Here is a 57,671-nt window from a genome sequence, read left to right as displayed (position 1 = left end):
GTCCATGCCGAAGCGGGTCATCAGGCCGATGATCCCCTGCGGGACGGAGAGCGGTTTGCCGTAGCTGGGGGAATAGGCCCAGGTCATGGCGATCTTCTTGCCCTTCAGATTTTCCAGCGAGCCGAAATGCTCACGCAGCCAGGCGAGGTCGGCCATCGACTGGGTCGGGTGGTCAATATCGCACTGCAGGTTGATCAGCGCCGGGCGCTGCGGCAGCACGCCATGCTTGAAGCCATCGTCCAGCGCGGCGCCCACTTCACGCATGTAGGCGTTACCAGCACCGAGGAACATGTCGTCGCGAATACCGATGGCGTCAGCGCAGAAGGAGATCATATTAGCGGTCTCACGCACGGTTTCGCCGTGGGCGATTTGTGATTTACCTTCGTCGAGATCCTGCTGCGCCAGACCCAGCAGGTTCAGCGCCGACGCATAAGAGAAGCGTGTGCGGGTGGAGTTATCACGGAAAACGGAAATGCCCAGGCCGCTGTTGAACACTTTGGTCGCAATGTTCTCGGCCCGCAGCGTTTTTAAAGCCGCTGCGACATCCAGTACCTGCTTCAGTTCGTCCGGGGTTTGTTCCCACGTCAGGAGAAAGTCTTTCTCGTGCAGGTGGGAGTTTCGTGTGTTGATATCCTTAATCAGCTCGTTAACTGTTTTCATCGTAAAGTCCTGGTAGTGAATGACTGGCGTAATGACAATGTGGCTGCACAGTCGGAGAACGGACGTTCCAGGAAGCGACTGCCAGCGATATTTACTGCTAAACAATAAGTGTGCCAGTTCCCTGGAATCGACTGATTCAGGGAATAAACGAGATGATTTATGAGAGGTGTGTCACAAAAATAAGCTGACGGGTTTTATATTTCGTGAACGAAAACGTTTGGCTTTTTTCAGGCGAAAGTCCATTTATTGAATAGTTGCGGAAATAAAATTGGTAGAGACAATAAATCCCGCCAAATTGATAAAAACGGCAGGAAGATTCTCATATTGATATGAAAATGTGATGCTTCTTCCATATTTTTATCAACGAATGATAAAGAAGGGGCATCTTTATCAATATTGTCCGGCGCTAAGTTAGTATCATGGAATCATAAAAATACAATTATCGCACTTCTATAAATATCAGTCAGTTATTGGTATTAAAGGTTACGCTATGATGCCCTCAAACACATTATCAGTTCTGATGCAGATCCAGCCTACCATCCAGCGCTTTGCCCGAATGCTTTCCAGTGTGCTGCAACTGGACGTTGAGATTGTCGACGAAGCGCTGTGCCGCGTCGCCGGGACGGGCGCGTACGGGAAATCGATTGGCCGTAAGCTGAATGCGGATTCGCGTTTGCTTCGTTATGTTCTTGAAACGAAGAAAGAAAAAGTGGTCACCCATTCGCGGTTTGATCCGCTTTGCGAAGGGTGTGTCAACAAAGATAACTGTAAAGAAAAAGCCTTCCTCGGCACGCCGGTGATTTACCAGGACACCTGCGTCGGGGTGATCAGCCTTATCGCCGTGACACATGAGCAACAGGAACGTATTACGGATAATCTCCACGCCTTTTCTGATTATGTTCGTCATGTTTCGTCAATATTTGTTTCACGACTTCTCGATGACCAAAGTAGTAATGATAATATCCGCAAAGTGTTTCTGACCATGATTGAAAATATGGATCAGGGCGTATTGGTTGTCGGGCCGGATAATCAGGTAAGAATGGTCAATCAGGCGGCATTAAAGGTGCTTGGCGTGTCGCAGGCGAATATTGTCGGCAAAAATGTTCATTTCCGTCCTCTGACCTTTGAGCGTAATTTTACCAGCGGCCATATGCAGCATGTCGTTTCATTTGATGATAATAGCGAGCTGATTATTGGTCAGCTGCATACTATTCAGGATCAGCAGCTGTTTTTAATGGCGTTCCATCAGTCGCATTCATCGTCAACGCTGGCGCCGGTACAGGACGAACCGCAAATAGAACACCTGGTTGGCGAATGCCGCCCGATGCGGATCCTGAAAAACCTGATTAGTCGTATTGCGCCCAGCCCCTCCAGCGTATTGATCGTCGGTGAAAGTGGAACCGGGAAAGAGGTGGTGGCGCGCGCCATTCACAAGCTGAGCGACCGTAAATCAAAGCCGTTTATCGCCATCAACTGCGCCGCCATTCCCGAACAGCTGCTGGAAAGCGAACTGTTTGGCTACGTGAAGGGCGCGTTTACCGGCGCCTCGGCCAACGGTAAAACCGGGCTGGTACAGGCCGCCAACCATGGCACGCTGTTTCTCGATGAAATCGGCGATATGCCGCTGACGCTGCAGGCCAAACTGCTGCGTGCCATTGAAGCGCGCGAGATCCAGCCGGTGGGCGCCAGTAACCCGGTGTCGGTGGATATCCGCATTATTTCCGCCACCAACCAGCACCTTGAGCAGTTCATNGCCGCCCGCCGCTGCGCGAGCGTCAGGAAGATATCGAACTGCTGATCCATTACTTCCTGCATCTGCATACCCGGCGGCTGGATCTGGTTTACCCAGGCATCGCGCCGGAAGTGATCGCGCTGCTCAAGCGCTATCGCTGGCCGGGCAACCTGCGCGAACTGAGCAACCTGATTGAGTATCTGGTGAATGTGGTGCCGTCCGGTGAGGTTATCGATCTCTCCTTCCTGCCACCTAACCTGGTGAACAGCGGCAAGCTGCCCGAGCAGGAACCGGCAAGCGTGACGGTGCTGTACAACACTAAAGAAGAAGAGGGCGTCACCCCGCTGGAAGAGATGGAAAAACAGATGATCCGCGAGGCGTTGTCCCGCTACAGCAATAAAAAACAGGCGGCGGATGAGCTGGGGATCGGCATCGCCACGCTGTATCGCAAAATAAAGAAGTACGAATTGATGAGCGCCTGAGGATCGGGGAGGTGTGTTCGTTGCACCTCCCCGGTTTTCGTTATTGCTCGTCCTCACAGGCGATAACGGTATCGACAATCATCTGATAACCCGTGCAGCGGCACAGGTTTCCCGCCAGCCCGCGCCGAATTTCCTGTACCGTAAAGGGTTTAACGTGGGGTTTTGCCAGCAGAGCGGTGGTCGCCATCACCAGGCCCGGCGTGCAAAAACCGCACTGCACCGCGCCTGATTTTGTAAATTCCTCCTGCACCCGTGACAGTTTTCCTCCCACGGCTTCCCCTTCCAGCGTGCGGATCTGCTTGCCGTCAATCCAGGCGGCGAGATAGAGACAGCTGTCCACCGCGATACCGTCCACCAGCACGGTACAGGCGCCGCATTCGCCCACGCTGCAGCCCTGTTTCACGCTGAGCAGCCCGTGCGAGCGCAGCAACTCTGACAGCGGCGTCGCCGGGGACAGCGTGAACTGGTACGGCGCGCCGTTGATGGCGCACTCAATGGTCACCCATGATGCATGATTCATAACACGCCTCCCGCGTGGGCCACCGCGTCGCTGATTACGCGCTGGGCCATGGTCTTAATCAGGTGTAAACGGAAATCTTTCGCCGCACGCCACGACGAGCGTGGAGAAACATCCTGCTGCAGCGCTTCGCAGATTGCGCTCAGCGTTTGCGCGTTGACGGCCAAACGCCAGCCGCAGCTCGCGGAAAACGCCGTCAGCAATGTGGCACCACGCCGCGCAGCCAATGGTGGCGATGTCCATCGCATCGCGCATCGCGTATTTGAAATGGGCGCTGCCGGTGCCTGACGTAGGTTGTGCTGAAAAATGGAAGGCGACCGCTATTTCGCCAGGCGTCAGCGCCACTTTCCCCGGACCGGTGTGAAAGCCGCGCACGGGGGTAAAGCGCGTGCCGTCGGTCGAGATAATCTCCAGCGAGGCGTTATAGATAAGCGAAGGCGTGGCGGAGTCCGCGCTGGTAGCGCCGTTGCAGATGTTGCCGCCGTAGGTCGCGNCGACGTTGCGGATTTGCGGCCCGGCAATTGACGCCGCAGCCGCCGCCAGCGACGGCAGATGCTGCTGGATCACCGGGCTTTCAATCAGCTCCGTAAAGGTAGTGCCGGAACCAATACGAATGTCTCCGTGCTCGTTAAGGGTAATGCCGCGCAACTCATCCAGCCCGTGAATATCCACCACGTGGCGGTATTTCTCATTCAGATGGTGAAGCTGGATCAGCACATCGGTGCCGCCCGCGATGAGCCGGGCATCAGGGTGGGCGGCGGTGAGAGCGACAGCATCCTGCAGGTTCGCGGCGCGGTGGTACGTTTCAATATCAAACATAGCGATTATCCTTCAATCAGTCCGGCCTGGCGAAACTCGGTAAACAGGCGCTTCGGCGTCAGCGGCAGGGTGTTAATGCCCACACCCGTCGCCATCAGCACCGCATTTCGAATGGCGGCGGCGACGGAAATCAGCGGCGGCTCGCCCAGCGATTTGTGTCCGTATGCGGACTGCGGTTCACAGCTGTCGACGAAAGCGCTTTCCAGCGTCGGGAGATCCATCATGGTGGGCATTTTGTAATCCAGCAGATTCGGGTTGCGCACCAGACCGCTGGTCTCGTCGATGATCATCTCTTCAAATACCGACCAGCCGATGCCCATCCCCATGCCGCCGTGCACCTGGCCTTCCGCCAGTTGCGGATTAAGAATACGGCCTGAATCATGGACGTTAAGAATGCGGTTGAGGGTGATTTTGCACAGCGCCACGTCCACGGTGAGATCGACAAAGGTACAGCCAAACGCGGGCGGGTTGGTGGTCGTTTTGATGGAAGCTTCCGCCGAAAGCTGCGCGCCGCGATCCGGGTGATAAAACGCATCCATCGCCACTTCAGCGACGGAAATGAGCGGCATGTCCGGGCGCTCCGTCATCGCCACCATGCCGTGACGCAGGGTCAGATTGAGCGCGGACTGATGCAGCATTTCTGCGGCATGGAGAATGATTTTCTCCCGTAGCTGACGTGCCGCTTCGCGCAGCGCCGGGGCGGCGACATAGCTCTGGCGGGAGCCAAACGCGCCCGGGTCGAACGGCGTGACGTCGGTGTCCTGCACGGAAATCACCCGCACCTGATTGACCGGCACGCCAATGGTTTCCGCCACCATCTGGCTGAAGACGGTATCCGCGCCCTGGCCGATTTCCGTCGCGCCGCTCTGCACGTGAATAAACCCGTCCTGGTTGAGCAGCACCCGTGCCCCGGCGATTTCCACCCCTACCGGCCAGGTATTGGAGCCATAGCTGAAGCAGGCGACACCCACCCCACGGCGCAGATTACCGCGCATTTCCGCGCTTTCGGCCCGCCGTTTATCCCACTCAAACAGCTCACGGCCCTTGCGCAGACAGTCCGGCAACCCGGCGCTGTAGATGGCTTTCTTATTCACCGGGTTGATGTCACCTTCCTGCGCGGCATTGCGTAAGCGGATATCCAGCGGATCGAGTTTCAGCGCGGTGGCGGCATCGTCGAGCAGCGATTCCAGCGCGAAAATGAGCTGCGGCGCGCCGTAGCCGCGCATCGCCCCGGCGGTCGGCAGGTTGNAGGTGGTGGCGCGATAGCCAAAGGCGCTGCGCGGGTAGAGATAGGTGATTTTATTGCCGCCCGCCGCTGCAATGGAGTGACCGTGCGAGGCATACGCGCCGGTGTTGGAGAGCACGTCCATGCAGTAGCCTTTCAGGGTGCCGTCGCGCTCAATGCCCAGTTGCGCATCAATAGTAAACGCATGGCGGGTACGGCTCGCCATAAAGCACTCTTCACGGCTGAGCGACACTTTGACCGGAATGCCACCCAGCCGGGAAGTCAGAAACGCCGCCATCGGCTCTTCCAGCACATCCTGCTTGTTGCCGAAACCGCCGCCGATATAGGGTTTGATGACGCGGATCGACGACCAGGACATGCCCAGCGCCTGCGCGACAATGCGGCGCACAAGGTGCGGAATTTGCGTGCTGGAGACGATGGTAATGCGCTGATCTTCTTCCATCCACGCGAAGCTGGTGACGCCTTCCATGTGGCAGTGCTGGACAACGGGCGTCTGGAAATGGCTCTGAAACTGATATTCCGCAGCGGCAATCGCGCTGTGCGGATCATTGGCGCTGATCTCGCTCGTTTTCAGGACGTTGCCGCCCTCGTGGATTTCCACCGCGCCCTCTGCCATTGCCGCTTCCGGCGTGGTGATCACCGGCAGCGCTTCCCATTCCACTTTCACCTTATGCGCGGCGCGTTCGGCGGTCANAGCCGTGGCCTGCCGTCGGGAACGGCAGCGGTGGAACGTCTTCCCAGGTGAACACCGCCAGCACGCCGGGCAGGGCCCGTGCTTCCGTGGCGTCTATCTCCCTGGCGTATCCGTGGGCGATGGGGCTGCGAACGTATTTCGCGTAACACATCCCTGCCATCACGTAATCATCCGTATACCGTGCGCGTCCGGTCACTTTTGCGATGGCATCTACCCGCAAACATGACTCGCCGGTGGCGGAGGCTTCCCGCTCATCCATAGTTTTCCCCTTGATTCTCAGTCTGATCTTTTAGGCATCAGAGAAAGAGGCAAGAAATACGCCAGAAACGTGAGCGCGACGGGATGAGATGTGAATTTGTGATGCGCTTAAAAAATGTACGGCAAGAGCGGGAAAAACGGCAGGAAACAGCAGCGTGGTGAATATCATATTGAGTAATTCAAAACTCATTATGATAGAAAAAGCAGCCCCGGCGGGCTGCCTGAGAAACGGACTACACCATTGATTTAATGATGTCCAGCAACCGCGCCACGTCTTCCGGACGCGTATTGCCGGTAGTCGGATCAATGATCGAACTGTAAACGTGTGGCATCGCCTGGGGGATCCCCGCCTGCAGGCAGGTTTGCAGGATCGCGCCGAAATTATCGAGATCGATACCGCCCGTCGGCTCGATCAGCGTCATGCCGTTTTTCACTGCCGCGTCCGCCAGCGCTTTCAGTTCCGGTAACGATTTTTCCCCGCCCATCGGGAAAAACTTCGCCGCATGCGCGCCCATATCTACCATCATCCGCACTGCGGCATCGCAGGAGATGCGCGCCGGGCTTCCCTGACTGCTGCTGACGCCGGTGGAGATAATCACCTCGCCGCACGCCGGTAGGGCTCACCAGCGCGTTGATCCGCGTGGTGATGCCGCCGGTGGCCGCCAGCGCGCCTGCGGCAAACCCGCAGCCGGTGAAAGTCTGGTTGACGTGCGCCGGATGGACGCGGGCAGCGATCATCGCCGCTTTATAAAACTGCGCCGGATCCCCCGCGCCCAGCCCGACAGAAATGGACGGGACGGCGTCCATCCAGCGTTGTACGTCATGAATCCCGTCCTCCGGCGTGGCAAACTGCGCCGAAAGGACGCCAATTACCGCATGACCTTCCGCGGCATCATAAATTTCCCGGGCGTTGGCGATATCTTTCGCCAGCACGTTTATCGCCACACGCTGACGATAAAAATTAATGTGTTGCATGTTGAGCAATCTCCTTCAGCCGCGCGACGATAATCTCCATTTCGCCTTCCGCGAGCGTACGTGGGTCGATGCTGAAAACCCCTTCGTGCAGGAAATAGCGGCGGGTATAAATGGCGATGTCGCCTTCCCGCAGTTGCGCTTCGACCGCGCGGGCGTCCAGCCCAAGTTCGCTTTGCGAGATACGAATTCTGATACGCCAGATCGCCCGTCCGGCGTCGTCCTGTTCGATATCGGCCTGCATGCCGCGCAGGGCGGAAATCGCCTCTGCCACGGGCCGGAGCTGCGCTTCCGTCGGGCCCTGTGGCGTCTGGTGATAGCGGTCGAGGGCAAACAGCAGACCGACCATATTTTCCTTACCGATTTTCATCGCGCGGGCAATGCCGTGATGCTGTGCCTTACAGGCGTCGATCCAGCGCTTTTTACCGGTGATAAACCCTGACGTCGGCGCGTTAAACGCCTTGGCGCCGCTGTAAATCACCATGTCCGCACCGNCCGCACCGCTGGCGACCCAGTGGCGTAAATCCTCTTCGGCAGCGGCATCGACGATCAGCGGCAGGTTGTGCGCCCGCGCCACCCGCACGAAATCATCGATGGTCAACATCCCTTTCTGTACACAGTGGTGCGATTTCACAAACAGCAGCGCGGCGGTGCGTTCGTTGACCGCGCGCTCCAGCTGCCAGCGGGCAGCAAGATTGCTGGCACCCACTTCCACCACCCGCCCGCCGCCGAGGCGAATGGCGCTGGTGATTGGCGCGCCGTAATCGACATTATGGCCCCGCAGCATCAGGATTTCATTCGCCAGACCGCTGCTGTCCGGCATTTGCGCCACGCGGTCGGGTTCGCCCTGAGTAATGGCGGCGGCGACGCTGATGGCGATACCGGCAGAGGCGCAGGAGGTGACATAGCTGTCTTCNCGAGGCCCCCAGCCGCTTCGGATACCGCCTTCATCACCCCCGACGCCACGCTGGAGACGCCGAGGATCGTCATCTTGCCGCAGGCGTTAATCACCCGTTTCAGCCCCAGCTGCTGGTAGATGTTCTGGCTCATGGCTTACAACACTCCCAGCAGCGAACAGGCGACGCTGATCGCCACAATCGACAGCAGGATCGTGGTGTAGCGCGGCCCTTTTTTCACCAGGTAGAAGTAGATGGCAAACACCGCCGCCAGCGGCAGCAGACCGGGGGCGATGGAATCGAGGATCTGCTGAACCACCACTTCTGAGCCTTTCAGGGCGCTGATTTTCAGCGGCGTGGTGATCTTCACGTAGCTTGCCGACAGCGCGCCCATCATGATCAGGCCGAGCACGTTCGCGCCGTAGATAAGCTCTTTTATCCTCCCGCCCTGCAGCAGCCCGACGATGGAGTCACGCCCCAGCGTGTAGCCTTTGTGGATAAGCCCGTAGCTGATCGCCAGCGTCACCGCCGGGTAGAGGATCAGCGGGGCGATCCCGCCGAAAGCGCTACCGCTCGCGGCAAAGGGAATGAAGATGGCGATCAGCAGCGGCATCACGGCGGCCCAGACAATCGAGTCACCCATCCCCGCCAGCGGCCCCATCAGGCCGGTTTTGATCCCGGTGATCGACGCGTCGCTGATCGGCTCGCCACGGGTTTTTTGTTCTTCCATGGCGATGGAGATCCCCTGGATCACCGCGCCGAAGGTTTGCTCCGAGTTGAAGAAGTTCAGGTGGCGCTTGAGGGCTTCGACCTGCTCCTCTTTCTGCGGATAGAGCTTTTTGATAATCGGCGTCATCGAGGCGCAGAAAATCAGGCTCTGCAAACGTTCGTAGGAGTTGGACACTTCCGCCCCCAGCCAGTAAATAAACCAGGCTTTGGTGATGTCCGCTTTCGTCAGTACGTGGCTCTGGCGCGCACGTTCAACGAGTTCATGTTCCATTACATCGCTGCTCATCATGCTGCTCCTTCATTTTTCGCCAGGCCTTTAATCAGGAAGGCCACGCAGGTGCCGAAAATCGCCATCGCCATGATGTCTACCTTGAGGTAGAGCACCGCGAAGAATCCGCCGATAAACCACGGCAGCAGGCTTCGTTTACCGATGACCATAATGGTGATCGCAAAACCCAGCGCCGGCAGAATACCGCCCATAATTTCAAACGAGTGGGTGAGCCACTGCGGCATCAGCTTGAGGAATTTCTCTACCACGCTCTGGCCGTAGTAGTTGGCGGCAAACACCACCGGGAAGCGCAGCNNACCCCTGCCATATTGGCGGTTTCGGCATGCTTGTCCGCCATATGCACCCACGCGGCGTTCAGCGTGCGGCGCAACTGGTCGAGGAACACGCCGATCACGCCAAACGGAATCGCCAGCGCAATCGCCATGTTGGGCTCCATGCCCGCCTGCACGGCAATCGGAATCGAGATACAGGCCGCCAGCGCCGGGTCGGACGGTACGTTACCGCCAGGCGTCGAGGTGACCCCGAGGTAAACCAGTTGCATACCGGCACCGATGATCATCGCGGTCTGCATATTGCCCAACAACAGACCGACAAAGACCGCCACCACAACCGGCTGGAGAAGCATCGCTGAGAAGGTGTAGCCCAGGCGTAAACGGGCGAACCAGTAATACAACCCCATCAGGCTCGCAAAAAGCAAAGTGTCCATAATATTCTCTCATTTTAGAGGGTTAGAATTTTTTCAGAATATCGTCCAGCGACTGCGGTTTATCTTCCGGGATCGTCTGGAAAAACACCTGAATTCCACGACTTTTCAAATCTTTGAGAATGCCCACGTCTTTCTCATCCAGGGTGATGTTCTGGAAGACCGCTTTGCGGCTTGGTCCGCCGCCAAGTCCGCCCACCTGAATGGTGCCGACGTCAAAACCGTTCTGTACTACCTGTTGAATCGCGGCCAGTGACGGGAACAGCACCAGCACGTTGCCATCACCCAGCCGGTTCTCTTTCCACGTTGCCGCGAAACTGTCGTTGCCATAGCAATCCACCTTGATGTTCGGCGGTGCCGCCATCAGGTAGATGTTCTTCATAAACGGATCGGCATCCAGTTCATCGCTGACCACCACAATGCGGTTCGCCTGCGACTGGCCGACCCATTTCGTGACCACCTGACCGTGGATGAGGCGGCTGTCGATACGGCATAAGACGATGTTTGCCATAATGTTTTCCTTAGTTGTGGTTATTGTGGTTGTTGTAACTGACGAACATGGGCGACGACATCGCGACAGCTGCTGCGCCCGGCATCCACCAGCGCGCCGACGCAGTCGGTTAACCGGCCGTGCTCGCGCTTATCGAGCGCTTCCAGCAATAGCGTGGCGTTAAGCCCGGAGATCACCGCCACCGGGTAATCCGCGCTCAGCCGTGCCGCCACGTTGGACGTCGTACCGCCAATAAAATCAGTCAGGATCAGCGAGCCTTCAGGCAGGGTTTTCACCACCGCTTCAACGCGCTGGTAATACTCCCCCAGCGTGTCGACCGGCATCAGCGCGATCTCCTTCACGCCTTCGATTTCGCCCATCACCATGCGCAGGCTGTTGCACAGCTGCTGGCCCCAGCCGCCGTGCGTCAGCAACAGAATTTGGGACAGGGATGGAGTGGATGTAGTGGGTGTCAAAATGGCCTCCTGGCGCGGTTTCGTTTACACCCGTGATAAGAGCAAGCGCTGTGCCAGAGTTAGTGTCACGCAGGGAAAGGGAAGGGGAGAAAAACCGGGTAGCAGAGCGCTACCCGGCGGTATGACCGGGTTCAGCCGAACAGCAGTTCGTAAATATAAACGTATTCCGCGTCGGAAAGACGGATGGCATAGGCCTCTTCTACCGGCTGGAACGCCGATTTGATGCCACTAAAGGCCCGCGCGTCCATCTCCGGCTTCATTTCCAGCGCCATCTGTAACGGTTTGCGGTTAATGACGATACGCTCGACCATGCAACAGCAGTGGATCAGGAAACGTAGTGTCACCTGACGGCTCGGTTTGATGGCAAGCGTGGTGCGTAACTGGCTCAGCACGCCCTCCATTTCTTTCAGGATGCGCTGCGGGTTGAGCACCGAAATGTGGTTGATGATGCTCTCCATGGTCAGCGCGCTGATAAAGCGCGACGCGCTACGCTCCATTTCAAGACGCCGTTCGGCGCTGGAGAGATCCGGCGTCAGCAGGCTCAGCACCAGCTCCGGCCCCTGCTCGGAGAACAACTCTTCCAGTGAAATAAACGGAATATNNAAGTGCCGACAATGCCCGCCAGCCGTTCGTGCGGGTTCAGCGCCTGTTGCACCCGTTCCGGGCTGCGCACGTCATTGTAATCGAGGATCACCATTCGCGTATCCTGCGACATCAGTTCGCCAAAGCTCTCTTCCAGCACTTTCTTGATTTTCTCAGCGGTGCCCATGCCGGTAATGCAGGAGACCACCAGCACGTTGCCGACGTTTTCCTGCTGCGGCGTACAGAGCTGGCAGGGAATGCCTTTGTTCTGCATCAGTTCGTTAAGCTGCGGCAGATCGCGGGTTTCGTAATTCAGATCGAGGCCGATCTCCAGCAGGCTGGTCAGGCTGATGTTGGGCATCAGCAGGACGTCTATCTGGAACAGTTTGCTGATCGTACTGCCAAAATGGACCAGCGATCCGATATCCACCATCAGGATCAACCGCTGCCAGCCGCGGGTGCGGATCATCTGCGTCAGTTTTTCCAGTGTGTCGTGCACCGACTGCTCGAAAGGCATGTCGATGGCGCTGAACAGCTCGCGCTCCAGCACGCGGTTGGCGTACTGCGCCATGCTGGTGGCGGTGGTCGCGCCGTGGGCGATGAGGATTGCGCCGCAGTCCGGGCTGTCGCTGATGCGCTGGCGATAGTGGCGGCACTCCTTCAGGAACAAGCAGAGCCAGACCACTTCCGTCGCAGGACATTGAATATGCAGCAGTTCGTTGATCTTACGGCACAGTAGTGTCGCGTTTTCGTATTCGTCTTTGCAGCGATCGAGGATCAGGCTGGAGGAGTAAAGCTGCGGGATCAGCCCGCGCTGTACGTAGCCGATCAGCGCCAGAAAATGTTTGCGCAGCGGGCTGACGAGGTTTTCCGGCAGGGCAAAGCCCAGCACCTGCTCGACGTTACCGATCAACAGCGTCACGCGCTCTTCAAACTGATCGCCATAGCGCGGCGGATTCGCATTGCTGTTGCTGTCACGGCTGTAGAGGCCATATTCAAAAATCGAACTCAGTTTGTTTTTCAGGATCGCCAGCGTCTCGGCGGGCGGCACGTTGCTGTTGCGCAGATTGACGTATTCGCGGGTCAGGAAGCTGTAAAACAGATCGCTCTCCTGCGGATCGCTCCCCGGCGACAGCGAGCTTTTCAGCTGCGGCAGCGTGCGGGCGTCAATGTTCAGTTGCGCGCGGCCATTGAACAGCGCGTCCACCAGCAGCCGCTGTTCCGGTGTGGCGTTAAACGGCGCGTCGACCAGTTTTTTGTCGAGCCACAGGGTGTCGCTGTGCATCGCCATTTCAGAGGCCCACGCCTGNCCGGGTAAATCAATACTGACCTGCAACCGGCGCTGGAAAGTGCGCAGCAGCGAGGAATTCACCGGCTCGGTGGTGGCGCAAATCAGGCGCAGTGAAATCTTGCGGGCGCTGGCGCTGGAGCCCAGCGGGCGATACTCGCCTTTATCCAGCAGAGAAAAGAGCTTTTCCTGCCCTTCATACGGCAGACGATGCACTTCATCAAGCAGCAGATAGCCGCCATCCGCCTGTTCGACGAGCCCGGTTTTGTCGCTGGTGGCGCCGGTAAACGCCCCCTGACGATGACCAAAGAGATGCGATGAAAGCAGTTCCGGGTTGTTGGCGTATTCGGCACAGTTGAAATAGACCAGCGGCGGCAGGCTGCCGGTGGTGTGTTCACAGGCGTAGCGGTGCATCAGTTCGGCAAAAAAGGTTTTGCCGACGCCGGACGGTCCGGTCAGCAAGACGTGCAGCCCCTGCGGGTAGAGCACGGCGGCTTTGCCTTTTTCGACGGCATCACGCAGGCTGCGGTCATGGCCGACCAGCGCGGTAAAGGGATCGTCATCCTGTCCGGTGGCTTGCGGCAGCAGCGCCGAGACCGACGGCAGTTCGCGTTCGGTTTCCAGTAATCGTCTGCCGAGCAGATCTTCCAGCGCCTGACGGTGTAAAAAGAACACCGGACGGCCGCGGGTTTTCACCGCCAGCCCGTCATTGCACAGCTGGTTAAGCTCTTTACTGACCGAATTACGCGCCAGCCCGAGGTTGAACCCGATGCTTTCCGCCGTGAAGGCGACGTCCTGTTGCAGATCGCTGACGTCGAGGGTTCGGGTAAGTCGCTCCAGTTCCCGCAGCACTACTTCAATACGTCTCATCGCTTTACCGGTTTGAATTGTTGAATAATTCAGAACATACACCAAATGGCCGCCGGTGAAAGCGACCCGTGGTGGAGTTGTGAGACGATATCCTTATCTCGCGTTATTCCATTCGATGGCGACGCGGATGGCTTCCCCGAGTTGCGCCACCACTCGCTGATGCGGTTCCGTTGGCGGCAGGGCGCAGTTCAGCCGCAGACAGTTGCGGTATTTTCCGGAAGCGGAGAACAGTGAGCCGGGGGCGATCTGAATTTTCAATCGCGCAAGCTGCTGGCCGACACAGACCATATCGACGTGCTCCGGCAGCTCGATCCACAGCAAAAATCCGCCCTGCGGACGCGTCACGCAGATGCCGCAGGGGAAATATTGCCGTACCCAGCAGGTATAGGTTTCCATGTTTTGCTGGTAGATCTGGCGCATCCGCCGCACGTGGCGGTGATAGTGANAGTGACCTTCGCGAATAAACGCCGCCACCGCCATTTGCGTGGTCGGCACGGTGGTGCCGCTGGTGGCGTATTTCATGTGCAGCACCCGGTCGCGGTAGCGGCCCGGTGCAATCCAGCCCACGCGCAGCCCCGGCGCGATGGTTTTGGTAAACGAGCTGCACAGCAGCACGCGGCCGTCGATGTCCCAGGATTTAATGGTGCGCGGGCGCGGGTAGTCGTTCGCCAGCTCGCCGTAAATATCGTCCTCGAAAATGGCAAGATCATGACGCTGGGCGAGGGCGAGGATCGCGCGTTTGCGCTCGTCGGGCATGATAAAACCCAGTGGATTGTTGCAGTTAGGCACCAGGATCACCCCTTTGATCGGCCACTGCTCCAGCGCCAGTTCCAGGGCTTCAATGCTGATCCCGGTTTGCGAATCGGTGGGAATTTCAATGGCTTTGATGTTAAAGCCGCGCAGCAGCTGCATAGTGCCGTAATAGGAGGGCGATTCCACGGCGACGATATCGCCGGGTTTGCAGACGGAAAACAGCGCAATGGACAGCGCCGCATGACAGCCCTGGGTAATGATAATGTCATCGGCGGTGGTTACTGTACCGCCATCGAGCATCAGACGGGCGATCTGTTCGCGCATGTCGCGACGACCCGCCAGCTCGTCGTAATTCAGAATGTCGTCGGTGTTGTGCTGCACGATGCGGCTCATCTCGCGCCACAGCGGTTTCAGGCTCGGCTGCGACACGTCCGGCGAACCACCGCCAAACGCGGCCATGGTCTTATCGCCACGCACGTCGAGCAGAGTGAGCACCTGCTCCCACTGGGTCACGTCCACCGGGCGCTGTACCGGGCGCGACATGGCAGGTACCGGCGGCTGCGCTTTGCGCGGGGCGATGAAATAGCCGGATCGCGGTTGTGGCGTAATGAGCTGGAGATCTTCCAGCTTCTGATAGGCCTGCTGTACGGTACTGATGCTGACGCCGTGCTCCTGGCTCAGCGCCCGCACCGAGGGCAGTTTTTCCCCGTGGCGGTACAGCCCCTGTTCAATGCGTTCGGCGAGCAGATTCGCCAGATGTTGGTAGCGCGTCATGCTGTATCCTTTTTTTAACCATACAGATGGGAAAACCAGTACAGACAGAGCAAAAAAAAGCAGGTCAGATGCTGTTTTATACCATCTGTATGTTAAAGAAAAGTGGATTCTGAATCTGTATCGTACGCTCTCATTCCATGAAGATAAGGCCCTCACTCACAGAAACGAGAGGTGCATCATGGAATTTTACGAAAACCGGCCCAGAGCGCCCTTCTTAGGGCTTTCGTTGATTGGCAAAGCGATCGCGAAATGGTGGCGGATCCATAAAACCCGCCGCGCGCTGGACAGGCTAAGCGAAGCGCAGCTAAAAGATATCGGAATTTCACGTCATGATATCAACTGAGGGCACGCCTGAGCATGACCGCATGCTCAGGCATTTTCTGACGAATAATGAAACGAGGGTCGTAACCGCCTGAAGTACTTTCCCCCTCGCGAACGTTTTTATCCCGGCGAAATATTATGTCGCCCATTCTGCTGGAGTAAATCACAACGCGCGATTCAGCGGGTCGGCTCCGCCTGCAGCAACGCCAGCGTCTGCGCTTTCGGCTGTTGCAACCTGGCGCAGGCTTCGTCATAAGAGCGAATATTGGTGTAGCCGATGATCAGCCCGTAGCGCTTGCTGGTGCCGCTGTACCAGTCGGAAAGCGTATTAACGTGCAACTGATACTGCTGCCAGCACTCAGCGATGTCCCGGTCGCAAGTACCTGTCGCCAGGAACGCCACAATATTCATACCGCCGTCGTTTTGCTCGGTATAAAACAGATCGCCGTACACCGCCTGTAAGGCGGCGATCATCCACTCGCGCCGCGTCTGGTACAGCGCGCGCATCTTTTTCAGATGGCGGAAAAAGTGGCCTTCGTTAAGGAACGCGGTGAGGATTTTTTGCATTAGCACCGGCTGGCCACTGGTGAGGATTTCTGCATTGTGAATAAACGCCGGAATAGTGNNGGTGGGCATCACCACGTAGCCGATGCGCACCGACGGCATGATGGTTTTGCTGAAGGAGCCGATAAAAATCACCCGGTCATGCTGGTCGAGACTTTTCAGCGACGGCAGCACCTTGCGGGTGTAGTGAAACTCGCCATCGTAATCATCTTCAACAATCCATGCCGCGTGTTGCGCCGCCCAGTCGAGCAATTGCTGCTTGCGTGGCAATGACAGCGTAACCGCCAGCGGGCTCTGGTGCGACGGCGTCACGATGGCGAAACGGGCGTCGTGGTGGTGGCGCAGCAGGTAGTCGGTGTCGATGCCCTGCCTGTCCACCGGCGCGGTATAGAGACGCGGAATCGTGCGTTTCAGCAGTTGCTGACCCATAAAATAACCCGGATCTTCAAACACGACTTTGTCGTTGGCGCTGGCGAGGGTGTCGAGGATCAGCCGCAGACTGCCGATGTAGNCCGGCGGTTTAAGCATCTCTTCCTGACGCATCGCCCGCACGGCCTGGCCTGACAGCAGCAGCCATTTTTTATAGGGAAAACTGTCCAGCGCGGGAAGGCCGGGGCGCAAAAAACCGGAGCGGCGACGCAGGCTGGCGGGAGATTCCTGCAAATGCCTGGCGGTCTGTTCCGTGGGCGAGGACGGTGCCGGGGAAATTTTTAAATCGGGATTAACCCGCGTGCCGCGTGCACCCTGGCTCACCAGATACCCTTCGCCAATGAGAATCGCATACGCGGTTTCCACGGTTTTGCGCGCCACCTTGAGATCTTCCGCCAGCACGCGAATGGCCGGGACTTTATCGCCGGGCTTCAGCACACCACGGGAGATGTTGTCGCGGTAGCGATGATAAATTTCCTGAAACCCCGGCTTCATGTCCTACCTCTTTTTACGCTTTTTGTACCTTTTTACTATGTCATTAGCAGCGTACATTGACCTCATCAAATTTCATCTGCCGCACAAAATGAGGAAAGTGTATGAGCACTCGTGTAAACCATTTCAAAGTCACCCCCGCGCTGGTTAAATCGCTGTCAGAACTGAGCATGGCGACGGGTAATACCTCCATCGCGCCGACCCTGAAGCACCTGATCGACATTCGCGTTTCACAACTGAACGGCTGTACGTTCTGCCTCGACATGCACACCAAAGAGGCGAAAATCGACGGCGAGCGTGAACTGCGTATTTATCACCTGTCGGCATGGCGCGAATCGCCGCTGTTCAGCGCGCGTGAAAAAGCCGCGCTCGCCTTCGCCGAAGCGCTGACGCGTATCAATGAGCATGGGGTGAGCGACGCGCTGTATCGCAGCCTGGCGGAGCATTTCTCTGAAACCGAGATCGCCGAGCTGAATTTTGTGATTGCGGTGATTAACACCTGGAACCGCCTGCAAATCACCTCCCGCGCGGTACCGGGCTCGATGGATGCGGCGTATGGGCTGAATAAAGCGAATCTGGAATGATGAGGGCGTGCCCGGCAACGCGCCGGGCACGTTTGTGGTCAGACGGCGGCTTCCAGCGCCAGCATCACCGGGTGGAAGCGGCGTTTGAAGTAGATCAGGCCATGACCTTCTTCCCCGCGTAAAATGATGTTTTTAATCTCCACCAGATAAACCAGATGGGTGCCGATGGTCTGCACCTGGCTGATTTCTCCTTCGAGACTGGCCAGCGCGCCTTTCAGCACCGGCTGCGCCAGCACCCCTTTCTGCCAGCAGGCGAGCTTAAAGCGCTCCTCCATCGCCATGCCGGTCATGCCGGCGAAATGGCGCGCCATCAGCTCCTGCTCGTGGTTCAGCACATTGACGCACAGTTTGCCGTTACCCTGAAAGACCGGGTTCATGGCGCTGTTGGCGTTAATGCACACCATCAGCGACGGCGGCGTGTCGGTCACCGAACAAACCGCCGTGGCAGTGATCCCGCAGCAGCCGGCGTCGCCCTCGGTGGTGACGATATTCACCGCCGCCGACAGGCTGGCCATCGCATCACGAAAACGCAGTCGTTGTTCATCCTGGTGCATCTCTACCTCCCGCCGCTACTTGAGCAGCTTATCCAGCATGTTGATATCGGTGTTGTTATGCAGGTGTGGCACCGTCCAGCCGTTCTGGTCGTACTCTGACAGGCAGCGGTCAACCATCGCCATCATTTTGTCCATGTTGCCGGAGCTCTGCGCCTGACGCAGACACTGCAGGCGAATTTCGTCCTGGCTACCGGAATAGTTGATTTCGTACAGTTCATGACGGCCGCCAAATTCGCTGCCGATAGCGTCCCACATCAGCTTGAGGATCTTGATGCGTTCTACGTGATCCATGCCATTCGAGCCGCGCACGTATTTCGCCAGATACTGATCGATCTGCGGATTGTTCAGATCACGGGCGCTGGACGGCAGGTAGATCAGGCCGCTGGTGACGTTACGTTCAATGATGTTTTTGATTTTCGCGTAGGCCATCGGCGCCATCACGCGGTAGGTCTGCAGCGCGGCGTGATCCGGCAGCCACGCGCCGTTCACCCACGGCGTCGCTTCGGCGCACATCGAGTCGCTCAGCGCCCAGAACATGTTGCGCCACGCCACCACTTCGCCGAGATCCGCCTGCACGCCACGGAACTCCAGGGTGCCGGTGCATTCGAGGGATTTCTTCAGCAGGGCGGTGATGAAATCGAGTTTGACCGCCAGGCGCACGCAGGCCTGCAGCGGATACATGCGGGCAAAGCCGCCTTCCATCGTCCAGCGACGGCAGCGATCAAAATCGCGGTAGATCAGCACGTTTTCCCACGGGATCAACACGTTATCCATCACCAGGATCGCATCGTTTTCGTCGAAGCGGCTGGAGAGCGGGTAGTCAAATGGCGATCCGGTGGCACCCGCTACCATTTCATAGGAGGCGCGGGAGATCAGCTTCACACCATCGGCGTCCATTGGCGCAACGAACATCAGCGCGAAATCGGGATCTTCGCCCATCACCTGCGCGGAGCCGAAACCGATCATGTTGTAGTGGGTCAGCGCCGAGTTGGTCGCCACCACTTTCGCGCCGCTGACGACGATCCCGGCGTCGGTCTCTTTCTCCAGCTTGACGTACACGTCTTTCACTTCATCGGCAGGCTTATGGCGGTCGATCGGCGGGTTGACGATGGCGTGGTTGAAATACAGGCCGGTTTCCTGAATGCGGCTGTACCAGTGACGGGCGTTCTGTTCGAACTGGCCGTAGAAGGCCGGATTAGCACCGAGCGCGCAGCCGAACGCGGCTTTGTAATCCGGCGTGCGGCCCATCCAGCCGTAACTCAGGCGTGACCATTCGGCGATGGCGTCGCGCTGCTGGCGCAGGTCGTCGGCACTTTTCGCCACGCGGAAAAATTTATGCGTGTAGCCGCCGCTGCCGGTATCGGTGTTCCAGCACAGGGTGTCCTGAAGCGACGGCGTGTGCAGCGCATCGTACAGTTGCGCCACCGAGGCGGCGGCGTTGCGGAACGCCGGGTGCGTCGTCACGTCTTTCACGCGTTCGCCGTAAATATAGATTTCACGCCCGTCCTGCAGGCTCTTCAGATACTCTTCGCCGTTTAACGGACGCTTTGCGTCAGCGCGGAATGCTTCAGGTTTCATAGAGACCTCTTCACGATGTATCGGAGTAATTGTTAATTTTATGTTTTGTTTTTGTTGTTTAATTGAAGCGTCTGAACCGGGGTTCGTGAAGAGACTTTTGGGTCAACGGCGGGTACTTTTCAGGCGAGGCGTCAGAGTGTGATCGGACGCGAAAAAAAACGGGTGGCGCCGCAGCAACCACCCGTTAGCGTTCAGTGTTGTGAGTGTCCTTACTCTTGCTCCACCGCCACACGCATGGCGGCCAGCGCTTTACGCGCCGCTTTCAGCACCTGCTCACACTGCTCGATGGTCAGCGTCAGCGGGGGTTCCACACGGATGGTTTTCGAGTTGTTGAGCGTCCCGGCGACCAGCACCCGCTGGCGGAACATCTCGCTCGCAAAGGTGTAGCCCGTTTCGTTATCGACAAACTCAATCGCCATTAACATTCCTTTGCCACGCGCCTCCTGCACCAGATCCGGGTACTCGCGTACCAGGCAACGGAAGCCGTCCAGCAGCATGTCGCCTTTCTGCTCCGCCTGCGCAGGCAGGTTTTGCTCCAGCAGCACGTTGATGGTCGCCAGCGCCGCGGCACAGGCCAGCGGGTTACCGCCAAAGGTGGTGGTGTGCAGGAACGGGTTGTCGAACAGCACCGAGAACACCTCTTCGGTGGCAACCGTGGCGCCAATTGGCATCACGCCGCCGCCCAGCGCTTTCGCCAGGCAGAGAATGTCCGGCTGCACGTTCTCATGCTCGCAGGCAAACATTTTGCCGGTGCGACCCATCCCGGTTTGCACTTCGTCCAGAATCAGCAGCGCGCCGAACTCGTCGCACAGCTTGCGAACCGCCGGCAGATAGCCCTGCGGCGGCAGGATCACGCCCCCTTCACCCTGGATTGGCTCCAGAATGACCGCCGCCACGTCGTCGCCGGTTTTTTTACACTCGCTGAGCACCGAGCGCATCGCCGAAATATCGCCAAACGGGATATGACGGAAGCCCGGCAGCAGCGGCATAAACGGCTTACGGAAGGTGGATTTCGCCGTCGCGGAGAGCGCGCCGAGCGATTTCCCGTGGAACGCGCCACTGGTTGCCACAAAGGTAAACTTACCGCGCGGTGACTGGTAGGCTTTGGCGAGCTTGATTGCCGCCTCCACCGATTCCGTGCCGCTGTTGCAGAAGAAGCTGTACTTCAGTTTACCCGGCGTCAGCGTGGCCAGCGTTTTGGCCAGCATCGCCCGTAGCGGATCGAGGAGTTCCTGACTATGAAGCGGTTGTTTTGCGAGTTGATTCTGTACGGCGGAGACCACTACTGGATTACGGTGCCCCACGTTGAAAATTCCAAAACCTCCCAGGCAGTCAATAAATTCCTGACCCTGGGTGTCGACAAGCGTATTAAGACTCCCCGCTTGCCACTCTACGGCTCCGTAATCCCCGCCGGCAGTAACAGATTTTCGGTACTCTAAAAACCCCGGATTCACATGCTCTTTGAAGTTTTCAATCACCTCTCGGTTAAGGGCTTTCATTTCCTCATGATCAAGCGTTCGCTTTTCAATGAGATTCAATGCGTGCGCAGTACAGGCCAGAGCCGATGCGCTGGAAGGTAATCTGTTCAAAATGTGCTCCAGAGGATGGCGTATCACATGATACCGATTTAAGTATTGCAGGGATTACGCCATTCCAGGGAGGGCGGCAAAAATCGGGATAAACACCAGGGAGAAACGTTGGGATACAATATTTTATCATTTCATTAACATATTGCTGGTGTTTACGGCTGAAACGGGGCGAGAGGGAAATACGCTATTTTTCATGCTATTGCATCAATTTAGTGCAAAATTTGAACTAAAACAGGGCGAATAAAATTCGGCCGGTGAAGTTGTTTCTGAATGAAATTATTCAGAATCAATAAGATGGAATGCACACCATGTTTACGGTTTAAAAGCAAATTGCGATCTACATCAAATTTAACAACTAAAGTTAAAATTTTTAGCGCCGAAATAACATTTACACAAAGTTTTATTGTCACCTAACCTGCAAAGGATGCGCTCATGTCTTCCCAGCCTTACGTCAGCCAGCGGAATACGCCGCTGGATGATGACACCACCCTCATGTCCACCACCGACCTGCAAAGTTACATCACCCACGCCAATGACACTTTTGTTCACGTCAGCGGGTACCGTCTGGAGGAACTGACGGGGCAGCCGCACAATAAGGTTCGCCACCCGGACATGCCAAAAGCGGCGTTTGCCGATATGTGGTACACCCTCCAGCAGGGGGAACCGTGGTCGGGGATCGTCAAAAACCGCTGTAAGAACGGCGACCATTACTGGGTGCGCGCCAACGCGGTGCCGATGGTGCGTAACGGCAAAACCACCGGCTATATGTCGATTCGTACCAAAGCCACCGATCAGGAGATCGCCGCCGTCGAGCCGCTGTACGCAGCGCTTAATGCCGGGCGCAGTAATAAGCGTATCCATAAAGGGCTGGTGGTGAATAAACGCTGGTGGGGAAAACTGCCTGCCATGCCGCTGCGCTGGCGGGTGCGCAGCCTGATGGCCGCGCTGTTTGTGATGATGACCGCCGCGCTGCTGTTGACCCACGCCCACTGGTCCACGCTGCTGGTCGGGATGCTGACGATGCTCGTCGGGAACCTGTTTCTGGAGTGGCACATCGTCCGTCCGGTGGAGAACGTCGCCCGTCAGGCGCTGAATGTTGCCACCGGTGAGCGCAACAGCGTCGAGCACCTGAACCGTAGCGACGAGCTTGGGCTGACGCTGCGCGCGGTCGGTCAACTGGGGCTGATGTGTCGCTGGCTGATTCATGACGTGTCAAGCCAGGTCGCCAGCGTTCATCACGGCAGCGATACCCTGGCGAAAGGCAATGACGATCTCAATACCCGCACGCGCCAGACGGTGGTTAACGTGCAGCAGACGGTCGCCACCATGAGCCAGATGGCGGCGTCGGTGCAAAGCAATTCCGAAACGGCGNGGTCAGGCGATGCAGACGGTAGTGAAAACCATGGATGAGATTGCCGACAGCACCCAGCGCATCGGCTCGATCACCAAACTGATTAATGACATCGCCTTCCAGACCAATATTCTGGCGCTGAATGCCGCAGTTGAAGCGGCACGCGCGGGCGAACAGGGGAAAGGCTTTGCGGTGGTAGCCGGTGAAGTACGCCATCTGGCGAGCCGCAGCGCCACGGCGGCCAACGATATTCGCAAGCTGATCGACGCCAGCGCCAGCAAAGTGCAGTCTGGCACTCAGCAGGTACACGCCGCCGGGCGTACGATGGACGACATCGTCGAGCAGGTGCAGAACGTCACCGAACTGATAGGGCAGATCAGCCTGTCGACCTCCGAACAGGCGGCAGGGCTGAACGATCTGACCCGCGCCGTGGCGGAGCTTGATGCCATCACCCAGAAAAACGCCGGGCTGGTTGAAGAGAGCGCAGAGGTGTCGGCGATGGTGAAGCACCGCGCCAGCCGTTTGCAGGATGCGGTTACCGTGCTGCACTGATCGCCACAATCCGCATTCACGCCGCTTATCGGTTTCCGTTAAGCGGCGTTTTTGTTTGTAATCATTCTGAAATCAGTTTGTTAATTTAATATTAAATTTAACCGAATCGTTGTGCGGATTTATTTATCGCTTTATGACGGTTTTGTTTAGCTTATATTCAATTTTCAATGAAATACGGTTGGATAACGATCGATCCTTGAATATTGATAGTTGCTGGCTATTTGCAAAACGTGCTTTTAATGAAAAACCGATCAAATTCATAAAGTTAGATGATTTTATGCCGATAGCGTTCTTCGTCGGATATATAAACCTGTCCACGGAGAAAATATGTTCTTACATAACGTGAAAATCAGCACAAAATTATTTCTGGCCTTCGGCTTCTTTATTGTTCTGCTGATCGCCAGTTCAACGCTTTCGCTGTTGAGCCTGAACCGGGCAAATAATGGAATGCAAACTATCATCACCAGCGATTATCCCACCACCGTCAAAGCAAACCTGCTGATCGACAACTTCAACGACTTCGTCAATACGCAACAGCTGATCCTGCTGGATGAAGAAGGCCGCTGGACGCAGGACAAACAGAAGGATCTGAACGCCTACAGCGCAAACGTTACCCGCCTGCTGGATGAGTTGACCAAAGGGCGACAGGACGCCAGTTCACAGCGGATCCTCGCCAGCATCCGCGCGGTGCGTCAGCAGTTCCTGGAATCTCGCTTTCGCATTTTGCAGGAGATACAAAACGGCAATCGCCAGGCGGCACTTCAGGAAATGATGACCACCACGCTGGGTATTCAGCAGGCGTATAAGCAGAAAGTGATGGAGCTTATCGACCTTGAAGATGCGCAGATGCGGGCGTCGGGCGCTCAGGTGGCGAGCAACTTCAAAACCAACCGCGCGCTACTGCTGGCGCTGGCGATTTTCAGCATTGTGGTCGGCAGCTTCTTTGGCCTGTATATCGTCCGCGCGATCACCCGTCCGCTGGACGAGGCGGTGTCGTTTGCCCGTTCGATTGCCGATGGCGATCTGACCCGCAACATTACCGCCAGCCATAAAGACGAAACAGGCGTAATGCTACAGGCGCTGATGGAGATGAAAACGCGGCTACTGACCATCGTTCAGGATGTACAGCACAGCGCGGAAAGCATCTCCAGCGCGGCGGCGCAGATTGTGGCCGGCAACCAGGATCTGGCCGCGCGCACCGAAGAGCAGGCAAGCTCGGTAGAAGAGACCGCTGCGTCTATGGAGCAGATCACCGCCACGGTGAAAAACACCGCCGGGCATACGGCAGAAGCCGCCGACCTCTCCGCCAACGCGGCGACGGTGGTCAATAACAACGGCGAGATGATGAAAAACGTGACCGGCAAAATGCGGGCGATTAACGAAACCTCCAGCCGCATGTCCGACATCATCAACCTGATTGATTCCATTGCTTTCCAGACCAACATTCTGGCGCTGAACGCGGCGGTCGAAGCGGCGCGTGCCGGGGAACACGGGCGCGGGTTTGCGGTCGTGGCAGGTGAAGTGCGTCAGCTGGCGCAGAAAAGCGCCTCGTCGGCGAGCGATATCCGCAGCCTGATAGAAAGCTCAACTCAGCAGGCACAGGAAGGGATGGCGCTGGTGGAAAAAGCGGAAGTGCTAATGCATGGCATGGTGAGCAACGTCGAAGAGATGAACGCCATTCTGCGCGAAATCGGTGAGGCCAGCCGGGAACAGACGGAAGGGATTTCGCAGGTCAACAGCGCCATCGGGCTTATCGACTCCACCACCCAACAGAACTCCTGCCTGGTGGAGGAGTCTGTTGCGGCGGCGACGTCGCTGAACGAACAGGCGCTGCATCTGCGTGAACTGGTGAAAGTGTTCCGCGTTCGCGAGGCGGCTGAGGCGTCAGTCTAGCTGCGAGATCTCCAGCGCTGCGCGGTCAATCACGCCAATCACCTGTTTTAACTGCGCGGCGCTGAGTTCCTGCTGATTCACTTTCAGATCCAGCACGGCTTTGAAATTCTCCAGCGCCCGTTTCATCTGCGGATCTTTGCGTAGCTCGTGACCAACCATTCTGGCGTTCATTCGCATCTGAATATGGCCGAGATGTTCATGATTTTCCGCCAGCCACTGCGTCCCTTCGTCGGTGATCGCGATGCGTTTGCGCCCGCCGTCTTCCACGTCAATGGTGATCAGTCCCTGATCCTGCAGCAGATCGAGGGTTGGGTAAATCACGCCCGGGCTCGGGCTGTAATGGCCCTGCGTCAGTGCTTCGATAGCTTTAATCAGTTCATAACCGTGGCTGGCGTTGCGGCTGAGGATATCGAGGATCACCATCCGCAATTCGCCGTGACCGAAAAAGCGCTGGCGTCGGCCACCGCCACCGCAGCCACCGCGCCCGCCACGCATACCGTGATGTTCATGTTCGTCGTCATGATGGTGTCGCATACTCGTTCTCCGTGGTGTTTTTGATATATCTAATTTATATCTAAAATTTTTATTTCAGCAAGCGAGAAAATAAATAAAATTTCAATATATTGATAATTAATGATTTATTTCTGTATTTAACGTTTATTGCGCTTATTTCTGGCTATATCAAAAAACAGCTTGCATTCTTTGTAGTTGCCAATCATTATCATTTAGACTCATTTTAGATATATCTGTTTCATGTTCACGAAGGCGACGATGACCACAACAACCAAAGCAAAAAAAAACCCGCAGCGCGTTCGCAATGAACTGCGTTTTCGCGAGCTGACGGTACTGCGCGTTGAGCGCGTGAGCCGCTGTTTTCAGCGTATTGTGCTCGGCGGCGAGGCGCTGGAGGGGTTTTCCTCACGCGGTTTTGACGATCACACCAAACTCTTTTTCCCTGAACCCGGCAGCACGTTTACGCCGCCAGTGGTGACCGACGAGGGCATCGTCTGGGCTGACGGTGTGCGCCCGGCGACCCGCGACTACACGCCGCTGTACGACGCTGCGCGTCACGAACTGGCTTATGATTTCTTTATTCACGACGACGGCATTGCCAGCCGTTGGGCGATGACGGCAATACCCGGCGACACGCTGACCATTGGCGGGCCGCGCGGTTCGCTGGTGGTGCCAGAGGATTATCACTGGCAGTTGTATGTTTGTGATGAATCCGGCATGCCCGCGCTGCGCCGCCGCTTGCTCGACTTACAAAAACTGCCACAGCCACCGCAGGTGAAAGCCATTGTCACCGTCGCGGAGGCGGGCTATCAGGATTATCTCGACGGTTTTGATATCGACTGGGTGGTCGGGCACAGCGAGCAGGCCGTGGCCGAAAAACTGGCGGCGGTGCAGGTGCCGGCAGAGGATTACTTTATCTGGATAACCGGGGAAGGGACGGTGACCAAATCGCTGGTCAGCCGTTTTGAAACCGACGAGATCGATCAGCAACTGCTGCGCTATCAGGNNAAATAATCCCTCTCCCGGCGGGGAGAGGGCGTTCATCACGCCACTTCGTCAAACCCGGATTCGAGGATCTGCTTCTGCAGCGTGGCAATGGTGTTCGACAGCGCTTTTTCCTGCTGGCGGAAATAGGCTTCGGGATTGGTCAGCGTGGAGACCAGCAGCCAGGATTTCTCTTTCGCCAGCGTCAGCATTTCAGTGTTCAGGCTGGCGATCTGCTGTTGAATTGACGCGACTTTGCGTTGCAACAGCGACAGATCGTTGAGCCGGTCGCTGGCGAGCATCGGCTGATGACCGTGCTGCAGACGGGCGAGCAGGCTGCGGATGGTGGTCAGATCGCCGCGCTGCCGCGCCTGGTTGAGTTGCGCCATCATGTCATTGGCCTCCGCTTTCAGGGCGTCGTCTNCCTCCCGCCACAACCGTTTCAGCTCATGGCGATCGGATTCGCTCATGTTTTCCTGACGATCGCGACGATTCTGCGCTTTTTGCTGCTGTTCGCGATAGGTTTCGTACTGCTCCCGCGCCTCATCGCGCGCCCGCCGCGCAACGATATCGTCATCGTCCAGATTCATCTCCGCTTCGCGCTTGCGCAGCGAGGCTTCCGCCAGCACTTTGCGCAGCCGCAGCACTTCGGTCATCAACGGGCCGAGGCGCGTCATGTAGAGATCGTTAAACTCATCCAGCCGGGCAATGCGGGCGTTGCGCTTGTCGATAAGATCGCGCAGGTGCTCTTCCANNGCTTGCAGGCCGCGATGCGCGGATCCTGCCAGTGCACCATCGCCCGCTGACTCTGCAGCCAGGCCATGATCGCCGCCACAGCCTCGCCGTAGCGCTTTTCCTCCAGCGCCAGCACGATATCATCAATAACGGGATCGTCCGTTTCGTTTTTCAGGTGCGGTAACTGGCTGGCGATAATGTCATCATCTTCCAGTTCAATGGCGTTTTTGATGATCTCCAGCCGCTTAATGGGTTTACTCATGAGGCGTTTGCTCAGCGTCCTGACCGTCGGGATGGGTGGCAGATTAACACTCGTGACCGGGTGTCANTGAATTTTCCCCCGCCGCAAACGGTCGTTGCGACGGGGCAGTGGTTTACGCCTGCGACAGCGCCTGTTGCAGATCCGCTTTCAGATCGTCCAGCCCTTCAATGCCGACGGAAAGACGGATGAGCTGCGGCGTGATGCCGTTTGCCAGCCGCTGTTCGAGTGGGATCGAGGCGTGGGTCATGCTGAACGGCTGGCTGACCAGGCTTTCGACGCCGCCGAGGCTTTCCGCGAGGGTAAATAGCTTCAGTTTTTTGATGATCTCCGTTGCCCGCTGTTCATCGCCTTTAATCACGATGGAGATCATGCCGCCCGGCTGCGACATCTGACGGCGCGNNGCTGCTGCCCCAGCCATTGCGCCAGCGCCAGCGCGTTGCTGCTGTGGCGCTCCATGCGCAGCGACAGGGTGCGAATGCCGCGCAGCGTCAGGAAGCTGCTGAACGGGTCGAGCACGCCGCCGACCGCGTTTTGCAGATAGCCCAGTTTTTCTGCCAGTTCCGGGTTATCGCCGACCACCGCCAGCCCGGCCACCACGTCAGAATGACCGTTGAGATATTTGGTTGCGGAATGGACCACGATATCAAACCCCTGCGCCAGCGGGCGCTGGATCACCGGCGAGGCAAAGGTGTTGTCGGCCACGCTGATAAGCTGATGACGGCGGGCGATCGCCGCGATCGCTTCCAGATCCGCCAGCTTCAGCAGCGGGTTGGTGGGCGTTTCCACCCAGATCATGCGCGTGTCCGGGCGGATCGCCGCTTCCAGCGCTGCCAGATCGTCCGGTTTTACCCAGCTCACCTGCAACCCGGCACTGCGACGACGCACGTTTTCAATCAGGCGATAGGTACCGCCGTAAACGTCATCCACCGCCACGATGTGGCTGTCTTTATCCAGCAGTTCCAGCACCGTTGAAATGCCCGCCAGCCCCGAGGCAAAGGCGTAACCGCGAGTGCCGCCTTCCAGTTCGGCAATGGCAGTTTCCAGCGCATGGCGCGTCGGGTTACCGCTGCGGGAATATTCATAACCGGTGTGCTGACCCGGCGCCGGTTGCGCGTAGGTGGAGGTCGCATAAATCGGTGGCATCACCGCGCCGTGGCTGTCGCTGAAGGTACCGCTGTGTACGCTGAGCGTATCGAGAGTTTTCATTATTTTTCCTTACTGTTCTAAACGGTTACGCCAGTGGGTTAAGACGTCGGTGCGGGTGATGAGGCCGAGAAAACGCTCGTTATCCATCACCACCGCCACCAGGCCGCGATCGAAAATCGATTTCAGGGCGCTTTCGGGGGCGCTTTTGTCGAGTTGCTCGACGTTGCGGGTCATCGCTTCACGCACCGGCAGGCTGAAGCGCTGACTGTCGCCCTGCACATGGCTGATGAGATCCCATTCGTCGACGATGCCGACCAGACGATCGTTTTCCAGCACCGGTAGCTGGGAGATGTCGTACAGGCGCATGCGCGCCAGCACGGTGGAGAGCGTGTCGTCCGGCGCGGCGGTGACCGTCGCCCCTTCATCGTGGCGCAGGGCGATAAAATCACGTAAGTCGCCATTTTCCGGGCGTGAGATCAGCCCCTGCTGGCGCATCCAGTCGTCGTTAAACATTTTCGACAGGTATTTGTTGCCGCTGTCACAGGCAAAGGTGACCACCCGTTTCGGCGAGGTCTGAGCGCGGCAATAGCGCAGCNNGTGCCGGTGGATGATCCGGCAAGAATACCTTCGACTTTCAGTAGCTCGCGGGCAGTAGTGAACGCCTCGCGATCGCTGATGCGCAGCGCTTTTTGCACGCCGTCGATCATCGCCAGCGGCGGCACAAAATCTTCGCCGATCCCTTCGACCAGCCAGGATCCCGCTTCGCCGTAATGGCCGGTTTCGACCTGATCGGCCAGGATCGAGCCTGCCGGGTCGGCCAGCACGAATTCGGTATGCGGGGAATGCCCGGCAAACCACGCCTGCAAACCGCCCAGCGTACCGCCGGAGCCGACGCCGACGACGATGGCATCAATGCGCCCGTCGAGCTGTTCGTACAGTTCCGGCGCGGTGGTGGTGCGGTGCGCCAGCGGATTGGCGTTGTTATTGAACTGGTCAATATAAAACGCGCCGGGGATCTCCTTCGACAGCCGCTGCGCGTAGTCCTGATAGTACGCCGGGTGCCCTTTGCCGACGTCGGAGCGGGTCAGCACCACCTGAACGCCCAGCGCGCGCAGATGGAAAATCTTCTCGCGGCTCATTTTGTCCGGCACCACGAGGATCAGCCTGTAGCCCTTTTGCGCGGCAATCAGCGCCAGCCCCAGCCCGGTATTGCCCGCCGTGGCTTCAACGATGGTTCCGCCAGGCTGCAGCAGCCCCTGCTTTTCCGCTTCCTGAATCATCGACAGCGCGACGCGGTCTTTGATTGACCCGCCGGGGTTCTGGTTTTCCAGCTTGAGGAACAAATCGCAGACGCCCGCGTCCAGTTTGTGCAACTGAAGCACCGGCGTATGACCGATAAGGTCGGTCACGGAATGATAAATCGTCATGCCATTTCACCCTGAGTGAAGAAAGATGGGCAGAGTGTAGGACTGCAAAAATGGCTTGCTAAAGAACCTTTCTCGGCGCTTTAGCATGAAATGGAATATGACCTGCTGTTTCGGCGGTGTGGAAGGCAGGCCGTGTAGTGGTGCAGATGGATCGACGTCTGAATGAGACGAGATTTGCGCTTTTTTTCGCCATTTTTCGCGTTGTCGGCGGCAGACTTTGCCAGTTTTCAGCTTTCCATTGCTGAACTTCGTCTAAGGGGTATTCCCCGCATTCCGGCTACTGTTATTGCTTCTGGTTATAAGAAAGTCCGATTTGTTTGTTGAAAGTTCTTCATCATTCGCTATATCGTCTGGACGTCCATACTGCTAAACCGCCATTAGCGGAAAGCACAGTAAAACCAATAACACGCAGCAGCGGATAAGCAGCCATATGATTGTTCTCAGGAATATTTCCAAAATTTTTGACCACGGAAACGCGCCAATTACTGCCGTCGATAAGGTGAATTTGTCGGTCGAACAGGGACAGATTTACGGCATCATCGGCTACAGCGGGGCGGGGAAAAGCACCCTGATCCGCCTGCTCAACGGACTGGAAAAACCGACGTCGGGCAACGTGACCGTTAACGGCCACGACATCTCTGCCGCGAAGGGCGAAGCGTTGCGCCAGGCGCGTCTTAAGATCAGCATGGTGTTCCAGCACTTCAATCTGCTGTGGTCGCGCACCGTCAGCGAAAACATCGCCTTTTCGATGCAAATCGCCGGTACGCCGAAAGCGGAAATCCGCACCCGCGTTGCCGAGCTGATTGAGCTGGTGGGGCTGACCGGGCGTGAGAATGCCTATCCGTCGCAACTGTCTGGCGGGCAAAAGCAGCGTGTGGGCATTGCCCGTGCGCTGGCGAACAGTCCGGATGTGCTGCTGTGCGACGAGGCCACGTCGGCGCTCGACCCGCAGACCACCGATCAAATCCTCGATCTGCTGCTGGATATCAACCGCCGCTTTTCGCTGACCATCGTCCTTATTACTCATGAAATGCACGTGGTGCGCAAAATCTGTGACCGCGTGGCGGTGATGGAAGACGGGCGCATTGTGGAAGAGGGTGACGTGTTAAGCGTGTTTACTCATCCGCAGCAGCCGATCACGCGCCAGTTTGTCCGTCAGGTGAGCCAGTACGCCGAAGAAGAGGCGTTCAACCAGGAGCTGGCCAGCGACCTGACCGGCCATGTCATCAAACTGACCTTTACCGGCCACAGTACGCATAAGCCGATTGTCGGCGAACTGACGCTACGCTACGGCCTGCCGTTCAACATTCTGCACGGCAAAATGAATCAGACGGCGCACGGCGTCTTCGGACAGCTGTGGGTCCATGTGAATGCAACCCAGGATCAACTCAGCAATATCCTTGCGGATCTGCAACAGAGCGGTATTGAGAGCGAGGTGATCAAACATGGGTGAACAATATTTTCCGCATCTGAAATGGGAACAGCTGTGGGCGGCGACGCAGGAGACGCTGTACATGACCGCACTTTCCGGCGTGGCAACCTTTGTGTTTGGCATCGTGCTCGGGCTGGCGCTGTTCCTGACGGCGAAAGGCGGTCTGTTCCACAATCGTACCGTCTATAGCGTGATTTCGGTGATTGTGAACGTCTTTCGTTCCATTCCGTTCATCATCCTGATCGTGCTGCTGATCCCGTTTACCAAGGCGCTGGTCGGCACCATTCTTGGCGCCAACGCCGCGCTGCCAGCGTTGATTGTCGGCGCTGCGCCATTCTACGCAAGGCTTGTCGAGATCGCCCTGCGTGAAGTGGATAAGGGCGTGATTGAAGCCACGCGCTCGATGGGCGCGCGTCTCTCAACGCTGATTTTCCGCGTGCTGTTACCGGAGTCTTCCCCCGCGCTGGTGTCCGGCATCACCGTGACGCTGATTGCTTTAGTGAGCTACAGCGCCATGGCGGGCGTCATTGGCGCGGGTGGTCTTGGAAATCTGGCTTATCTGGAAGGATTCCAGCGCAACCACAACGACGTCACGCTGGTGGCAACGGTGACCATTTTGATCATCGTGTTCATCATCCAGTTCTGCGGCGACGTGATTACTTCTCTGTTAGATAAACGCTAATTACACACAGGAACCATCATCATGAAAAAGACACTGACACTGATCGCCGCCGCTACCCTGAGCGCCCTGAGCTTTGCCTCCTGGGCCGATACGCTGACCGTGGGCGCGTCCAACACGCCGCACGCGGAAATCCTTGAGCAGGCGAAACCGATTCTGGCAAAACAGGGGATCGACCTGGAGATTAAACCATTCCAGGACTATATCCTGCCGAACACCGCGCTGGCTGGCCGTGAAATTGACGCTAACTATTTCCAGCACATTCCGTACCTGAACAGCGTGCTGAAAGATCATGCGGGCGAAAAAGACTACGATTTCGTCAGCGCCGGGGCGATCCACATCGAGCCGATCGGTATTTATTCGAAGAAATTCAAATCGCTGAAGGATCTGCCGGAAGGCGGCAAAATCATCATGCGTGACGCGGTTTCCGAAGAAGGCCGTATCCTCTCTATCTTTGAAAAAGAGGGCGTGATCAAGCTGAAACCGGGCGTGAATAAAGTCAACGCGCGCATCAGCGACATCGTCGATAATCCGAAAAAACTGCAGTTCCTGCCGAACGTAGAAGCGTCTCTGCTGCCGCAGATGTACAACAACGACGAAGGCGCGGCGGTAGTGATTAATGCCAACTATGCCATCGACGCCGGTCTCGACCCGGTTCATGACCCGATTGCAGTAGAAAGCGGTGAGAACAACCCGTACGCCAACATCATTACCGTACACCGTGGCGATGAGAAGAAAAAAGACATCGTCGCGCTGGTGAATGTGCTGCACTCCAAAGCGATTCAGGACTGGATCCGGACGAAATATAAAGGCGCGGTGATCCCGGTAAATAATTGATTCTGTTTTTCCCTCGCGAATGAGAAACCGGCCGCTGCGCCGGTTTTTTTCTTTTCCTGGTGGATAATATCTACATAGTTATTAATGATTATATTTTTATATATGTAATTAACTTGCATCAAAGGAATGAATATGCGTAATGCTCAGTCAATGATTATAAAAAGGAAAAATAAATATCTGCTGTTTTTTGTCGTACTTTTATGTGCTTTGTTTGTGTGGGCTATGCGGCCTGTTCGAGTCGTTTATGTCAGTAAACTCGATTACGGGCACCGGGATATCGTTGTTGATCATTTTCCTCTCACAGACCAAAGCAAGATAAAATGGTTTATGAAACATAAAGATAGTTTGTATAAAAAGTACAATATTGATCCCTCTTTCCTGAGTGGGATCGTTATCTGGGATGTGGGGCGCGGGTTCGTTGCTGATGATGAAGACGGTGATCTTTACTGCTTTGATGACATGAAAGCAAGTGCACGCTGTATCGATAAAAACGTCTTCCTGAGGATCAATTACGTTAAAGGGGAAATTCAGCGTTTTGAGATGGAATCCGGCGAAGTGCGATATGAGATAACGACGGAAGGGAATATTGAGAAATCTATAAAATAAGAAAGCATTATATGCTTTGTGAATGCGTTTCACCGCTGTGCAAATAATCTGGAAGTATGCTCGCAAAAGCAAATAATCTCTGTGAAATACACTTTTCGGCGATAAATGGCTGATATAGAGTGTGTGCGTTGCGGCAAAATCCGCAACCGGGCGTAGGAACCTGAATAGCTCAACGACGACACAGAGATACTTTTTGCGTTATCCCTCCCCCCGCCAGTGTCACCACCTACGGAGCGTAGGAACTCTGGTGGTGACGGCATCACTCAACGGAGATTTTCTTATGGCTTCACGTCCTGTTAATTATTGTACTCGCTATACCGATAGCATTATCGAACGCCTGTTATCCACCCCCATTCCTGCCTCGGCAGATCTATTTGACGTTGCAGAGTTCTGTTCCGCCTTCGTCAATGAATTGATTGAATGCCATGACCCCGCGCAGTCACAGGCGCTGTGTGGCCGCCTGTCGCACGCGCTGGTTTTGCTGCATCGTTTGTGCAACGCCGATTTGCCTCCGCATCGTATTGAGCAACTGAAAGTCAGTGAAACACCCGCCTCAACGTTCCCCGACTACTGGGGCGATACCGACACGCTGGTCGCCTATGCCCAGGGCGTCACGCAGGTGCTGTTGAGCGGCACGCTGGCGGACTCGCTAGCTGTGACAATGACAGGATTGCTGCATGACCTGGTGCATGCGATCGAGGGATATATTAAGGAGCCGCGGGTGGTGCAGGGGGCGATGCATTAATACAATGTCAGTCGTCCTGGCCGTTGTCTCTGCGTAATGCGTTCGGTGAAAAATGTTCACCAGTACATGCAAGATTGCGGGCATAGCGCTGCCAGGCGCTGGTCACTATCATCCTTGTAATATATTCACCTCGTACAGAAGGATAACAGGATGAGAAAGCCAGAAGACGTCATATTCCCCACAGGGGGGCAGGCGCTATATGAGAAAAACCGCTACTCTCCGGCCATCAAATCGGGTGGTTTTCTGTTCGTTTCCGGTCAGGTAGGAAGTCGCGAGGATGGTTCGCCAGAACCCGGGCTCGAGCAGGAGATCCGTCGGGCATTCGAAAATCTTAACGATGTACTGGCCGCCGCTGGGTGTACTTTTGCTGATGTGGTAGACGTCACCGTCTATCTGGTCGACCCGGAATCGACAATTGACACCGTCTGGAAGGTGCTGCCGGAATATTGGGGGGAAGCTCCCTGGCCAACGCTCACCGGTGTGGGCGTGACCTGGTTGTATGGTTTTCGTTTTGAAATTAAGGTCACGGCCCGTTTGCCAGATTAGCGCGGTATATCAGCCCTTTTCTTTAATGATATCAATCAGCGCCCGCAGGCTGGCGGGCATATGCCGGTTGGCCGGAAACCAGAGGCACAGACCGGGGATTGGCGGGCACCACGGTTCCAGCACCGTGACCAGTCTGCCATCCGCCAATGCGGACCGGACATGAACGTCCGGGACATAGGCAATTCCCAGTCCTTTCATCGCGGCATCCACCATGAGCGGTGAACTGTTTAGCGTTAGCGTGCCAGGAACATCCACCGCAATACTCTGCCCGTGGCGTGAGAACTCCCAGCGGTAGCGTTTGCCACTGGGCAACCGCTGGCGAATACACCGATGCTGCGCCAGATCGTCTGGCGTTGCGGGGGCAGCGTGCTGCGCCAGATAAGATGGCGACGCGACTGCCAGAAAACGTACATCGTCACCAAAACGTACCGCGACCATATCGGCAGGGACATCTTCTGCCAGCCGGATCCCCGCATCAAATCCTTCAGCGACAATATCCACCAGTCTGCCATCCACCACCAGATCCAGCGACACGTCGGGATAACGTGCCAGATAGGCAGGCACAATCGTCTGCATCAACAGGTGTATGGCCTCTTCTCCACCATTAATACGCAGCGTACCCAGCACCTGTCCCCGGGTATCCGCGATCTCTTCCAGCGCCTGTTCCAGGCCGGTCAGATGTGGCGAGATGCGCCGCAGCAGTTCTTCTCCGGCTTCAGTCAACGACACGCTGCGCGTGGTGCGGTGTAACAGGCGAACCCCCAGACGCGCTTCCAGCCCGCGAATAGCGTGGCTTAGCGTAGATCGGGTAACGCCTGAAAAATCTGCAGCGCGACGAAAACTACGCTGCTCCGCTACCGCCATAAAGGCTTTCAGATCAGAAAATGTCGGGTTTTTTATTGGTGATTTCATTTCACCTCTTTATGCCATTTGTTGAGTCTTATCATGCCAGTCATCGTGCCATAACCTGTATCGGTGAGTTAACGACTTTTTGGAGATATAGCGATGAGCAACAAAACCTGGTTTATTACCGGTACGTCAACCGGACTCGGACGCCTGATGACGGAGCGCCTGCTGGCGCGGGGCGATAAGGTGATTGCCACTCTGCGTAAGCCCGGTGCGCTGGATGACCTGCTGGCGCAATATCGCGGGCAGCTCCATGTTCTGCTGCTGGACGTTACGGACGCAACGGCCATACGACGTGTCGTACAGCAGGCATTTGACCATGGCGAGCGAATTGACGTACTGGTCAGTAACGCAGGATATGGGCTTTTTGGCGCTGCGGAAGAGGTCAATGATGCCCAGATTGAGCGTCAGATAGCCACTAATCTCACCGGCTCGATCCAGCTAATTCGTGCTGCACTGCCTCATCTGCGTCAGCAGGGGGGCGGGCGAATTGTTCAGATCTCATCAGAGGGAGGGCAAATCGCCTGGCCGAATTTCAGCCTCTATCACGCCACCAAATGGGGAATTGAAGGGTTTATTGAATCCGTCGCACAGGAGGTGGCTCCCTTCGGTATCGATTTTCTCATTGCTGAACCCGGCCCAACCGCGACGAACTTCGCCAGCGGNNGGGGGGGGCTGGCGGATGGCAGTATCGCTATTAACGGCGATGCGGTGAAAACCGTCGCGGCAATCATCGCTGCGACGGATTCGAAAAAGCCACCGTTTCGCCTGGCGCTGGGCAGTAAGGCATATCATTCCATTAGCGAGGCGCTGCACGGTCGGCTGCAGGAACTGGAGGCGGGCCGCAATATCGCATTAAGCGTAGATAAAGACGGATGACGGATCGGCGCTTTTACCCGTGCCGTCGTGGATTGTCTTCCTGCAGAATATGCTGGCGCAAAAGCTGCGCCAGCGCGGATGCATCTTTCTGCTCAATGGCCGCGACCATCGCGAAATGTTCTTCTGATGACTGAACAATCCTGGCATGAGAATTCCATTGCCCCAGCGCGGCAGAAGGTACACGGCTTCGTAATTCAAATATGAGTTCTATCATGTCCTGGTTGGAGCAGGGGGTGAGGAGTGCGCGGTGGAAGGCGAGGTTGGACTCGTACTGCTGCAACAACGAACCGTATTGGGTGTAGTGATCGAACAACTCCGCGCACTGGCGCAGGGCGTCCAGTTGGTGCGGCTGAATATGTTCCACGATATCTGCCGCCGAGGCGCTTTCCAGTACCGCCCGGATAGCAGAAATGTTACGACGTTGTTGCTCATTGGGCGTATAAACATGGTAGCCCCTGTTCGGGACATGCTGTACCAGTCGTTCAATAACCAACTGATCGAGAGCCCGACGTACCTCACTGCGGGTGCACTGATAACGTTCAGCCAGCTCTACCTGTTTCAGCCATGTTCCCGGCTGAAATTCCCCGGTATTGATGTCCATCGCGAGGCGATTGGCGACTTGCACCAGTGCGCTTTTGCGGTGCGTCATATCTTCTGTTCCTTCTGCTGGTTCCTGCGATCTTATGCTGCTGACCCCTCTTCGATAATGACGGGTTCACTATTTTTCCGCCAGCGTAAACCATGCCGTTATCGTTTTTTTATCTGGTCAGGTGAGAATTGTGACACGAGCCAGATCTTTTGTTAATAAATTGTTTTTTAAATTGGCGCCAATTTTGGTTTTATGTTTGAATCGAATTTAAACAGCGACTGAATGGGCGATGAATTTATGCAACAAATTGATATTAAAAAGGATTCAGATGATGCCGTCGGGCGTGGCCTGGCGCTGTATTACCGTGGCAGTACGACTATCTTTTCCAGCCAGCACGACCCACGCTTTCAGTATTGCCTGTACGTCCCTCCAGGTTTCGATGATGACAAAAGCGGATATCGCCTGATTGTTGCGATGCACGGTACCGGGCGTTCGATGGTGCAGTATCGCGATGCCTTTGCTGAGTTTGCCCGCTACAACCGTTGCGTCGTACTGGCACCGCTGTTTCCGGTAGGACCGCTGGGTGATGGCAACTCTCACGGATTTAAATACATCATCGAACAGGATATTCGCTACGACCAGGTGCTGCTGGCGATGATCGACGAAGTTAGCGCTTTGCTGGAATATGACTTTGGCCGCTTTCTGCTGTTTGGGTATTCGGGCGGGGGACATTTCGCCCATCGTTTTCTTTATATCCATCCGGAAAAATTGCTCGCTGTCTCCGTCGGCGCGCCGGGGTCCGTTACGCTGCTGGACGACAGCAAGGCCTGGTGGCCTGGCGTGCAGAATTTTGAGCAGATTTTTGGCAAACCTTTGAATTACAGCGCATTGCGTAAGGTAACCGTTCAGTTGGTCGTGGGGAAGGTGGATCTGGAAACGTGGGAAATCACACATAAACCCGGTGGCCGCTACTACATGCCTGGCTGTAATGATGCCGGACTCACCCGGATCGAGCGCAACACGACCTTGCTGAATAGCCTGCGCGAACATGGCGTCGACGCTATTCAGGATATTGTTCCAAACGTCGGTCATGACGGGATGAAAGTTCTGGAGCAGGTAAAAGATTTCTTTCTGCGGGTTTTGCAGGCACATCGCTGAGGAGCAAACAACGTGACGCAACCTTTTCCGTTTATCGAAATTTCCGGTACCCCGTATGAGCGCGGCTGTCAGTATGGCGAACAGGCAAAAGCGCGAATTCACGCCAGCGTCGCCATTTATGGCGATCAGCTTGATGCCCTGCATATTACCCGGGAGCAACGCGAAAAACTGATTAACAGTTTCAGCGCCATTATTCGTGATTTTGACGCCGATTATCTTGACGAGATGCAGGGCATTGCCGCGGCATCAGGCGTACCGCTGGAAGCGGTTGTGATGATTAACGCCCGGACTGAGGTGATAGCCCAGGCGCGAAACCTGCAACGCTGTGCGACGCCCCATGATGACGCAATAAAAGATGGTTGTACCGGCGCGGTGATCCTGCCTGAGCTCAGCCATCACGGAAAGCTCATTCACGGGCAGAACTGGGACTGGCGTGCTGAATGCGCGGAGAGTTCCGTGGTGGTGAAAATCAAACGTGAGCAGGGGCCGGACGTGTTGACCTTCGTTGAAGCTGGAGGGCTGGGCCGTAGCGGCATGAACAGCGCGGGCATCGCCATTACCGCCAACTATCTGCGTTGCGAACGCGACTATCAGCAGCAGGGCGTCCCACTGTCGCTGATTCGACGCAAAGCGCTGGAGCAGCAGCATATGGCGCTGGCGATGAAGGTGGTCGCCACCACACCGAAGTCCTGCTCCAACAATATGATCCTCAGTACCAAAGAAGGTTTTGCCATCGATTTTGAATGTGCGCCGAACGAGAGCTTTACGCTGTACCCGCAAAACGGCCTGCTGGTGCATGCTAACCACTGGGAAAGCCTGCCTGCACGCTGCAAAGTCCGTGAAGAGGGCATTGATGCATCGCCCGATTCGCTATACCGGGCATGGCGCGTGAGCGAACTGCTGAAAGGTATCGAAAAGCCGGGCGAAGAGGAGATGAAAACCGCCTTTTTTGATGATTTCGGCACTCCTTACTCGGTGTGCCGCCCTCCACGTCCCGGATTCAGCAGTGATTTGTCTGCCACCGTAGCGATGATTGTGATGATCCCTGCCGATGGTGTGATGGATGTGGCGCCGCTTCCGGCGCTCAACCGCAACTTTACGCGTTACACGCTCGACTAACAGAGAGGCTGTTATGAAAAAGTTTTTATCTGCGGTGGCCCTGCTCATGCCGGGACTGATGGCGCAAGCTGCTGACAATAATGTGATCCGTTTCGCCCTCAATCAGGATATCCGGAGTAGCCAGCCGGGCGTGAACCGTGACGGCAACACCGATGATGTTCTGATGCACGTTGTGGAAGGTCTGGTTGGGTATCGCGAAGACGGTACCGTCGGACCGATGCTGGCGTCATCGTGGGATATCAGCGATGAGGGGAAAACCTATACCTTTCATCTGCGCGACGGTGTGAAATTTCACAATGGTGACACCATGACGGCGCAGGACGTGGTATGGAGCTGGAAGCACTGGAACGAGCCGAAAACCCAGTGGCGATGTCTGCGCGAATTTGACGGCAGTGGCCTGATTCATGTTACTGACGTCAGCGCGCCGGATAAAAACACGGTAGTCATGAAACTGGAAAAACCCGTGGCGCTATTCCTTGATACGCTGGCACGGACTGACTGCGGCGCTACTGCCGTTATCAGCCCGAAATCCGTGGCGTCAGATGGCTCCTGGGTTGCGCCAATAGGCACTGGCCCCTTTATTTTTGGTGACTGGAAACACGGCGAATATGTTTCCCTGAAAAGGTTCGCAGAGTACAGCGCCTTGCCGGGTAAGCCTGATGGCTTTGTCGGCGGTAAAAAAGCGCTGGTTGATGAGGTTCGTTTTATGGCCGTGCCGGATGCGGCGACGGTAAAAGCGGGTCTGCAATCCGGTGCGGTCGATCTGGCTCAGGTTAGCCCGATTGACGGCAGCGACCTGAAAAAAGATCCCAATATCGCTCTCGAAGTGGCACCGAATGCCCAGCGCCATGTGATGCTGATCCAGACTGACGATCCGCTATTGAAAAACGTCAAGCTGCGCCAGGCGATTGCCTCCGCGCTGGACAGTGAACAGATCGCGCTTGGCACCAGTCAGAATATGGCTCATGCATCTAATTCCAATATTTCCGTTGCCTCAGCGTTTTACAGTAATGTTCAGAAGCAAGGATACAACTACGATCCGGCACGTACCGCGAAGCTGCTGAAAGAGGCAGGTTATAAAGGGCAACCGCTGGAGATTATCGCCAATAAACGCGCTACGGTGCCGAGTTTTGATATGGCGATCATCATCCAGGCGATGTTACAGGGGGCGGGAATCAATGCCCGCGTCACCACCATGGAGTGGGCGACGCAACTGGAGCGTTATCAGTCCGGGCGTTATCAGATGATGACCTTTACCTACTCTGCGCGCTTCAACCCCGCACTGGCATTTGAACAGATTACCGGTGACAAAACCAAACAGAAGCGCAAGGTGTGGGGAGATCCCGAGGCTATTGCGATGACCGATAAACTGGCCACCCTCGACGATCCGGCGCAAATTCAGGCCCTGACGGACAAACTCCATCAACAGATGATTGCGGATGTCCCGTTGATTGTCTTTTATCCGGGGCTGGATATTGTTGCTCACCGTAAGGCGATCAGCGGCTATAAAGCCTGGCTGGCAGCAGCCGCACGGCTGTGGAATGTCAGCAAAGCCTGATGAGATGAGGAGACGCACATGTTGCAGTTCCTGCTTACCCGTATTATGACCGCTATTCCCACCCTGCTACTGGTAACGGTACTGGTCTTTTTGCTCACCCGCATGGTGCCGGGGGATCCGGCGCTGCTGATGCTGGGCGATATGGCGACGGAAGAAAGCCTTGCTGATCTGCGCCATAGCATGGGGCTGGATCAGGGAATGGTCCAGCAGTTCATTATCTGGTTTGGCAACGTGTTGCAGGGCAATTTTGGTCATTCGATTCAAAGTGGCCAGGACGTATTGCCGCTTATCCTGCAACGCTTCGGCGTGACGCTTAGCGTGGTGCTGGCGGCGATTGCGATCGCTTCGCTGCTCGCCGTGCCCGCTGGAATGCTGGCTGCGTGGAAACAGAACTCATCGCTGGATACCGGGCTTGTCATGTTTTCCACCTTTTTGCTGTCAATTCCAAGTTTCTGGATGGGGTTACTCATCCTGCTGCTGTTCGGACTGCAGCTGGGCTGGCTACCGGTGGTCGGCTACGTTTCGTTAAGCGACAATCTGAAAGCAGGTGTCCTGTATCTGCTGATGCCGGTAATGACTCTGGTGCTGGTAGAGATAGGCGCGCTGGTGCGCATGATGCGTGCCAGTACGCTGGAGGTGCTGCGGCTGGATTACGTTTCACACGCCCGCGCCAAAGGGCTGCGCGAGCGTACCGTACTGTCGCGACATGTATTTCCTAATGCCTTCGGTCCGACGTGGACACTGATTGGTTTAACGCTCGGCAATTTACTCAGCGGCGTAGCGGTGACGGAGACCGTCTTCAGCCTTCCCGGTCTGGGGCGACTGCTGGTTGACGCCATCTACGCCCGCGATTACCCGGTGATCCAGGGCTGCATGCTGTTTATCGCCACGCTTTATGTACTGACCAATCTGCTGATTGACGCGCTTTATCCATTGTTTAATCCGAGGGTTTCCGCCTGATGAAAAGACGAATTGCGCTCGCGCCTAATGCCCTGGTTGGGATGACGCTGATTGGCATCATCGTGCTAGCAGGCGTAGTGGGCTTTTTCTGGACGCCGTTTGATCCGGGCCGGATTAACATTCTGGCGCGCCTGCAGGCACCCGGCACGCAGTATCTGCTCGGCACTGATGAATACGGCCGCGACGTGCTCAGCCGCCTGCTGGCCGGGGCCAGCGCCAGCATGACTATCTCTCTGGTGACGGTTAGCTTTGCGTTGCTGGCCGGTATTGTGTTGGGGCTAATTAGCGGTTATCTGCGAGGCGTGGTGGATCGGGTCATTATGATGATAACCGATACGCTGCTGGCGTTCCCCGGCATCCTGTTGGCGCTGGGGCTGCTAAGCATCCTCGGCAATAACCGTTACGGCATTATTCTCGCGCTGGGGCTGGCCTATACGCCGTCGGTGGTGCGTATCGTACGCGGAACCGTGATGGGGCTGCGTGAAGCGGACTTTGTCGCCGCGGCGCGAATTATGGGGCATAACGAACTGACTATTCTCCGCAGGCACGTTCTGCCGAACTGTCTTGCACCACTGACGGTACTGGCAACGTCCATGCTCGGCTGGGTGTTGATTTCTGAAAGCGCGCTCTCCTTTTTGGGGCTTGGCGTGCCGCCGCCAGAACCGACCTGGGGCAATATGCTCGCGGCAAGCCGCAGCTATCTGGCGCAGGCCCCCTGGCTGGCGCTGCTGCCGGGAGTTTGTATCTCTCTGGCATTACTGGGCGTCAATATGCTTGGCGATGCGTTACGCGATTATCTCGACCCGAGGATGCAATGATGAACAACCAGAAACCATTGTTACAGGTGACTAACCTGCGGGTGAATGCGGCAGAACGTGAAGTAGTGAAAGGCATCTCCTTTTCTCTGGCGCCGCAGGAGGTACTGGCTGTGGTGGGGGAGTCGGGAAGCGGTAAAACGCTGGCAATGCGCTCTCTCATCAAACTGTTGCCGACAGGCATCACCAGTCAGGCAGACTCCCTGATATTTGATGGCCAGGATTTACAGCAGCTTAACCAGGAACAGTTGCGGAGTCTGCGCGGCGCAGGCATCGGTATGGTATTTCAGGAACCAATGACCTCCCTGAATCCGGCGATGACCATCGGTCGTCAACTTGATGAAGGTTTGGTTCTGCATACACCATTGACTGAGCGTGAGCGGCGCGGAAAAATTATTGCCATGCTGGAACGCGTTGGGTTAACGGATGCCGCCAGTTTGCTTGGACGTTATCCCCATGAATTTTCAGGAGGAATGCGTCAGCGGGTCATGATTGCTGCGGTAATGCTGTTGGAGCCCAAACTGATTATTGCTGATGAACCCACGACGGCACTGGACGTGCTTGTGCAGCATGAAGTGATGGAGTTGATGCTATCGCTGACGGCGGAGAAGGGCAGCGCGGTGATCCTTATCAGCCATGATTTATCAATGGTGGCGCGCTATGCCTCGCGGATTATGGTTATGGAGCAGGGGGAACTGGTTGAACAGAACAGCAGTCATCAACTGCTGGCGAATCCACAGCATTCCTATACACGACGACTGCTGGAAGCATTGCCGGTACGCCAGCCAGCCCCGGATCGGCAGCGACTATTAGCGGCGGAAAGCGTGATTGCACTGACTGATGTTGAAATTATCTATACCGGACATAAACGATGGTTCCGCCCGGCATCCATGACGAAGGCGGTGGAGGGCGTCAGTTTTAACGTGCGTGCAGGGGAGACAGTCGCGCTGGTAGGGGCGAGCGGTTCGGGTAAAACCACCATCGGTAAACTGATTGCCGGCATGTTACAGGCCAGCCGTGGGACGCTGGCGTTTCGCGGTCATCTGATCAGCAAGGCAGATAAGACACTGCTCACGACCTGGCGTCGCGAATGCCAGATGATTCAGCAGGATCCTTTTTCCTCTCTGGATCCGCGGATGATCATTGCACAAATTCTTNAGCCGCTTCTGCTTGTTGAGACCATGAACCGACGCGCCCGCGAACAGCGGGTACGCGAAGTTCTTGATGAGGTAGGGCTGGGAGAAATGTTTTTGACCCGTTATCCGCATCAGCTATCGGGAGGGCAGCGCCAGCGAGTGGCGATAGCCCGGGCGATTATTCGACGCCCTGCATTTATTATTGCTGATGAACCGACATCGGCGCTCGATATGACGGTACAAAAACAGATCCTGGTACTGTTAAAACGGCTGCAGGACCATTATGGGTTTGCCTGCCTTTTCATAACACACGATCTCGGGGCGGTTGAACAGGTCGCCGACCGTATCCTGGTAATGGAAAAAGGCGCGCTGGTAGAGAGCGGCTGGAGCGACGATGTGCTGGATAACCCGCGCCATCCTTATACACAGCGACTGCTGCGCTGCCTGCCGGTATTGAAACCGCTGGAACAAGGCGGGTATCAGCTACAGCGACAGCCCGCATGATGGCTTCTGGTGTCAGCGATATTCGTGCAGGAACGTGGCAAAGCATCGTTACTGGGTACTTTGAAGGATACATGAAGTGAAAAAGTTGAAAGCAATTTCTCTTTTTCCAATGAGCAGGATCTCATGTGGATCTGGTGGCGCGAGCTTTCATCATGAGCTGGAACGCTCTCCGTCACTACATCTTTTTATTTGATTAGAGGCGCACCCCATAAACAAGGGGTGGCTTCATACTGCTCATATTACGTTGATGTATCGTGGTTTGCGTATTTTGCAAAGCTCATAATATAAAGTCTTTGTAACGCTCTGCGTTTTCGATCAGGTAAGCAGGGAATTTTTCTGCATTCAGTTCCTGCTTTACCATCTTCCTTTCACGATTCCAGATATCTTTCGCATTTGTAAGGGCATCAATGATATGCGCTTTATTATTAAGCTGCGGCAGATCGTACTCAGTATGAGAAATTGATGACATTTTTTCTGAGATACGTTCAGGTGTCATTATCCATGAAAAGTGCCAGCCTGAGTTCTTTAGGGTTCTACTGCGGAATTTGAACCAGGTTTTAGAAATAAAATCTTTATATAGCTCGGACTTTTTGATGTTACGAAACGTCTCCGGCTCGCTGTTAAAGTAATCCTTTAGATTACGCAAGGTTGTGGCGCGAGGTAGCTTGCACTGCCGCTCTGAACCATCAACATTAAATACCTGTAGGTTGAACTGATAATTAAAGAATGGCATATGCATTATGGTACACAGGTGCTTAGGGTTAATCTGCTTTACAATCTCCGGGCGAAAGATTTCATCCACATCTGACACCATAATAATGTCGTCATCTTTAGCATTTTCCAGGCCGCGCATGATGGCATTTCTGGTGGCAGATTCATTTGCCCAGGCATCATATTCTCCGCTTGTTCCATTTTTTAATTTTGGGAGATCAGTGAACGCAACATAGATAATTTTCTCTTTAAATTTTTCGTATTTTGCTATATCAAAGTTCAAATTTTTCGGCTTGCCTGTGAAGGTATGTCTGGACTCGACAATCACGAAACGGTCTACCACATTGGCAAGCGTATTCAGGCGAATGTCCAGCAACATATCTTCGTCATAGTACAAAAAGCAGTCATAGATCATTGTGCATTCCTTATGCTTTTAGCGGCTTCCACATTCTTTTATGTTCATTACTGGCAACACATCTTAAATCTGAGGGAAAAAAAGGGGACACTGAGTATCGATATAAAAAAACCACCTTGTGGAGTTGTGGTTTAAGCTAATGATTTTAAAGTTAAAATTTGGTGGCCCCTGCTGGACTTGAACCAGCGACCAAGCGATTATGAGTCGCCTGCTCTAACCACTGAGCTAAGGGGCCGTGGCGGTGGATTATAAAGTAACTCCCGCAGGCGATCCAGCGTAAAACTTTTGCATGCCGCTTTTATAAACAATGCCTTTTCAATCCTTTATACTGAAATCTCCTTATGTCGATTTGGGGTAAGTATGATTAACGACATTCTGGCACCGGGACTGAGGGTAGTGTTCTGCGGCATCAACCCGGGCAAGTCTTCGGCGCACAAGGGTTTTCATTTTGCGCATCCGGGCAATCGCTTCTGGAAGGTGATCCATCAGGCCGGGTTTACTGACCGGTTGTTGAAGCCCGAAGAGGAGCAACTGCTTCTCGACATGCGCTGCGGGATCACCATGCTGGTGGAGCGTCCGACGGTGCAGGCGAGCGAGGTAGGGCTGCATGAGCTGCGTAGTGGCGGCCGTGAGCTGGTGAGGAAGATAGAGGACTATCAGCCTGCAGCGCTGGCCATACTCGGCAAACAGGCGTACGAAAAGACCTTCAGTGTGCGCGGTGTGCAGTGGGGGAAACAGCAAAACAGTATCGGCGCGACGCAGATATGGGTGTTACCAAACCCGAGTGGTCTGAACCGGGCGACGCTGGATAAGCTGGTTGAGGCCTATCGCGAGCTGGATGAGGCGCTGGCGTTGCGCGGGCTCTGAATTCAGCGCAAAAAAAAGCTCCCGGGCGGGAGCTTTTTGTTTTTCCGGAACCGATTAATCGTCCAGGAAGCTACGCAGCACTTCAGAACGGCTCGGGTGACGCAGTTTACGCAGCGCCTTCGCTTCGATCTGACGGATACGTTCGCGGGTCACGTCGAACTGTTTACCGACTTCTTCCAGCGTGTGGTCGGTGTTCATATCGATACCGAAACGCATACGCAGGACTTTCGCTTCACGGGCGGTCAGGCCAGCCAGGACGTCGTGCGTGGCGGCGCGCAGGCTCTCGGTTGTCGCAGAGTCCAGCGGCAGCTCGAGGGTGGTATCCTCGATGAAATCACCCAGATGCGAATCTTCATCGTCGCCGATCGGCGTTTCCATGGAGATAGGCTCTTTGGCGATTTTCAGCACTTTACGGATTTTGTCTTCCGGCATCAGCATGCGCTCGGCCAGCTCTTCCGGCGTTGGCTCACGACCCATTTCCTGCAGCATCTGGCGGGAGATACGGTTGAGTTTGTTGATGGTCTCAATCATATGCACCGGAATACGGATGGTGCGCGCCTGATCCGCGATGGAGCGGGTAATCGCCTGACGGATCCACCAGGTGGCGTAGGTGGAGAACTTGTAACCGCGACGGTATTCGAACTTATCAACCGCTTTCATCAGGCCGATGTTGCCTTCCTGAATGAGGTCGAGGAATTGAAGACCGCGGTTGGTGTATTTCTTGGCGATAGAAATCACCAGACGCAGGTTCGCTTCCACCATCTCTTTCTTCGCACGGCGGGCTTTCGCTTCACCGATGGACATACGGCGGTTGATGTCTTTTACCTGCTCGATGGTCAGGCCGGTCTCTTCTTCAATCTGCTGCAGCTTCTGCAGGCCGCGCTGAACGTCTTCCGCCACGTCGTGCAGCTTCTCAGACCACGGCTTGTTCATCGCGATAGCGGCGTTGAACCAGGTTTCGCTGGTTTCGTTGCCGGTGAACAGGGTGATGAAGTTCTTCTTCGGCATTTTGCACTGCTCAACACACAGCTTCATGATGATGCGTTCTTGCGTACGAACGCGGTCCATCATGACACGCATGCTGTTGACCAGGTAATCGAACTGCTTCGGTACCAGGCGGAACTGTTTGAACACCTCAGACAGCTTCAGGATCTCTTCCTGAGCGGCAGCGTGGCTGCGGCCTTTGGCTTTGATGGTGTCGCGAGTCACTTCGTACTGCGTGCGCAGTTCGCCGAATTTCTCACGCGCCAGTTCCGGGTCGATACTGTTATCGTCGTCGCTGGAATCGCTGTCGTCGTCTTCCTCTTCTTCCTCGTCATCGTCGTCCATCTCTTCCTGAGAGAGTTCAGAGCCGACGTGCGTCGCGGTAGGCGCCATGTCTTCTTCGGCGTTAGGATCGACAAAACCGGTGATCAGATCGGACAGACGCGCTTCAGCAGCTTCAACGCGGTCGTACTGCTCCAGCAGATAGGTGATGGCTTCCGGGTATTCGGCAACAGAGCACTGAACCTGGTTGATCCCGTCTTCGATGCGTTTCGCGATGTCAATTTCGCCTTCGCGGGTCAACAGTTCAACGGTACCCATTTCGCGCATATACATGCGAACCGGATCGGTGGTACGTCCGATTTCAGATTCCACGCTGGAAAGCACCTGTGCGGCGGCTTCTTCAGCATCTTCGTCAGTGTTGTTGGAGGTTTCAGCCAGCAACAGATCGTCGGCATCCGGTGCTTCTTCCATCACCTGGATGCCCATATCGTTGATCATTTGGATGATGTCTTCGATCTGATCGGAGTCGACGATATCTTCCGGCAGATGGTCATTGACCTCAGCATAGGTCAGATAGCCTTGCTCCTTACCACGGGTGACAAGCAGCTTCAGCTGTGACTGCGGGTTTTGCTCCATAAGACGGTATCCACACTTATTTCATTGGGTTGGTGTCGGTCGGCGAAAATCAAAAACCGCCAACTTTTAAAGCGAGGGCCACTTATATTATTGCCGCTGCGCCTCAGCGCGGCTGTCGGGATCAACCCGATCGATTATCGGCACTTAAGCCGTGCAATTCATTTTTTTGCCAGTTCCTGGCTTATTGTCCAGAGTTCCCGGCGTTCTTCGCTGCTTAAACCGTGCGTGCGATCGCGAGCTATCAACTCTTCCTGTCGCAGCTCAAGCAACGAATCCAACATATGGTTGAGTGAGTCGGTGAACGTTTTTTCTGCAATGTCCTTATCAGCTATATCGTCCCACATCGACAATTTTTCAAGGGTAGCGGCCTCTTTTGTGCCGCGATACTGCTCCAGCAGTTGGCCGGTGGTCAGACCGGGTTGTGACAGACACGTGTTGACCAGTTCGGTAAATAAGCCCAGTCCGGGCATTTTTTCCTGATTCAGCCCCGCCAGCGGCGGAACCTGCGGTGCCAGATCCGGGTTTTGCACCAGTAACCCTATCAGTATACGCATGGTCGTGCGTTTTAGCTGTGGAGCAGGGCGGGCGGTGCCATTTTCTGCCTGTTTCGGCATTAAACGCTCAAGCTGGGCGTCATCGAGAATACCGAGCTTGTTCCCCAACTCCTGACGCAAATAGATGCGCAACGTTTCGCCGGGCACCTGGCTGATTAACGGCAGCGCCAGCGTGCTCAGCTGAGCGCGCCCGTCCGGCGTGCTCAAATCGACCTGCGGCAGCAGGCTGTTAAACAAAAACGTGGAGAGCGGCTGTGCCTGCTCCATCCGCGCTTCGAACGCCGCTTTACCCTCTTTACGCACCAGCGTATCCGGGTCTTCGCCGTCAGGCAGAAACATAAAGCGCAACTGACGACCGTCTGACATAAATGGCAGCGCGGTTTCCAGCGCGCGCCATGCGGCGTCGCGCCCTGCGCGGTCACCGTCGTAACAGCAGATGACGTTGTTGGTCACCCGGAACAGCAACTGAATGTGATCGGCCGTGGTCGAGGTCCCCAGCGACGCGACGGCATAGTTGATGTCGTACTGCGCCAGCGCGACCACGTCCATATACCCTTCGACGACAAGAAGACGCTGAGGTTCCGCTTCCGTTTGCTGCGCTTCATAAAGGCCGTACAGCTGGCGGCCCTTATGGAAAATATCGGTTTCCGGCGAGTTCAGGTACTTGGGGGTATCGTTGCCGAGCACGCGCCCGCCAAAGCCAATCACTCGCCCACGCTTGTCGCGGATCGGGAACATCACCCGGTCGCGGAAACGGTCGTAACTGCGCCCCTGATCGTTAGTGACTAACATGCCCGCATCAATCAATGATTGACGGTTTTCGCCATGCGCACCGAAACGTTTTAAGACGTTATCCCAGCCGGGCGGCGCGTAGCCAATTGCGAATCGGCTAATCACATCGTTGCTCAGACCGCGCTTTTCCAGATACTGGCGCGCCGTGACTGCGGCAGGGTTTGTCAGGGACTGTTGATAAAACGTATTCAGGCCGTCCATCAGTTGATAGAGGTTTTGCCGTTGATGGCGCTCTATCTGGCTTGGCCCGTTACCCGCTTCATAAGGCACGTCGAGGTTGTGCATGGCCGCCAGTTCTTCGACGGTTTCCACGAACTCGAGCTTGTCGTAGTTCATCAGAAAATCGATGGCATTGCCGTGCGCGCCGCAGCCGAAGCAGTGGTAAAACTGTTTTTCACCGTTGACGGTGAATGAGGGGGTTTTTTCGTTATGGAACGGGCAACACGCGTGAAAATTCTTGCCCTGCTTTTTCAGCTTTACCCGCGCGTCGATGAGATCGACGATGTCGGTTCGCGCCAGCAGGTCATTGATAAAAACACGTGGGATGCGTCCGGCCATATGCCCCTTCAATTAATACCTTTCTGCATTCGCCCACCGGCGCGAATTACGAAGGGTATAAACGAAAATAAGCCGCGCTTTCCTTCCGGAAGCACGGCCTTGCAACTACAACTCGTTCTGAATTGAGAGCGTTAGCCCTCTACAGATTAGTACAGACGAGTACGGCGTGCGTTTTCGCGAGCCAGTTTCTTCGCGTGACGTTTCACAGCAGAAGCTTTAGCGCGTTTGCGTTCTGTAGTCGGTTTTTCATAGAACTCACGACGACGGACTTCCGCCAGAACACCTGCTTTCTCGCAGGAACGCTTGAAGCGACGCAGTGCTACGTCGAACGGCTCGTTTTCACGTACTTTAATTACCGGCATGTAACTCTCACCTTTAATAAATTCGGTTTGCCGCTGGCATCAACGCCAGCTTATTTCAAAATGGTGCGGAATTTTACTGCAACTGCCGCTGCTTTGTAAAGCACCAATGCCGTTTTTGAACGGGACCTTTGTAAGGGGGGAGAGTATACACGAACTGACGCCCCAGGGTATACATCGACCGGCATTCGCCCTACACTGCGCGGTACAGAAATGAGGTAAAAACAAGTCATGCGTGTACTGGGAATTGAAACATCCTGCGATGAAACCGGCATCGCCATTTACGACGATGTTAACGGGCTGTTAGCCAACCAATTGTATAGTCAGGTGAAATTGCATGCCGATTACGGCGGTGTGGTGCCGGAACTGGCGTCGCGCGATCACGTGCGGAAAACCGTGCCGCTGATTCAGGCCGCGCTGAAAGAAGCGAACCTGACGGCGAAAGATATCGACGCGGTCGCTTATACCGCCGGGCCGGGTCTGGTCGGCGCGCTGCTGGTCGGCGCGACCGTCGGACGTTCGCTGGCGTTTGCCTGGAACGTACCGGCGATTCCGGTACACCATATGGAAGGGCACCTGCTGGCGCCGATGCTGGAAGACAATCCCCCGGCGTACCCGTTTGTCGCGCTGTTGGTGTCCGGCGGACATACGCAGCTGATTAGCGTTACCGGCATTGGCGAGTACACCCTGCTCGGCGAATCTATCGACGATGCCGCCGGTGAAGCGTTTGATAAAACCGCCAAACTGCTGGGGCTGGATTATCCCGGCGGCCCGATGCTGTCGAAGCTGGCGTCGCAGGGCACGGAAGGGCGTTTTGTTTTCCCGCGTCCGATGACCGATCGCCCGGGGCTGGATTTCAGCTTCTCCGGCCTCAAAACTTTCGCCGCAAACACCATTCGTGACAATGAGAACGACGATCAAACCCGTGCAGATATCGCCCGCGCCTTTGAAGACGCGGTGGTTGATACGCTGATGATTAAGTGCCGCCGCGCGCTGGATCAAACCGGCTTCAAACGGCTGGTGATGGCGGGCGGCGTGAGCGCTAACCGCACGCTGCGGGCGAAACTGGCGGAGATGATGCAAAAGCGTCACGGCGAGGTGTTTTACGCCCGCCCGGAATTTTGCACCGACAACGGCGCGATGATCGCTTACGCGGGCATGGTGCGTCTGAAAGCGGGAACGCGTGCCGATCTTGGCGTGACCGTGCGCCCTCGCTGGCCGCTGGCGGAACTCCCTGCGGCGTAAAATGACGTCACCCGGACGGCGCAACGCGTCCGGGGTTTATTCAGGATCTTTCTCTTTCTTTTTTTTCAGCTTTGACCAGATTTTGGTTTCCTGACGTCGCCACAGACGCTGAATGTTATCGTGGTGACGCAGCAAAATCAGGCAGGAAAGCATCGAAACGGGAAAGGTGAACTGCGGTTTAAACCACCAGACGTAAAACGGCGCGATGAGCGCGCTGACGATGGCGCCGAGCGACGAATAACCGCTCAGCAACACGGTGAGCAGCCAGGTGCCCGCCATCACGCCGGTGAGATCCCAGCCGATAGGCGCAATCGCACCGAAAGCCGTGGCAACGCCTTTTCCACCGCGAAAACCAAAGAACACTGGCCAGATGTGGCCGAGACAGGCGGCGATGGCAATCATGCCAAGCCAGAACGGTGTGACGCCCAACATATACGCGCCCCAGACCGGCAACATCCCTTTCAGGACGTCGAAAATCAGTACTGCTACGGCTGCTCCTTTGCCGCCCATACGTAAAACGTTGGTTGCTCCGGGGTTGCCTGAACCGCACTGACGGGGATCCGGCAATCCAGCGATACGGCAAACCAGGATGGCGCTGGAGATTGAGCCGCAAAGGTAGGCGAGGAGAACCATTCCAGGCGCGATTGCACTCATAACGCTGTTCCGTATTGAAAGTATCGTTTTAATCTCTGCATCTGTGGATAATACGCATAATTCGCCGGAAGTGGTATCCGGTTTGGGCAAAAAGCAGGCGGGGCGTGATGGATATTGTATTTATAGAGCAACTTTCGGTAATCACCACCATTGGCGTTTACGACTGGGAACAGACCATTGAACAGCAACTGGTGTTCGATATCGAAATGGCGTGGGACAACCGCAACGCCGCCGCGAGCGATGACGTTCAGGATTGCCTGAGCTACGCAGACGTCAGTGACGCGGTGGTGGGCCATGTAGAAGGCAACCGGTTTGCGCTGGTGGAACGCGTGGCGGAAGAGGTGGCGTCGCTGCTGCTGAGCCGTTTTAACTCACCGTGGGTGCGCATCAAAGTCAGTAAACCCGGCGCGGTGGCGCGGGCGAAGAACGTCGGCGTGGTCATCGAGCGTAGCCAAAATCTGAAAGAAAACATATAAATTCAACATTGCTAAACCATAATTATTTTTGCTGGTCATAAGACTGGGAAATTTTGGCGGCTGCGGTGAATCATGCGCCGTTTTTTTATGTCTTTTAAAAGGGTTTATTGAATGAGCGATATGCACTCGCTGCTGGTGGCGGCAATACTGGGTGTGGTCGAAGGATTGACAGAGTTTTTGCCCGTTTCCAGTACCGGCCATATGATCATCGTTGGCCACCTGCTGGGATTCGAAGGAGACACGGCAAAAACGTTTGAAGTGGTGATCCAGTTAGGCTCCATCCTCGCCGTCGTGGTGATGTTCTGGCGTCGTCTGTTTGGTCTGATCGGCATTCACTTCGGTCAACGGCCGCATGAAGGCTTCGGAAAAGGGCGTTTGTCGCTGATTCATATCCTGCTCGGGATGATCCCGGCCGTGGTGCTCGGTCTGGTGTTTCACGACACCATCAAATCGTTATTCAACCCGGTGAACGTGATGTATGCGCTGGTGATCGGGGGCCTGTTGCTGATTGCCGCGGAGTGCCTGAAGCCAAAGGAGCCGCGTGCGCAGGGTCTGGATGACATGACCTATCGTCAGGCGTTTATGATTGGCTGCTTCCAGTGTCTGGCACTGTGGCCGGGCTTCTCCCGCTCTGGCGCGACCATTTCCGGCGGCATGCTGATGGGTGTTAGCCGTTACGCGGCCTCGGAGTTTTCCTTCCTGCTGGCGGTGCCGATGATGATGGGCGCCACCGCGCTCGATCTCTACAAAAGTATCGGTTTCCTGACGACTGGTGATATCCCGATGTTTGCGGTCGGCTTCGTAACGGCGTTTATCGTAGCGCTGATTGCGATTAAAACCTTCCTGCAACTGATCAAGCGGATTTCGTTTATCCCGTTTGCCATCTACCGTTTTATCGTGGCGGCAGCGGTGTACGCGGTCTTCATGTAAATCACGCTTTAGGCTGCGGACAACGCGCCTCTTTCCATAACGCGACGGCCTGAATGCGTCGTCGCGTTAACTCCTCACGAATCTCCGGCCCTGTGAATCCCGCCTCAAGCACCTCTTTGTTGGACACGCTTTTCGCCACTTCCCAGGCTTCACGCAGCAGCCGCCCTTGCGGATAATCGCAGGCTTCAAACCCGGTACGACCGCGCACGTCTGCTTCGCTGGTCAGCGCCAGTTGTTCCACGCGCTGCGGCTTGCGCCAGGCGTCGAGGGAGTCAAACAGCTTCACGATGGTTGCCGGTTTCAGAATGGGGAAGGTGTGGATGAGATCGTGGAATTCCGCAACCACTTTTGCCAGATCGCGCATTTCATTCGGCACGCGCAGACGGGCGCAAAGCTGTTCAACCAGTTTGACGCCTGCCGGGCCATGACCGTGGTGGCGCGGCCACAGCGCTTTTGGCGTAAGCCCTTTGCCGAGATCGTGACACAGCGTGGCAAAACGAATATCGATAGCGGGAGAGAGCATCGCTGCCATCGAGAGCGTCATCATGGTGTGGATGCCAGTGTCGATTTCCGGGTGCCATTTCGCCGGTGCCGGAATGCCATACAGCACATCCAGTTCCGGGAACAGCACCTTCAGCGCGCCGCACTCGCGCAGCGTCTGGAAAAAGACCTGCGGATTACGGGTGCCTAACGCGCCTTCTGTCTCTTTCCAGACGCGTTCCGGGATCAGGTGAGCCAGTTCGCCCGCGTCGGTCATCTCGCGCATTAGCTCCATCGTTTCATCGGCGATGCGAAAACTGAGGTGGGCGTAACGGGCAGCAAAACGCGCCACGCGCAATACGCGCAGCGGATCTTCACTAAATGCGGGGGAAACGTGGCGCAGGAGACGCTGGCGTAAATCCGACTGGCCGTTGTAAGGGTCAATGATAGTACCGTCGGCGTCCTGTGCCAGCGCGTTGACGGTGAGATCGCGACGCAGCAGATCCTGCTCAAGCGTCACGTCGGGCGCGGCATAGCAGGTAAAACCAGTATAACCGGAACCGGACTTACGCTCGGTACGCGCCAGCGCATACTCTTCGTGCGTTTCAGGGTGAAGGAACACCGGGAAATCGCGGCCAACTTGTTGATAGCCCGCATCCAGCATTTGCTGCGGCGTCGCGCCGACAACAACCCAATCTCTGTCTTTGACCGGTAGCCCTAATAACGCATCACGAACCGCACCACCGACCAGATAACTCTTCACCCGTACTTCTCCCCAACGCTTGCCCGCAAGTTAACGATAATACGTAAGTGTAGGGGAGAAGACCATTCAGGCTTAATTCATCCAGCGATCTTTTCGTTTCCGGCTGGGGATCAAGTGCGGCAGAACGAGACCTAACAGCAGGCCAACGCCAAGCACGCCGCCGCCATACATGAACCATTGCATGATGATGGTGCGTTGTTTGTCATCCAGTTGCAGATTGGCGGCATTCACTTTCTTCTGCGCGACAATCAGCTGGTTTTTCAGAGTCTGGTTTTCTTCTTTCAGGCCGTTGATCACGCCGTCACTCTGGGCGACTTTTTGCTGCATTTCCGCAGTACGCTGATTCCAGGTCGCGTCGATGTTGTTCAGCTTGTCGGTCAGCGTTTTGACCTGGTTTTCGAGATCCGGCACGCGAGTGCGCAGGCTGGGCTCGTTGCTCAGCTCTTTCAGGGGGATCCACGCGGTGCGGCCGCTGCTGTCACGCACCTGACCATAATTAGAATCACTATTGGTCTGCAGCAAAGCCACTTCTTCGCCGGCGTTAATGGTGCCGACAAGACGATAATTATCACCCGGACCGCTGCGTACCCAGGTGTTCAGTTCATCAGAGACGTAACGTTTTTCCTCGGCATGAGCCATCACAGAAACGTTAAGCGCGAGTAAAGTTAATCCAATCAGGCGTAATTTTCGCATCAGGTCATCGTTTTTGTCATAAAAGTGGAACGATAGTAGTGGCAACAGTCTGACGACGCAAAGCATTCTGCATCAATCGGAATCATCCAGGTCGCGCCAGCCGCGTCGTCAAACTTTTATCCCGGTCAAACTGCGCGTTGCATGGCAATTTGACGCAAAATACTATCTACTGACAAAAAAGAACGCGGGAAGTTCGCCGCAGTGGCACTTCGGGCAACGCAACCATAAGAAGTTTAGTCATGGCTCAAGAAATCGAATTAAAGTTCATTGTCGCCGGTGAGGGTGTAGAAACGCTGCGCCAGCACCTCAATACGCTGACCACGGAGCATCACCCTGCCGTGGAACTGCTCAATATTTACTACGAAACCGCTGATAACTGGCTGCGCAGCCACGATATGGGCCTGCGCATTCGTGGCGTTCAGGGTCGTTATGAAATGACCATGAAGATCGCCGGACGCGTGGTGGGCGGGCTGCATCAGCGCCCGGAATACAACATCGACCTCGACAAGCCCGAGCTGGCGCTTNNGACCCGCGCCCAGCCGCTGTTCAGCACCAACTTCGAACGCGAAAAATGGCTGGTCAACGAAGGCGACAGCCGCATAGAAATTGCGCTCGATCGCGGTGAAGTGAAAGCGGGCGAGCATCATGAACCGATTTGCGAGCTGGAGCTGGAACTGCTCTCCGGGCGGACGGAAGATGTGCTGAAGCTGTCGCGCCAGCTGGTGGGGCTGGCGGTGCTGCGTCAGGGCAGCCTGAGCAAAGCGGCGCGTGGCTATCATCTGGCGAAGGGCAATGCGGAACGTGACGTGCAGCCGCTGGACGTGCTGCCGCTGCCCGCCAAAGCGAACGTTGAGCAGGCGATGGTGTCCGCGCTGGAGAACGCGCTGGCGCACTGGCAGTATCACGAAGAGCTGTGGATCCGCGGCAACGACAATGCGCGCCCGGAAATCATGAGCGCCATTGCCCGCATTCGTCACGCGCTGACCCTGTTTGGCGGTCTGGTGCCGCGCAAAGCCAGCGCGCGCCTGCGCGATCAGCTTACGCTGGCGGAAGCGACGCTGGCTTCGGCGGTATCGGCGCAGACGGCGGCNGACGCTTACCGAATGGCTGGTATTGCGCGGCTGGCAGCCGTTTATCGATGAAAAAACGCAGCCCAAACTCGCCGATTCCTTCAAGCGTTTTGCCGACGTGCAGCTGTCGCGCGTGGCGGCAGAGCTGAAAAAAACGTTCACGAACCGGCTTGGCGATCGTTATACCGATCAACTACCGCGTCTCGCCCGCGATATNGTTGTGCTGAGCCAGTCGATCGCCCGCCGCCAGCACAACGACATTGAAATCTTCCGTAATGAAGCGCTAAACGCCGAACCGTTCTGGCTGCACAGCGGAAAACGATAACCGAGGCAGGATACCTTTTATGATGCCGCTCTCTTCGCAGTTACAGCAGCACTGGCAGACCGTTGTGGACAGGCTGCCGGAAGATTTCCCCGTCGCCACGCTGAGTCTGCAGGCGCAGGCGATGCTGGTGTTCAGTGATTTTGTGCAGGACAGTCTCGTGGCGCATCCCGACTGGCTGACCGGACTGGAAAGCACGCCGCCGCA

General features: G+C 56.0%; 42 protein-coding genes, 1 tRNA gene and 12 pseudogenes (1 of these 55 running past the window's edge). 25 read left to right on the top strand and 30 right to left on the bottom strand.

Features of this window, described 5'->3' with window-relative positions; all coding sequences use genetic code 11:
- Positions 1 to 660, bottom strand: the 5' portion of a protein-coding gene (ygeW, locus tag GM30_RS14520; protein WP_049849185.1) for a knotted carbamoyltransferase YgeW. 528 nt of this gene lie to the left of the window's left edge; 660 of the gene's 1,188 nt are visible here — the first part of the coding sequence; its start codon is at positions 658 to 660; its stop codon lies off the left edge, out of view.
- A 490-nt stretch (positions 661 to 1,150) separates the two neighbouring features.
- On the opposite strand from ygeW, the pseudogene GM30_RS14515 reads away from it, so the two are divergent.
- Positions 1,151 to 2,874: pseudogene (locus GM30_RS14515) on the top strand (sigma 54-interacting transcriptional regulator).
- 40 nt (positions 2,875 to 2,914) lie between these two features.
- On the opposite strand, the gene xdhC reads toward GM30_RS14515, so the two are convergent.
- The 11 genes and pseudogenes from xdhC to GM30_RS14460 all read right to left on the bottom strand — a co-directional run bounded on the left by xdhC (position 2,915) and on the right by GM30_RS14460 (position 15,230).
- On the bottom strand, positions 2,915 to 3,394 hold the full coding sequence (gene xdhC / locus GM30_RS14510) for a xanthine dehydrogenase iron sulfur-binding subunit XdhC (protein WP_049849184.1): 480 nt from the start codon (positions 3,392 to 3,394) through the stop codon (positions 2,915 to 2,917).
- Positions 3,391 to 4,210: pseudogene (gene xdhB, locus GM30_RS14505) on the bottom strand (xanthine dehydrogenase FAD-binding subunit XdhB). Before xdhB ends, xdhC begins: the two are co-directional and overlap by 4 nt.
- Positions 4,211 to 4,215: 5 nt before the next feature.
- Positions 4,216 to 6,409 (bottom strand): annotated as a pseudogene (xdhA, locus tag GM30_RS14500) (xanthine dehydrogenase molybdenum-binding subunit XdhA).
- A gap of 232 nt (positions 6,410 to 6,641) precedes the next feature.
- Positions 6,642 to 7,383, bottom strand: a pseudogene (dagF, locus tag GM30_RS14495) (2-dehydro-3-deoxy-phosphogluconate aldolase).
- A pseudogene (gene dgaE / locus GM30_RS14490) lies at positions 7,370 to 8,430 on the bottom strand (D-glucosaminate-6-phosphate ammonia lyase). Before dgaE ends, dagF begins: the two co-directional pseudogenes overlap by 14 nt.
- A 3-nt stretch (positions 8,431 to 8,433) precedes the next feature.
- Positions 8,434 to 9,294 carry a PTS system mannose/fructose/sorbose family transporter subunit IID gene (locus GM30_RS14485; RefSeq protein ID WP_162212996.1) on the bottom strand — a complete coding sequence of 287 codons (861 nt, stop codon included), beginning with the start codon at positions 9,292 to 9,294 and terminating at the stop codon, positions 8,434 to 8,436.
- Positions 9,291 to 10,000: pseudogene (locus GM30_RS14480) on the bottom strand (PTS mannose/fructose/sorbose/N-acetylgalactosamine transporter subunit IIC). Before GM30_RS14480 ends, GM30_RS14485 begins: the two are co-directional and overlap by 4 nt.
- Positions 10,001 to 10,022: 22 nt before the next feature.
- Positions 10,023 to 10,508: a PTS sugar transporter subunit IIB gene (locus GM30_RS14475; RefSeq protein WP_049849182.1), complete on the bottom strand. Its 486-nt coding sequence runs from the start codon at positions 10,506 to 10,508 to the stop codon at positions 10,023 to 10,025.
- A 20-nt stretch (positions 10,509 to 10,528) separates the two neighbouring features.
- Positions 10,529 to 10,936, bottom strand: a complete 408-nt coding sequence (locus tag GM30_RS14470) for a PTS sugar transporter subunit IIA (protein WP_124966025.1) — start codon at positions 10,934 to 10,936, stop codon at positions 10,529 to 10,531.
- Between the two features lie 158 nt (positions 10,937 to 11,094).
- Positions 11,095 to 13,703: pseudogene (locus tag GM30_RS14465) on the bottom strand (sigma 54-interacting transcriptional regulator).
- Between the two features lie 93 nt (positions 13,704 to 13,796).
- Positions 13,797 to 15,230, bottom strand: coding sequence for an aminotransferase-like domain-containing protein (locus GM30_RS14460; protein WP_049849180.1), 1,434 nt, complete (start codon positions 15,228 to 15,230; stop codon positions 13,797 to 13,799).
- Between the two features lie 178 nt (positions 15,231 to 15,408).
- Here GM30_RS14460 and GM30_RS24510 point away from each other — a divergent pair, with 178 nt between their 5' ends.
- The gene (locus GM30_RS24510; protein WP_072092036.1) at positions 15,409 to 15,573 is read left to right on the top strand and encodes a DUF1127 domain-containing protein; all 165 of its coding nucleotides are present in this window, start codon (positions 15,409 to 15,411) and stop codon (positions 15,571 to 15,573) included.
- 155 nt (positions 15,574 to 15,728) lie between these two features.
- Here the strand turns inward: GM30_RS24510 and GM30_RS14450 are convergent, their stop codons facing one another.
- Complete coding sequence (locus GM30_RS14450) at positions 15,729 to 17,039, bottom strand: aminotransferase-like domain-containing protein (protein ID WP_049849178.1); 1,311 nt, start codon at positions 17,037 to 17,039, stop codon at positions 15,729 to 15,731.
- Positions 17,040 to 17,140: 101 nt separating this feature from the next.
- Here GM30_RS14450 and GM30_RS14445 point away from each other — a divergent pair, with 101 nt between their 5' ends.
- Positions 17,141 to 17,620, top strand: coding sequence for a carboxymuconolactone decarboxylase family protein (locus tag GM30_RS14445; RefSeq protein ID WP_049849177.1), 480 nt, complete (start codon positions 17,141 to 17,143; stop codon positions 17,618 to 17,620).
- Between the two features lie 38 nt (positions 17,621 to 17,658).
- Here the strand turns inward: GM30_RS14445 and GM30_RS14440 are convergent, their stop codons facing one another.
- The 3 genes from GM30_RS14440 to ygjG all read right to left on the bottom strand — a co-directional run bounded on the left by GM30_RS14440 (position 17,659) and on the right by ygjG (position 21,341).
- Positions 17,659 to 18,174 (bottom strand): 4-hydroxyphenylacetate 3-monooxygenase reductase subunit, encoded by a 516-nt coding sequence (locus GM30_RS14440; RefSeq protein ID WP_049849176.1) that lies wholly within the window; start codon positions 18,172 to 18,174, stop codon positions 17,659 to 17,661.
- Between the two features lie 15 nt (positions 18,175 to 18,189).
- Entirely contained in the window at positions 18,190 to 19,752 is a 1,563-nt protein-coding gene (gene hpaB / locus GM30_RS14435; protein WP_049849175.1) for a 4-hydroxyphenylacetate 3-monooxygenase, oxygenase component, read from the bottom strand.
- 209 nt (positions 19,753 to 19,961) lie between these two features.
- Positions 19,962 to 21,341 (bottom strand): putrescine aminotransferase, encoded by a 1,380-nt coding sequence (gene ygjG / locus GM30_RS14430; protein WP_192901474.1) that lies wholly within the window; start codon positions 21,339 to 21,341, stop codon positions 19,962 to 19,964.
- Between the two features lie 432 nt (positions 21,342 to 21,773).
- On the opposite strand from ygjG, the pseudogene GM30_RS14425 reads away from it, so the two are divergent.
- Together GM30_RS14425 and GM30_RS14420 are read left to right on the top strand one after the other, a co-directional pair.
- A pseudogene (locus GM30_RS14425) lies at positions 21,774 to 23,244 on the top strand (methyl-accepting chemotaxis protein).
- Between the two features lie 327 nt (positions 23,245 to 23,571).
- Positions 23,572 to 25,137, top strand: coding sequence for a methyl-accepting chemotaxis protein (locus GM30_RS14420; protein ID WP_049849173.1), 1,566 nt, complete (start codon positions 23,572 to 23,574; stop codon positions 25,135 to 25,137).
- Here GM30_RS14420 and GM30_RS14415 read toward each other — a convergent pair.
- Positions 25,129 to 25,671, bottom strand: a complete 543-nt coding sequence (locus tag GM30_RS14415) for a PadR family transcriptional regulator (RefSeq protein ID WP_049849172.1) — start codon at positions 25,669 to 25,671, stop codon at positions 25,129 to 25,131. The genes GM30_RS14420 and GM30_RS14415 overlap by 9 nt on opposite strands.
- Before the next feature lie 237 nt (positions 25,672 to 25,908).
- On the opposite strand from GM30_RS14415, the gene GM30_RS14410 reads away from it, so the two are divergent.
- Complete coding sequence (locus tag GM30_RS14410) at positions 25,909 to 26,664, top strand: siderophore-interacting protein (protein WP_049849171.1); 756 nt, start codon at positions 25,909 to 25,911, stop codon at positions 26,662 to 26,664.
- A gap of 29 nt (positions 26,665 to 26,693) precedes the next feature.
- On the opposite strand, the pseudogene GM30_RS14405 reads toward GM30_RS14410, so the two are convergent.
- From GM30_RS14405 to GM30_RS14390, 3 pseudogenes are all read right to left on the bottom strand, one after another.
- Positions 26,694 to 27,631 (bottom strand): annotated as a pseudogene (locus GM30_RS14405) (DNA repair protein).
- A gap of 112 nt (positions 27,632 to 27,743) precedes the next feature.
- Positions 27,744 to 28,837, bottom strand: a pseudogene (locus GM30_RS14395) (trans-sulfuration enzyme family protein).
- 9 nt (positions 28,838 to 28,846) lie between these two features.
- Positions 28,847 to 30,204: pseudogene (locus tag GM30_RS14390) on the bottom strand (pyridoxal-phosphate dependent enzyme).
- A gap of 430 nt (positions 30,205 to 30,634) precedes the next feature.
- Between GM30_RS14390 and GM30_RS14385 the strand changes: the two are divergent.
- From GM30_RS14385 to GM30_RS14360, 6 genes are all read left to right on the top strand, one after another.
- A complete protein-coding gene (locus GM30_RS14385; protein ID WP_049849168.1) occupies positions 30,635 to 31,657 on the top strand; it encodes a methionine ABC transporter ATP-binding protein in 1,023 nt (340 codons plus the stop codon).
- Complete coding sequence (locus GM30_RS14380) at positions 31,650 to 32,318, top strand: methionine ABC transporter permease (RefSeq protein ID WP_049849167.1); 669 nt, start codon at positions 31,650 to 31,652, stop codon at positions 32,316 to 32,318. The genes GM30_RS14385 and GM30_RS14380 overlap by 8 nt, the downstream gene beginning before the upstream one ends.
- A 21-nt stretch (positions 32,319 to 32,339) precedes the next feature.
- Entirely contained in the window at positions 32,340 to 33,152 is an 813-nt protein-coding gene (locus tag GM30_RS14375; RefSeq protein WP_049849166.1) for a MetQ/NlpA family ABC transporter substrate-binding protein, read from the top strand.
- A gap of 132 nt (positions 33,153 to 33,284) precedes the next feature.
- Complete coding sequence (locus GM30_RS14370) at positions 33,285 to 33,758, top strand: DUF943 family protein (RefSeq protein WP_049849165.1); 474 nt, start codon at positions 33,285 to 33,287, stop codon at positions 33,756 to 33,758.
- Positions 33,759 to 34,038: 280 nt separating this feature from the next.
- The gene (locus GM30_RS14365) at positions 34,039 to 34,503 is read left to right on the top strand and encodes a hypothetical protein (RefSeq protein ID WP_049849164.1); all 465 of its coding nucleotides are present in this window, start codon (positions 34,039 to 34,041) and stop codon (positions 34,501 to 34,503) included.
- A 150-nt stretch (positions 34,504 to 34,653) separates the two neighbouring features.
- Complete coding sequence (locus GM30_RS14360; RefSeq protein WP_049849163.1) at positions 34,654 to 35,049, top strand: RidA family protein; 396 nt, start codon at positions 34,654 to 34,656, stop codon at positions 35,047 to 35,049.
- A gap of 9 nt (positions 35,050 to 35,058) precedes the next feature.
- On the opposite strand, the gene GM30_RS14355 is transcribed toward GM30_RS14360, so the two are convergent.
- Positions 35,059 to 35,961 (bottom strand): LysR family transcriptional regulator, encoded by a 903-nt coding sequence (locus GM30_RS14355; RefSeq protein WP_049849162.1) that lies wholly within the window; start codon positions 35,959 to 35,961, stop codon positions 35,059 to 35,061.
- Positions 35,962 to 36,054: 93 nt separating this feature from the next.
- Here GM30_RS14355 and GM30_RS14350 point away from each other — a divergent pair, with 93 nt between their 5' ends.
- On the top strand, positions 36,055 to 36,834 hold the full coding sequence (locus GM30_RS14350; protein ID WP_049849161.1) for an SDR family oxidoreductase: 780 nt from the start codon (positions 36,055 to 36,057) through the stop codon (positions 36,832 to 36,834).
- 13 nt (positions 36,835 to 36,847) lie between these two features.
- Here GM30_RS14350 and GM30_RS14345 read toward each other — a convergent pair whose 3' ends face one another.
- Positions 36,848 to 37,483, bottom strand: a complete 636-nt coding sequence (locus GM30_RS14345; RefSeq protein ID WP_049849160.1) for a GntR family transcriptional regulator — start codon at positions 37,481 to 37,483, stop codon at positions 36,848 to 36,850.
- A gap of 237 nt (positions 37,484 to 37,720) precedes the next feature.
- Between GM30_RS14345 and GM30_RS14340 the strand changes: the two genes are divergently transcribed.
- The 6 genes from GM30_RS14340 to GM30_RS14315 are packed head-to-tail and all read left to right on the top strand — an operon-like array spanning position 37,721 to position 44,673.
- Positions 37,721 to 38,581 carry a hydrolase gene (locus GM30_RS14340; protein WP_049849239.1) on the top strand — a complete coding sequence of 287 codons (861 nt, stop codon included), beginning with the start codon at positions 37,721 to 37,723 and terminating at the stop codon, positions 38,579 to 38,581.
- 12 nt (positions 38,582 to 38,593) lie between these two features.
- Positions 38,594 to 39,700 (top strand): C45 family autoproteolytic acyltransferase/hydrolase, encoded by a 1,107-nt coding sequence (locus tag GM30_RS14335; RefSeq protein WP_049849159.1) that lies wholly within the window; start codon positions 38,594 to 38,596, stop codon positions 39,698 to 39,700.
- A 13-nt stretch (positions 39,701 to 39,713) separates the two neighbouring features.
- On the top strand, positions 39,714 to 41,258 hold the full coding sequence (locus GM30_RS14330; RefSeq protein WP_049849158.1) for an ABC transporter substrate-binding protein: 1,545 nt from the start codon (positions 39,714 to 39,716) through the stop codon (positions 41,256 to 41,258).
- An 18-nt stretch (positions 41,259 to 41,276) separates the two neighbouring features.
- A complete protein-coding gene (locus tag GM30_RS14325; RefSeq protein WP_049849157.1) occupies positions 41,277 to 42,218 on the top strand; it encodes an ABC transporter permease in 942 nt (313 codons plus the stop codon).
- On the top strand, positions 42,218 to 43,036 hold the full coding sequence (locus tag GM30_RS14320; RefSeq protein ID WP_049849156.1) for an ABC transporter permease: 819 nt from the start codon (positions 42,218 to 42,220) through the stop codon (positions 43,034 to 43,036). The genes GM30_RS14325 and GM30_RS14320 overlap by 1 nt, the downstream gene beginning before the upstream one ends.
- Positions 43,033 to 44,673 carry an ABC transporter ATP-binding protein gene (locus GM30_RS14315; RefSeq protein ID WP_049849155.1) on the top strand — a complete coding sequence of 547 codons (1,641 nt, stop codon included), beginning with the start codon at positions 43,033 to 43,035 and terminating at the stop codon, positions 44,671 to 44,673. Before GM30_RS14320 ends, GM30_RS14315 begins: the two co-directional genes overlap by 4 nt.
- Before the next feature lie 277 nt (positions 44,674 to 44,950).
- Here GM30_RS14315 and GM30_RS14310 read toward each other — a convergent pair whose 3' ends face one another.
- Together GM30_RS14310 and GM30_RS14305 are read right to left on the bottom strand one after the other, a co-directional pair.
- Complete coding sequence (locus GM30_RS14310; RefSeq protein ID WP_049849154.1) at positions 44,951 to 45,799, bottom strand: glycosyltransferase family 17 protein; 849 nt, start codon at positions 45,797 to 45,799, stop codon at positions 44,951 to 44,953.
- 159 nt (positions 45,800 to 45,958) lie between these two features.
- A tRNA-Ile gene (locus GM30_RS14305) sits at positions 45,959 to 46,034 on the bottom strand.
- A 125-nt stretch (positions 46,035 to 46,159) separates the two neighbouring features.
- Here GM30_RS14305 and mug point away from each other — a divergent pair.
- Complete coding sequence (gene mug, locus GM30_RS14300; protein ID WP_049849153.1) at positions 46,160 to 46,666, top strand: G/U mismatch-specific DNA glycosylase; 507 nt, start codon at positions 46,160 to 46,162, stop codon at positions 46,664 to 46,666.
- Positions 46,667 to 46,720: 54 nt separating this feature from the next.
- Here mug and rpoD read toward each other — a convergent pair whose 3' ends face one another.
- From rpoD to rpsU, 3 genes are all read right to left on the bottom strand, one after another.
- The gene (rpoD, locus tag GM30_RS14295) at positions 46,721 to 48,568 is read right to left on the bottom strand and encodes an RNA polymerase sigma factor RpoD (RefSeq protein ID WP_049849152.1); all 1,848 of its coding nucleotides are present in this window, start codon (positions 48,566 to 48,568) and stop codon (positions 46,721 to 46,723) included.
- 158 nt (positions 48,569 to 48,726) lie between these two features.
- On the bottom strand, positions 48,727 to 50,472 hold the full coding sequence (dnaG, locus tag GM30_RS14290; protein ID WP_049849151.1) for a DNA primase: 1,746 nt from the start codon (positions 50,470 to 50,472) through the stop codon (positions 48,727 to 48,729).
- A gap of 146 nt (positions 50,473 to 50,618) precedes the next feature.
- Positions 50,619 to 50,834, bottom strand: coding sequence for a 30S ribosomal protein S21 (rpsU, locus tag GM30_RS14285; RefSeq protein WP_001144069.1), 216 nt, complete (start codon positions 50,832 to 50,834; stop codon positions 50,619 to 50,621).
- Positions 50,835 to 51,062: 228 nt separating this feature from the next.
- Between rpsU and tsaD the strand changes: the two genes are divergently transcribed.
- Complete coding sequence (tsaD, locus tag GM30_RS14280) at positions 51,063 to 52,076, top strand: tRNA (adenosine(37)-N6)-threonylcarbamoyltransferase complex transferase subunit TsaD (RefSeq protein WP_049849150.1); 1,014 nt, start codon at positions 51,063 to 51,065, stop codon at positions 52,074 to 52,076.
- Positions 52,077 to 52,112: 36 nt separating this feature from the next.
- Here tsaD and plsY read toward each other — a convergent pair whose 3' ends face one another.
- Positions 52,113 to 52,730, bottom strand: a complete 618-nt coding sequence (gene plsY, locus GM30_RS14275; protein ID WP_049849149.1) for a glycerol-3-phosphate 1-O-acyltransferase PlsY — start codon at positions 52,728 to 52,730, stop codon at positions 52,113 to 52,115.
- A 107-nt stretch (positions 52,731 to 52,837) separates the two neighbouring features.
- Between plsY and folB the strand changes: the two genes are divergently transcribed.
- Positions 52,838 to 53,206 (top strand): bifunctional dihydroneopterin aldolase/7,8-dihydroneopterin epimerase, encoded by a 369-nt coding sequence (gene folB, locus GM30_RS14270; protein ID WP_049849148.1) that lies wholly within the window; start codon positions 52,838 to 52,840, stop codon positions 53,204 to 53,206.
- Between the two features lie 111 nt (positions 53,207 to 53,317).
- Positions 53,318 to 54,136 carry an undecaprenyl-diphosphate phosphatase gene (gene bacA, locus GM30_RS14265; protein ID WP_049849147.1) on the top strand — a complete coding sequence of 273 codons (819 nt, stop codon included), beginning with the start codon at positions 53,318 to 53,320 and terminating at the stop codon, positions 54,134 to 54,136.
- Between the two features lies 1 nt (position 54,137).
- On the opposite strand, the gene GM30_RS14260 is transcribed toward bacA, so the two are convergent.
- Entirely contained in the window at positions 54,138 to 55,379 is a 1,242-nt protein-coding gene (locus GM30_RS14260; protein ID WP_049849146.1) for a multifunctional CCA addition/repair protein, read from the bottom strand.
- A 72-nt stretch (positions 55,380 to 55,451) separates the two neighbouring features.
- Entirely contained in the window at positions 55,452 to 56,072 is a 621-nt protein-coding gene (locus tag GM30_RS14255; protein ID WP_049849145.1) for a TIGR04211 family SH3 domain-containing protein, read from the bottom strand.
- Between the two features lie 239 nt (positions 56,073 to 56,311).
- Between GM30_RS14255 and GM30_RS14250 the strand changes: the two are divergent.
- Positions 56,312 to 57,467: pseudogene (locus GM30_RS14250) on the top strand (CYTH domain-containing protein).
- Positions 57,468 to 57,489: 22 nt separating this feature from the next.
- On the top strand, positions 57,490 to 57,671 hold a 182-nt coding region (locus GM30_RS14245; RefSeq protein ID WP_420802265.1), incomplete at its 3' end, for a hypothetical protein.

Source organism: Trabulsiella odontotermitis, from assembly GCF_001188485.1.
Taxonomy (GTDB): Bacteria; Pseudomonadota; Gammaproteobacteria; order Enterobacterales; family Enterobacteriaceae; genus Trabulsiella; species Trabulsiella odontotermitis_A.
This window is presented reverse-complemented; position numbering and strand designations above follow the sequence as displayed.

What these genes read in the sequence shown, in the direction of transcription:
- xdhC (WP_049849184.1), bottom strand. Translation starts at nt 3,394, where the DNA reads ATGAATCATGCATCATGGGTGACCATTGAGTGCGCCATCAACGGCGCG.
- GM30_RS14485 (WP_162212996.1), bottom strand. Translation starts at nt 9,294, where the DNA reads ATGATGAGCAGCGATGTAATGGAACATGAACTCGTTGAACGTGCGCGC.
- GM30_RS14475 (WP_049849182.1), bottom strand. Translation starts at nt 10,508, where the DNA reads ATGGCAAACATCGTCTTATGCCGTATCGACAGCCGCCTCATCCACGGT.
- GM30_RS24510 (WP_072092036.1), top strand. Translation starts at nt 15,409, where the DNA reads ATGGAATTTTACGAAAACCGGCCCAGAGCGCCCTTCTTAGGGCTTTCG.
- GM30_RS14445 (WP_049849177.1), top strand. Translation starts at nt 17,141, where the DNA reads ATGAGCACTCGTGTAAACCATTTCAAAGTCACCCCCGCGCTGGTTAAA.
- GM30_RS14440 (WP_049849176.1), bottom strand. Translation starts at nt 18,174, where the DNA reads ATGCACCAGGATGAACAACGACTGCGTTTTCGTGATGCGATGGCCAGC.
- hpaB (WP_049849175.1), bottom strand. Translation starts at nt 19,752, where the DNA reads ATGAAACCTGAAGCATTCCGCGCTGACGCAAAGCGTCCGTTAAACGGC.
- GM30_RS14420 (WP_049849173.1), top strand. Translation starts at nt 23,572, where the DNA reads ATGTTCTTACATAACGTGAAAATCAGCACAAAATTATTTCTGGCCTTC.
- GM30_RS14415 (WP_049849172.1), bottom strand. Translation starts at nt 25,671, where the DNA reads ATGCGACACCATCATGACGACGAACATGAACATCACGGTATGCGTGGC.
- GM30_RS14385 (WP_049849168.1), top strand. Translation starts at nt 30,635, where the DNA reads ATGATTGTTCTCAGGAATATTTCCAAAATTTTTGACCACGGAAACGCG.
- GM30_RS14380 (WP_049849167.1), top strand. Translation starts at nt 31,650, where the DNA reads ATGGGTGAACAATATTTTCCGCATCTGAAATGGGAACAGCTGTGGGCG.
- GM30_RS14375 (WP_049849166.1), top strand. Translation starts at nt 32,340, where the DNA reads ATGAAAAAGACACTGACACTGATCGCCGCCGCTACCCTGAGCGCCCTG.
- GM30_RS14370 (WP_049849165.1), top strand. Translation starts at nt 33,285, where the DNA reads ATGCGTAATGCTCAGTCAATGATTATAAAAAGGAAAAATAAATATCTG.
- GM30_RS14365 (WP_049849164.1), top strand. Translation starts at nt 34,039, where the DNA reads ATGGCTTCACGTCCTGTTAATTATTGTACTCGCTATACCGATAGCATT.
- GM30_RS14360 (WP_049849163.1), top strand. Translation starts at nt 34,654, where the DNA reads ATGAGAAAGCCAGAAGACGTCATATTCCCCACAGGGGGGCAGGCGCTA.
- GM30_RS14355 (WP_049849162.1), bottom strand. Translation starts at nt 35,961, where the DNA reads ATGAAATCACCAATAAAAAACCCGACATTTTCTGATCTGAAAGCCTTT.
- GM30_RS14345 (WP_049849160.1), bottom strand. Translation starts at nt 37,483, where the DNA reads ATGACGCACCGCAAAAGCGCACTGGTGCAAGTCGCCAATCGCCTCGCG.
- GM30_RS14340 (WP_049849239.1), top strand. Translation starts at nt 37,721, where the DNA reads ATGCAACAAATTGATATTAAAAAGGATTCAGATGATGCCGTCGGGCGT.
- GM30_RS14330 (WP_049849158.1), top strand. Translation starts at nt 39,714, where the DNA reads ATGAAAAAGTTTTTATCTGCGGTGGCCCTGCTCATGCCGGGACTGATG.
- GM30_RS14325 (WP_049849157.1), top strand. Translation starts at nt 41,277, where the DNA reads ATGTTGCAGTTCCTGCTTACCCGTATTATGACCGCTATTCCCACCCTG.
- GM30_RS14320 (WP_049849156.1), top strand. Translation starts at nt 42,218, where the DNA reads ATGAAAAGACGAATTGCGCTCGCGCCTAATGCCCTGGTTGGGATGACG.
- GM30_RS14310 (WP_049849154.1), bottom strand. Translation starts at nt 45,799, where the DNA reads ATGATCTATGACTGCTTTTTGTACTATGACGAAGATATGTTGCTGGAC.
- mug (WP_049849153.1), top strand. Translation starts at nt 46,160, where the DNA reads ATGATTAACGACATTCTGGCACCGGGACTGAGGGTAGTGTTCTGCGGC.
- rpoD (WP_049849152.1), bottom strand. Translation starts at nt 48,568, where the DNA reads ATGGAGCAAAACCCGCAGTCACAGCTGAAGCTGCTTGTCACCCGTGGT.
- dnaG (WP_049849151.1), bottom strand. Translation starts at nt 50,472, where the DNA reads ATGGCCGGACGCATCCCACGTGTTTTTATCAATGACCTGCTGGCGCGA.
- rpsU (WP_001144069.1), bottom strand. Translation starts at nt 50,834, where the DNA reads ATGCCGGTAATTAAAGTACGTGAAAACGAGCCGTTCGACGTAGCACTG.
- tsaD (WP_049849150.1), top strand. Translation starts at nt 51,063, where the DNA reads ATGCGTGTACTGGGAATTGAAACATCCTGCGATGAAACCGGCATCGCC.
- plsY (WP_049849149.1), bottom strand. Translation starts at nt 52,730, where the DNA reads ATGAGTGCAATCGCGCCTGGAATGGTTCTCCTCGCCTACCTTTGCGGC.
- folB (WP_049849148.1), top strand. Translation starts at nt 52,838, where the DNA reads ATGGATATTGTATTTATAGAGCAACTTTCGGTAATCACCACCATTGGC.
- bacA (WP_049849147.1), top strand. Translation starts at nt 53,318, where the DNA reads ATGAGCGATATGCACTCGCTGCTGGTGGCGGCAATACTGGGTGTGGTC.
- GM30_RS14255 (WP_049849145.1), bottom strand. Translation starts at nt 56,072, where the DNA reads ATGCGAAAATTACGCCTGATTGGATTAACTTTACTCGCGCTTAACGTT.